This is a genomic window from Streptomyces sp. NPDC044571, from assembly GCF_040647115.1.
In the GTDB taxonomy this organism is placed as follows: Bacteria; Actinomycetota; Actinomycetes; order Streptomycetales; family Streptomycetaceae; genus Streptomyces.
Genome location: NZ_JBEZBN010000021.1, coordinates 1 through 54487, shown reverse-complemented (window position 1 = coordinate 54487; position 54487 = coordinate 1). Strand labels below are relative to the sequence as shown.

57 protein-coding genes, 1 tRNA gene, 5 pseudogenes and 1 riboswitch (1 of these 64 cut by a window edge) are annotated in these 54487 nt (G+C 71.1%); of the genes and pseudogenes, 20 read left to right on the top strand and 43 right to left on the bottom strand.

Features of this window, described 5'->3' with window-relative positions:
* Positions 1 to 890 carry the 3' portion of a pirin family protein gene (locus AB0B01_RS13975; RefSeq protein WP_361717270.1) on the top strand. The gene continues 67 nt to the left of window position 1, outside the view, so 890 of the gene's 957 nt are visible here — the last part of the coding sequence; the start codon falls outside the window, past its left edge; the stop codon is at positions 888 to 890.
* 245 nt (positions 891 to 1135) lie between these two features.
* Here the strand turns inward: AB0B01_RS13975 and AB0B01_RS13970 are convergent, their stop codons facing one another.
* Together AB0B01_RS13970 and AB0B01_RS13965 are read right to left on the bottom strand one after the other, a co-directional pair.
* Complete coding sequence (locus AB0B01_RS13970; RefSeq protein ID WP_361717267.1) at positions 1136 to 2197, bottom strand: AI-2E family transporter; 1062 nt, start codon at positions 2195 to 2197, stop codon at positions 1136 to 1138.
* Between the two features lie 63 nt (positions 2198 to 2260).
* Positions 2261 to 4606, bottom strand: a complete 2346-nt coding sequence (locus AB0B01_RS13965; protein ID WP_361717407.1) for a SpoIIE family protein phosphatase — start codon at positions 4604 to 4606, stop codon at positions 2261 to 2263.
* Between the two features lie 136 nt (positions 4607 to 4742).
* Here AB0B01_RS13965 and aspS point away from each other — a divergent pair, with 136 nt between their 5' ends.
* Positions 4743 to 6560, top strand: coding sequence for an aspartate--tRNA ligase (gene aspS / locus AB0B01_RS13960; protein WP_361717264.1), 1818 nt, complete (start codon positions 4743 to 4745; stop codon positions 6558 to 6560).
* A gap of 97 nt (positions 6561 to 6657) precedes the next feature.
* Here the strand turns inward: aspS and AB0B01_RS13955 are convergent, their stop codons facing one another.
* Positions 6658 to 8127, bottom strand: a complete 1470-nt coding sequence (locus AB0B01_RS13955) for a VWA domain-containing protein (protein WP_361717261.1) — start codon at positions 8125 to 8127, stop codon at positions 6658 to 6660.
* A 298-nt stretch (positions 8128 to 8425) separates the two neighbouring features.
* Here AB0B01_RS13955 and AB0B01_RS13950 point away from each other — a divergent pair, with 298 nt between their 5' ends.
* Positions 8426 to 10531 (top strand): PhoX family phosphatase, encoded by a 2106-nt coding sequence (locus tag AB0B01_RS13950; protein WP_361717258.1) that lies wholly within the window; start codon positions 8426 to 8428, stop codon positions 10529 to 10531.
* 59 nt (positions 10532 to 10590) lie between these two features.
* On the opposite strand, the gene AB0B01_RS13945 is transcribed toward AB0B01_RS13950, so the two are convergent.
* The 4 genes from AB0B01_RS13945 to AB0B01_RS13930 form a co-directional block, all read right to left on the bottom strand.
* Positions 10591 to 11970: an ATP-binding protein gene (locus AB0B01_RS13945; protein WP_361717255.1), complete on the bottom strand. Its 1380-nt coding sequence runs from the start codon at positions 11968 to 11970 to the stop codon at positions 10591 to 10593.
* A gap of 12 nt (positions 11971 to 11982) precedes the next feature.
* The gene (locus tag AB0B01_RS13940; RefSeq protein WP_361717252.1) at positions 11983 to 12708 is read right to left on the bottom strand and encodes a hypothetical protein; all 726 of its coding nucleotides are present in this window, start codon (positions 12706 to 12708) and stop codon (positions 11983 to 11985) included.
* A gap of 81 nt (positions 12709 to 12789) precedes the next feature.
* Positions 12790 to 14787, bottom strand: a complete 1998-nt coding sequence (locus AB0B01_RS13935) for an FUSC family protein (protein WP_361717250.1) — start codon at positions 14785 to 14787, stop codon at positions 12790 to 12792.
* 89 nt (positions 14788 to 14876) lie between these two features.
* Positions 14877 to 15704: a hypothetical protein gene (locus tag AB0B01_RS13930; protein ID WP_361717247.1), complete on the bottom strand. Its 828-nt coding sequence runs from the start codon at positions 15702 to 15704 to the stop codon at positions 14877 to 14879.
* Between the two features lie 157 nt (positions 15705 to 15861).
* On the opposite strand from AB0B01_RS13930, the gene AB0B01_RS13925 reads away from it, so the two are divergent.
* Complete coding sequence (locus AB0B01_RS13925) at positions 15862 to 16278, top strand: hypothetical protein (RefSeq protein WP_361717244.1); 417 nt, start codon at positions 15862 to 15864, stop codon at positions 16276 to 16278.
* A 75-nt stretch (positions 16279 to 16353) separates the two neighbouring features.
* On the opposite strand, the gene AB0B01_RS13920 is transcribed toward AB0B01_RS13925, so the two are convergent.
* The 6 genes from AB0B01_RS13920 to AB0B01_RS13895 all read right to left on the bottom strand — a co-directional run bounded on the left by AB0B01_RS13920 (position 16354) and on the right by AB0B01_RS13895 (position 19147).
* The gene (locus AB0B01_RS13920) at positions 16354 to 16509 is read right to left on the bottom strand and encodes a hypothetical protein (protein WP_361717242.1); all 156 of its coding nucleotides are present in this window, start codon (positions 16507 to 16509) and stop codon (positions 16354 to 16356) included.
* A 58-nt stretch (positions 16510 to 16567) separates the two neighbouring features.
* Positions 16568 to 16939, bottom strand: a complete 372-nt coding sequence (locus tag AB0B01_RS13915) for a hypothetical protein (RefSeq protein ID WP_361717239.1) — start codon at positions 16937 to 16939, stop codon at positions 16568 to 16570.
* Positions 16940 to 17071: 132 nt separating this feature from the next.
* Positions 17072 to 17653 carry a class F sortase gene (locus tag AB0B01_RS13910; protein WP_361717236.1) on the bottom strand — a complete coding sequence of 194 codons (582 nt, stop codon included), beginning with the start codon at positions 17651 to 17653 and terminating at the stop codon, positions 17072 to 17074.
* 231 nt (positions 17654 to 17884) lie between these two features.
* Positions 17885 to 18130 carry a hypothetical protein gene (locus AB0B01_RS13905; RefSeq protein ID WP_356852098.1) on the bottom strand — a complete coding sequence of 82 codons (246 nt, stop codon included), beginning with the start codon at positions 18128 to 18130 and terminating at the stop codon, positions 17885 to 17887.
* A 21-nt stretch (positions 18131 to 18151) separates the two neighbouring features.
* Positions 18152 to 18907, bottom strand: coding sequence for a CbtA family protein (locus tag AB0B01_RS13900; protein ID WP_361717233.1), 756 nt, complete (start codon positions 18905 to 18907; stop codon positions 18152 to 18154).
* A gap of 24 nt (positions 18908 to 18931) precedes the next feature.
* Positions 18932 to 19147, bottom strand: coding sequence for a CbtB-domain containing protein (locus AB0B01_RS13895; RefSeq protein WP_361717230.1), 216 nt, complete (start codon positions 19145 to 19147; stop codon positions 18932 to 18934).
* Positions 19148 to 19184: 37 nt separating this feature from the next.
* Positions 19185 to 19336, bottom strand: a riboswitch (cobalamin riboswitch).
* Here AB0B01_RS13895 and AB0B01_RS13890 point away from each other — a divergent pair.
* Positions 19336 to 19812 carry a histidine phosphatase family protein gene (locus AB0B01_RS13890; protein WP_361717227.1) on the top strand — a complete coding sequence of 159 codons (477 nt, stop codon included), beginning with the start codon at positions 19336 to 19338 and terminating at the stop codon, positions 19810 to 19812. It overlaps the preceding riboswitch by 1 nt.
* Here the strand turns inward: AB0B01_RS13890 and pucL are convergent.
* Both pucL and AB0B01_RS13880 read right to left on the bottom strand, forming a co-directional pair.
* The gene (pucL, locus tag AB0B01_RS13885; protein WP_361717224.1) at positions 19809 to 20726 is read right to left on the bottom strand and encodes a factor-independent urate hydroxylase; all 918 of its coding nucleotides are present in this window, start codon (positions 20724 to 20726) and stop codon (positions 19809 to 19811) included. The genes AB0B01_RS13890 and pucL overlap by 4 nt on opposite strands.
* Positions 20727 to 20965: 239 nt before the next feature.
* Complete coding sequence (locus AB0B01_RS13880) at positions 20966 to 22318, bottom strand: aspartate aminotransferase family protein (RefSeq protein ID WP_361717405.1); 1353 nt, start codon at positions 22316 to 22318, stop codon at positions 20966 to 20968.
* A 613-nt stretch (positions 22319 to 22931) separates the two neighbouring features.
* On the opposite strand from AB0B01_RS13880, the pseudogene AB0B01_RS13875 reads away from it, so the two are divergent.
* From AB0B01_RS13875 to AB0B01_RS13855, 5 genes and pseudogenes are all read left to right on the top strand, one after another.
* A pseudogene (locus AB0B01_RS13875) lies at positions 22932 to 23624 on the top strand (sensor domain-containing protein); the annotation flags it as partial.
* An 89-nt stretch (positions 23625 to 23713) separates the two neighbouring features.
* On the top strand, positions 23714 to 24094 hold the full coding sequence (locus AB0B01_RS13870) for an ATP-binding protein (RefSeq protein WP_361717221.1): 381 nt from the start codon (positions 23714 to 23716) through the stop codon (positions 24092 to 24094).
* Complete coding sequence (locus tag AB0B01_RS13865) at positions 24058 to 24702, top strand: response regulator transcription factor (protein ID WP_361717218.1); 645 nt, start codon at positions 24058 to 24060, stop codon at positions 24700 to 24702. Before AB0B01_RS13870 ends, AB0B01_RS13865 begins: the two co-directional genes overlap by 37 nt.
* Positions 24703 to 24810: 108 nt before the next feature.
* A complete protein-coding gene (locus tag AB0B01_RS13860) occupies positions 24811 to 25221 on the top strand; it encodes a DUF6153 family protein (RefSeq protein ID WP_361717215.1) in 411 nt (136 codons plus the stop codon).
* A 73-nt stretch (positions 25222 to 25294) separates the two neighbouring features.
* Entirely contained in the window at positions 25295 to 25918 is a 624-nt protein-coding gene (locus tag AB0B01_RS13855) for a DUF305 domain-containing protein (RefSeq protein ID WP_361717402.1), read from the top strand.
* A gap of 235 nt (positions 25919 to 26153) precedes the next feature.
* Here the strand turns inward: AB0B01_RS13855 and AB0B01_RS13850 are convergent, their stop codons facing one another.
* The 8 genes and pseudogenes from AB0B01_RS13850 to AB0B01_RS13815 form a co-directional block, all read right to left on the bottom strand.
* Complete coding sequence (locus tag AB0B01_RS13850; protein WP_361717213.1) at positions 26154 to 26492, bottom strand: MerR family transcriptional regulator; 339 nt, start codon at positions 26490 to 26492, stop codon at positions 26154 to 26156.
* An 850-nt stretch (positions 26493 to 27342) separates the two neighbouring features.
* Positions 27343 to 27654 (bottom strand): SCO5918 family protein, encoded by a 312-nt coding sequence (locus AB0B01_RS13845; protein ID WP_361717210.1) that lies wholly within the window; start codon positions 27652 to 27654, stop codon positions 27343 to 27345.
* 49 nt (positions 27655 to 27703) lie between these two features.
* On the bottom strand, positions 27704 to 28042 hold the full coding sequence (locus AB0B01_RS13840) for a CBS domain-containing protein (protein WP_361717207.1): 339 nt from the start codon (positions 28040 to 28042) through the stop codon (positions 27704 to 27706).
* A 46-nt stretch (positions 28043 to 28088) separates the two neighbouring features.
* Positions 28089 to 29615, bottom strand: coding sequence for a DEAD/DEAH box helicase (locus AB0B01_RS13835; RefSeq protein ID WP_361717204.1), 1527 nt, complete (start codon positions 29613 to 29615; stop codon positions 28089 to 28091).
* A 324-nt stretch (positions 29616 to 29939) separates the two neighbouring features.
* A complete protein-coding gene (locus AB0B01_RS13830; protein ID WP_361717201.1) occupies positions 29940 to 30143 on the bottom strand; it encodes a cold-shock protein in 204 nt (67 codons plus the stop codon).
* Positions 30144 to 30509: 366 nt separating this feature from the next.
* Complete coding sequence (locus AB0B01_RS13825) at positions 30510 to 30797, bottom strand: hypothetical protein (protein ID WP_361717399.1); 288 nt, start codon at positions 30795 to 30797, stop codon at positions 30510 to 30512.
* 18 nt (positions 30798 to 30815) lie between these two features.
* Positions 30816 to 31049, bottom strand: a pseudogene (locus tag AB0B01_RS13820) (hypothetical protein); the annotation flags it as partial.
* A gap of 8 nt (positions 31050 to 31057) precedes the next feature.
* Positions 31058 to 31651, bottom strand: coding sequence for a DUF5994 family protein (locus AB0B01_RS13815; RefSeq protein WP_361717199.1), 594 nt, complete (start codon positions 31649 to 31651; stop codon positions 31058 to 31060).
* Between the two features lie 313 nt (positions 31652 to 31964).
* On the opposite strand from AB0B01_RS13815, the gene AB0B01_RS13810 reads away from it, so the two are divergent.
* Complete coding sequence (locus tag AB0B01_RS13810; protein WP_361717196.1) at positions 31965 to 32474, top strand: DUF5994 family protein; 510 nt, start codon at positions 31965 to 31967, stop codon at positions 32472 to 32474.
* A 23-nt stretch (positions 32475 to 32497) separates the two neighbouring features.
* Here the strand turns inward: AB0B01_RS13810 and AB0B01_RS13805 are convergent, their stop codons facing one another.
* The 5 genes from AB0B01_RS13805 to AB0B01_RS13785 all read right to left on the bottom strand — a co-directional run bounded on the left by AB0B01_RS13805 (position 32498) and on the right by AB0B01_RS13785 (position 36483).
* Entirely contained in the window at positions 32498 to 33271 is a 774-nt protein-coding gene (locus AB0B01_RS13805; protein ID WP_361717193.1) for an alpha/beta hydrolase, read from the bottom strand.
* Positions 33272 to 33330: 59 nt separating this feature from the next.
* Entirely contained in the window at positions 33331 to 33531 is a 201-nt protein-coding gene (locus tag AB0B01_RS13800; RefSeq protein ID WP_361717190.1) for a hypothetical protein, read from the bottom strand.
* Positions 33532 to 33719: 188 nt separating this feature from the next.
* Complete coding sequence (locus tag AB0B01_RS13795; protein WP_361717187.1) at positions 33720 to 34922, bottom strand: FAD-dependent oxidoreductase; 1203 nt, start codon at positions 34920 to 34922, stop codon at positions 33720 to 33722.
* Between the two features lie 112 nt (positions 34923 to 35034).
* The gene (locus AB0B01_RS13790) at positions 35035 to 35979 is read right to left on the bottom strand and encodes an RNA polymerase sigma-70 factor (RefSeq protein WP_361717184.1); all 945 of its coding nucleotides are present in this window, start codon (positions 35977 to 35979) and stop codon (positions 35035 to 35037) included.
* 237 nt (positions 35980 to 36216) lie between these two features.
* Complete coding sequence (locus tag AB0B01_RS13785) at positions 36217 to 36483, bottom strand: helix-turn-helix domain-containing protein (protein ID WP_361717396.1); 267 nt, start codon at positions 36481 to 36483, stop codon at positions 36217 to 36219.
* Positions 36484 to 36494: 11 nt separating this feature from the next.
* Between AB0B01_RS13785 and AB0B01_RS13780 the strand changes: the two genes are divergently transcribed.
* Entirely contained in the window at positions 36495 to 36707 is a 213-nt protein-coding gene (locus AB0B01_RS13780; RefSeq protein ID WP_361717181.1) for a hypothetical protein, read from the top strand.
* A gap of 28 nt (positions 36708 to 36735) precedes the next feature.
* Here the strand turns inward: AB0B01_RS13780 and AB0B01_RS13775 are convergent, their stop codons facing one another.
* The 5 genes from AB0B01_RS13775 to AB0B01_RS13755 are packed head-to-tail and all read right to left on the bottom strand — an operon-like array spanning position 36736 to position 39915.
* Positions 36736 to 37635, bottom strand: a complete 900-nt coding sequence (locus tag AB0B01_RS13775) for a hypothetical protein (protein ID WP_361717178.1) — start codon at positions 37633 to 37635, stop codon at positions 36736 to 36738.
* Positions 37635 to 37817, bottom strand: coding sequence for a hypothetical protein (locus tag AB0B01_RS13770; RefSeq protein ID WP_361717175.1), 183 nt, complete (start codon positions 37815 to 37817; stop codon positions 37635 to 37637). Before AB0B01_RS13770 ends, AB0B01_RS13775 begins: the two co-directional genes overlap by 1 nt.
* The gene (locus tag AB0B01_RS13765; protein WP_361717172.1) at positions 37817 to 38770 is read right to left on the bottom strand and encodes a hypothetical protein; all 954 of its coding nucleotides are present in this window, start codon (positions 38768 to 38770) and stop codon (positions 37817 to 37819) included. The genes AB0B01_RS13770 and AB0B01_RS13765 overlap by 1 nt, the downstream gene beginning before the upstream one ends.
* A complete protein-coding gene (locus AB0B01_RS13760; protein WP_361717169.1) occupies positions 38767 to 39495 on the bottom strand; it encodes an ABC transporter ATP-binding protein in 729 nt (242 codons plus the stop codon). Before AB0B01_RS13760 ends, AB0B01_RS13765 begins: the two co-directional genes overlap by 4 nt.
* Before the next feature lie 9 nt (positions 39496 to 39504).
* The gene (locus AB0B01_RS13755) at positions 39505 to 39915 is read right to left on the bottom strand and encodes a hypothetical protein (RefSeq protein WP_361717166.1); all 411 of its coding nucleotides are present in this window, start codon (positions 39913 to 39915) and stop codon (positions 39505 to 39507) included.
* A gap of 1035 nt (positions 39916 to 40950) precedes the next feature.
* On the opposite strand from AB0B01_RS13755, the pseudogene AB0B01_RS13750 reads away from it, so the two are divergent.
* Positions 40951 to 41088 (top strand): annotated as a pseudogene (locus AB0B01_RS13750) (excisionase); the annotation flags it as partial.
* Positions 41089 to 41251: 163 nt separating this feature from the next.
* Positions 41252 to 41530: pseudogene (locus tag AB0B01_RS13745) on the top strand (site-specific integrase); the annotation flags it as partial.
* Between the two features lie 94 nt (positions 41531 to 41624).
* Here the strand turns inward: AB0B01_RS13745 and AB0B01_RS13740 are convergent.
* Positions 41625 to 42185 carry a hypothetical protein gene (locus AB0B01_RS13740; protein ID WP_361717163.1) on the bottom strand — a complete coding sequence of 187 codons (561 nt, stop codon included), beginning with the start codon at positions 42183 to 42185 and terminating at the stop codon, positions 41625 to 41627.
* Positions 42186 to 42405: 220 nt separating this feature from the next.
* On the opposite strand from AB0B01_RS13740, the gene AB0B01_RS13735 reads away from it, so the two are divergent.
* The gene (locus tag AB0B01_RS13735; protein ID WP_361717160.1) at positions 42406 to 43191 is read left to right on the top strand and encodes a hemolysin III family protein; all 786 of its coding nucleotides are present in this window, start codon (positions 42406 to 42408) and stop codon (positions 43189 to 43191) included.
* 1027 nt (positions 43192 to 44218) lie between these two features.
* On the opposite strand, the gene AB0B01_RS13730 is transcribed toward AB0B01_RS13735, so the two are convergent.
* Together AB0B01_RS13730 and AB0B01_RS13725 are read right to left on the bottom strand one after the other, a co-directional pair.
* Entirely contained in the window at positions 44219 to 44422 is a 204-nt protein-coding gene (locus tag AB0B01_RS13730) for a cold-shock protein (RefSeq protein ID WP_030224583.1), read from the bottom strand.
* A 249-nt stretch (positions 44423 to 44671) separates the two neighbouring features.
* Complete coding sequence (locus tag AB0B01_RS13725; protein ID WP_361717157.1) at positions 44672 to 45010, bottom strand: MerR family transcriptional regulator; 339 nt, start codon at positions 45008 to 45010, stop codon at positions 44672 to 44674.
* A 1077-nt stretch (positions 45011 to 46087) separates the two neighbouring features.
* Here AB0B01_RS13725 and AB0B01_RS13720 point away from each other — a divergent pair.
* Positions 46088 to 46477, top strand: a pseudogene (locus tag AB0B01_RS13720) (ATP-binding protein); the annotation flags it as partial.
* Between the two features lie 55 nt (positions 46478 to 46532).
* Positions 46533 to 46892 (top strand): hypothetical protein, encoded by a 360-nt coding sequence (locus AB0B01_RS13715; RefSeq protein WP_361717154.1) that lies wholly within the window; start codon positions 46533 to 46535, stop codon positions 46890 to 46892.
* A 106-nt stretch (positions 46893 to 46998) separates the two neighbouring features.
* Here the strand turns inward: AB0B01_RS13715 and AB0B01_RS13710 are convergent, their stop codons facing one another.
* The 6 genes from AB0B01_RS13710 to AB0B01_RS13685 form a co-directional block, all read right to left on the bottom strand.
* Complete coding sequence (locus AB0B01_RS13710; RefSeq protein ID WP_361717151.1) at positions 46999 to 47310, bottom strand: SCO5918 family protein; 312 nt, start codon at positions 47308 to 47310, stop codon at positions 46999 to 47001.
* A 49-nt stretch (positions 47311 to 47359) separates the two neighbouring features.
* Complete coding sequence (locus tag AB0B01_RS13705; RefSeq protein WP_361717148.1) at positions 47360 to 47776, bottom strand: CBS domain-containing protein; 417 nt, start codon at positions 47774 to 47776, stop codon at positions 47360 to 47362.
* A gap of 46 nt (positions 47777 to 47822) precedes the next feature.
* On the bottom strand, positions 47823 to 49355 hold the full coding sequence (locus tag AB0B01_RS13700) for a DEAD/DEAH box helicase (protein ID WP_361717145.1): 1533 nt from the start codon (positions 49353 to 49355) through the stop codon (positions 47823 to 47825).
* 318 nt (positions 49356 to 49673) lie between these two features.
* Positions 49674 to 49877: a cold-shock protein gene (locus tag AB0B01_RS13695; RefSeq protein WP_008734853.1), complete on the bottom strand. Its 204-nt coding sequence runs from the start codon at positions 49875 to 49877 to the stop codon at positions 49674 to 49676.
* Positions 49878 to 50475: 598 nt separating this feature from the next.
* Positions 50476 to 51003 (bottom strand): DUF1772 domain-containing protein, encoded by a 528-nt coding sequence (locus tag AB0B01_RS13690; RefSeq protein WP_361717142.1) that lies wholly within the window; start codon positions 51001 to 51003, stop codon positions 50476 to 50478.
* Positions 51004 to 51008: 5 nt separating this feature from the next.
* Positions 51009 to 51662: a maleylpyruvate isomerase family mycothiol-dependent enzyme gene (locus AB0B01_RS13685; RefSeq protein WP_361717139.1), complete on the bottom strand. Its 654-nt coding sequence runs from the start codon at positions 51660 to 51662 to the stop codon at positions 51009 to 51011.
* A gap of 71 nt (positions 51663 to 51733) precedes the next feature.
* Between AB0B01_RS13685 and AB0B01_RS13680 the strand changes: the two genes are divergently transcribed.
* A complete protein-coding gene (locus tag AB0B01_RS13680) occupies positions 51734 to 52648 on the top strand; it encodes a LysR substrate-binding domain-containing protein (RefSeq protein ID WP_361717136.1) in 915 nt (304 codons plus the stop codon).
* Positions 52649 to 52745: 97 nt separating this feature from the next.
* Here the strand turns inward: AB0B01_RS13680 and AB0B01_RS13675 are convergent.
* Positions 52746 to 52819, bottom strand: a tRNA-Gly gene (locus AB0B01_RS13675).
* A gap of 475 nt (positions 52820 to 53294) precedes the next feature.
* Here AB0B01_RS13675 and dcd point away from each other — a divergent pair.
* Both dcd and AB0B01_RS13665 read left to right on the top strand, forming a co-directional pair.
* The gene (dcd, locus tag AB0B01_RS13670) at positions 53295 to 53882 is read left to right on the top strand and encodes a dCTP deaminase (RefSeq protein WP_356852054.1); all 588 of its coding nucleotides are present in this window, start codon (positions 53295 to 53297) and stop codon (positions 53880 to 53882) included.
* Complete coding sequence (locus AB0B01_RS13665; protein ID WP_361717133.1) at positions 53879 to 54376, top strand: phosphoribosyltransferase; 498 nt, start codon at positions 53879 to 53881, stop codon at positions 54374 to 54376. The genes dcd and AB0B01_RS13665 overlap by 4 nt, the downstream gene beginning before the upstream one ends.
* Positions 54377 to 54487: the final 111 nt, after the last annotated feature.

The window sequence follows — 54487 nt, the reverse complement described above, 5'->3', positions numbered from 1 at the left end:
CCGCCCGCAAGGTGCTGGCCGTCACGACCGCCCCGGGCGGCTTCGAGGGCGAGGGATTCCCGGTGCGCCGCGCGTTCGCCGGGATCAACTACCAGTACCTCGACCCGTTCATCATGATGGACCAGATGGGCGAGGTGGAGTACGCGCCGGGCGAGCCGAAGGGCACCCCCTGGCACCCCCACCGCGGCTTCGAGACCGTGACGTACCTGATCGACGGAACCTTCGTCCACCAGGACAGCAACGGCGGCGGCGGAGTCATCAACGGCGGTGACACCCAGTGGATGACCGCAGGCTCCGGCCTCCTGCACATCGAGGCCCCGCCGGAGTCCCTCGTCGTCAGCGGCGGGCTCTTCCACGGCCTCCAGCTGTGGGTGAACCTCCCGGCCTCCGACAAGATGATGCCCCCGCGCTACCAGGACATCGGCCGCGGCCAGGTCCAGCTGCTGTCCACCCCCGACGGCGGCGCCCTGCTCCGCGTGATCGCCGGTGAACTCGACGGCCACGCCGGCCCGGGCATCACCCACACCCCGATCACGATGATCCACGCGACGATCACCCCGGGCGCGCAGCTGACCCTGCCGTGGCGGGAGGACTTCAACGCCCTCGCCTACGTCATGGCCGGCCGCGGCAGCGTCGGCACCGACCGCCGACCGTTCCACACCGGCCAGACGGCCGTCTTCGGCGAAGGCGGATCCCTGACGGTGCGGGCGGACGAGTCCCAGGACTCCAACGCTCCGGACTTGGAAGTCGTCCTGCTCGGCGGCCGCCCGATCCGCGAGCCGATGGCGCACTACGGCCCGTTCGTGATGAACACCCGCCACGAACTCCAGCAGGCCTTCGACGACTTCCAGTCGGGCCGCCTGGGCACCATCCCCACCACCCCCCGCTGACCGACTGCCCGCTTGCAGCGGCTCGCACGGTGAGCCAGCCCCAGGTCGCCGACCTGGGGCTGCTTCATGCGCGCGGCTCCCCTGTCCCCGCTGCGGGAGAGCGGTGCGCTGCGGGTCGGGACCGCCAACGAGGCCCGGTCCCGTGGCGGTCGGCGTCGAGTCCGACCACCTGCCCAAGCACCTCGTCAAGCGGTCCTGGATGGGCGAGTTCGCCACGTGAGACGCCCCGGCGGCACGACCCGCACTCATGTCCCCGGCACGGGCCCACCGGCACCGGCGTGGCGGCCGCGGAGTTCCGAGGCCACGCCGAAGACCGCCGCCGTCAGGGGGACGGCCAGCAGCATGCCGAGGATGCCGGCGACGCTCGCCCCGGCCGTGATGGCCAGCATGACCACCGCCGGGTGCATCTGCACCGTCCGGCTCTGGATCAACGGCTGGAGGACGTGCCCCTCCAGCAGCTGCACGGCGAGCACCACGCCCACCGCCCACAGCCCGATGACCCAGCCCCGGTCGGCGAAGGCGACCAGTACGGCGACGGCCCCGGAGATGAAGGCGCCGAGGTACGGGATGTACGCGCCCACGAACACCAGCGCGCCGAGCCCGACCGCGCCGGGAACCCGGAGGATCAGCAGGCCGACGGTGATGCAGACGGCGTCGATCAAGGCGATGAAGGTGGTTCCCCGCATGAATCCCTCGACCGCCTCGAAGGCGCGGCGCGCGATGGCCACGACGGTGTCGCCGGTCGCGCGAGGAGCCAGCGAGCGCAGCGCGCCCGCCGCGCGGTGGGAGTCGCGCAGGAAGAAGAAGATCAGCAGCAGTGCGAGGACGGCGGTCGCGATCACCTCCCCGACGACACTGAGGCCGGTGATCACGCCCGAGGCGGCGGTGGCGCCGAACTTGCCCAGCAGCTCCTTGGCGTGCGAGGCCACGTCCTCCAGGGAGGTCCCGGCGGCGCCGAAGTGGGCGGCGAGGTCCCGGCCCGCGCGCTTGAGGGAGTCGACGATCTGGTCACCGGTGCTGAGCAGGGCGTGCACGACGACGTACGTGGCCCCGCCGGCCACCGCCAGCACGGCGAGGCAGGTGAGGGCGGCGGCGAGCGAGCGGTGCACCTTCATCCGGACCAGCCGGCGGTACAGCGGCCCGAGCAGGGCCGTGCCGAGCAGGGCGAGCAGGACGGGCGTGACGGCGGTCCGGAAGACGTAGCACAACCAGACGCCGATCGCGAGCACACCGGTGACGAGCAGCACGACGACGCACCAGGCGGCGAGGCGGCGTACCGGCTCGGGCAGGAGGGATGAGCTCAGCACACGGTCATCCAACCACGGGGGCGCCTTCCCGCCCGGTACGCTGCGCGGCGCCGCGGCGCCGGGTCAGGAGGGTTCGGGGTCGGGGTCCCGGCCGCTGTCCGCGTCCAGGAGGTCCACCTCGTCCAGGAGATCCACCGCGTCCACGTGATCCACCTCGTCCAAGTCGTCCAGGCCGCCCAAGTCGTCCAGGCCCAGGGCCGCGGCCAGGTCCGGGGCGGCGTCCGGGGCGGGGTCCGCGTCCGGGAGGCCGGAATCCGGCTTGGAGAGCTCGTGCAGCTCGAACCAGATCGACTTGCCCTCGCCCCGCGGGTCCACGCCCCAGGAGTCCGCCAGCATCTCCATCAGCAGGACGCCGCGGCCGCTCGACGCCATCTCCCCGGGCTGCCGCTTGTGCGGCAGTTCGTCGCTGGCGTCCGCCACCTCCACGCGCAGCCGCCGCGTCCCCGGTTCGCCCACCGCCTCCGCCACGAGGAGCGCGTCGCCGTCCGTGTGCATGAGGACGTTGGTCACCATCTCGGAGACCATGAGCACCGCCGAGTCCACCTGCTCCGGGTCCGCCCAGTCGTGCAGCAGCTCCTTGATCTGCTGCCGGGCACCCGTGACCCGCTCGGGCTCGGCCTGCGCCACGGTCAGCATCGTGCGGCGCCCCGGCCGGGCGGGGTGCGCGGTGTCGGTGCCGCAGCCGCAGCGCCCGCCCTCGCGGCACAGCAGGACCACGGCTATGTCGTCCTCGCGCCGGTCCGCGAGCGGACCCGTGGTGTGGTGCGAGGAAGGGCCGTGCACGGCCTGGACCAGCAGGTCGGCCAGCTTTTCGAGGTGTGCCCGCGCCTCGTGTCCCTGCCGCTCGTCGGCCCCGTGCAGGTCGGACTCCAGGATCGCCCGCAGCCGGGCCCAGCCGGTGTCCAGGTCGTGGCCGCCGGTCTCGATGAGCCCGTCGGTGCACAGCATCATCGTCTCGCCGGGCTCCAGCGTGAACCGCGTCGTCGGGTAGTCGGTGTCCGGGACGATGCCGAGCGGCAGGCCTCCCGAGGTGGGCCGCATCATCACCGTGCCGTCCGTCATCCGGATCGCCGGCTCGGGGTGGCCGGCCCGGGCCACCTCCAGCCGCCCGGTCTGCGGGTCGCACTCCGCGTACAGGCAGGTCGCGAAGCGGGGGCTGTGGAAGTCGGAGTCCGGGTCGCCCTGCGCGGAGCACAGCCCGGCCAGGAAGCGGGAGGCGCGGGAGAGCACCGCATCGGGCCGGTGGCCCTCGGAGGCGTACGCGCGCACCGCGATCCGCAGCTGGCCCATCAGGCCGGCGGCCCGTACGTCGTGCCCCTGGACATCGCCGATCACCAGCGCGAAACGGCCCGAGGGCAGCGGGATCACGTCGTACCAGTCGCCGCCGACCTGGAGGCCGCCGCCGGTGGGGACGTACCGGGCGGCGATCCGCATGCCCGGGATCTCCGGTCCGAGCGTCGGCATCATCGACCGCTGGAGGCCGGTCGTGAGTTCCCGCTCGGATTCGGCCACGCCTGCACGCTGGAGCGCCTGGGCCAGCATCCGGGCCACGGTCGTCAGCACGGACCGCTCGTCGGGCGAGAAGGACACCGGGTGCTTGAACGCGGCCATCCAGGCGCCCATGGTGCGCCCGGCGACGATCAGCGGGAGGAAGGCCCAGGAGATCCGGCCGAAGCGCTGGGCGAGGGGCCAGGTGGCTGGAAACCGCCGTTTGTAGTCCCCGGGGGAGGGGAGGTAGATCGCCCGGCCGGTCCGTACGACCTCTGCGGCGGGGTAGTCCGTGTCCAGCCGCATGTCGGTGAAGGGGCCCTCGTCCCCGGGGCCGTGCCCGTGGTGCCCGATGATCGACAGCCGTTCCCCGTCCACGCCGAAGACGGCCAGCCCGTCGGGGCTGAAGCCGGGCATGGACAGCGAGGCGGCCACGCGCAGCACCTCGGAGGTGGACCGGGCCTCGGCGAGGGCCCGCCCCGCGTCCAGCAGGAAGGCCTCGCGGCTGCGCCGCCAGTCGCCCGTGACGGTGGTGTGGGCAGCGGTGGTGCCGGGCTGGGGCTCGGCGATCTCCTGGATGGTGCCGATCAGCTCGTAGTCGACGCGGCCCGTGGCGGAACGGTTCTCCACGGGTTTGGAGCGGCTGCGTACGGTCCTCAGCACCCGCCCGTCCTCGTCCATGATTCGCAGCCGGGCCTCGGCGAGGGTGCCCTCGGCGACCGCGAGGGTGACGATCCCGTTGATCTCGTTCCAGTCCACCGGGTGGAACCGCGACCGTACGGCGACCTCCGGCAGGACCGCCGGCTCGGCGGGCAGCCCGAGGAGCCGGGCGGCCTCGCTGTCGAGGCTGACCGTCCCGGAGGCGTTGTCCCAGCGCCACAGACCCGTCGCGACGGCGGCGAGGACGTCCTCGGTGCGCACCCGGTCATCTTTACAGGTCATCGCCCCGGTGTGCCTGTTCAGGGAGGCCGCCGGGCGAGCCAGCGCGGTCCCCGGCCCGGACGGTAACCTTGTGAGGGTTGAATCCACCCTGGTATCGCGAAGAACTGGATGACTGATGCATCGGTACAGGTCCCACACCTGCGGCGAGCTCCGCGCCTCTGACGTCAACGCCGACGTCCGGCTGAGCGGCTGGCTGCACAACCGTCGAGACCTGGGCGGCATCCTCTTCATCGATCTGCGCGACCACTACGGCATCACGCAGCTCGTCGCCCGCCCCGGTACCGCCGCGAACGAGGCCCTGAGCCACCTGACCAAGGAGACCGTCGTCCGCGTCGACGGCAAGGTCGTCTCCCGCGGTGCCGAGAACATCAACCCCGAGCTGCCCACCGGCGAGATCGAGATCGAGGTCTCGGAGGTCGAGGTGCTCGGCGCGGCCGGCCCGCTGCCGTTCACGATCAACACCGACGACGGCGTCAACGAGGAGCGTCGCCTGGAGTACCGCTTCCTCGACCTGCGCCGTGAGCGCATGCACCGCAACATCATGCTGCGGTCGGCGGTCATCGCCTCCATCCGCTCCAAGATGGTGGCCCTCGGCTTCAACGAGATGGCGACCCCGATCCTCACCGCGACCTCCCCTGAGGGCGCGCGTGACTTCGTGGTGCCGTCCCGCCTGAACCCGGGCAAGTTCTACGCCCTGCCGCAGGCACCGCAGCAGTTCAAGCAGCTGCTGATGATCTCGGGCTTCGACCGGTACTTCCAGATCGCCCCCTGCTTCCGCGACGAGGACGCCCGCGCCGACCGCTCGCCGGGCGAGTTCTACCAGCTCGACGTGGAGATGTCCTTCGTCGAGCAGGAGGACGTGTTCCAGCCGATCGAGCGCCTCATGACCGAGCTCTTCACCGAGTTCGGCAAGGGCCGCGAGGTCACCTCTCCGTTCCCGCGGATCCCGTTCCGCGAGTCGATGCTGAAGTACGGCAACGACAAGCCCGACCTGCGGGCGAAGCTGGAGCTCGTCGACATCACCGACGTCTTCGAGAACTCCGAGTTCAAGGCCTTCGCCGGCAAGCACGTCCGCGCCCTGCCGGTGCCGGACACCGCCGCCCAGCCGCGCAAGTTCTTCGACGGGCTCGGCGACTTCGCCGTCTCCCTCGGCGCCAAGGGCCTGGCCTGGGTCCGCGTCGGCGAGGACGGCACGCTGTCCGGCCCGATCGCGAAGTTCCTCACCGAGGAAAACGTCAAGGTCCTCACCGAGCGCCTCGGCCTGGCCCCCGGGCACGCCGTGTTCTTCGGCGCGGGCGAGTTCGACGAGGTCTCCAAGATCATGGGCCCGGTCCGGGTCGAGGCCGCCAAGCGCGCCGGCCAGTTCGAGGAGAATGTCTTCCGCTTCTGCTGGATCGTCGACTTCCCGATGTACGAGAAGGACGAGGAGACCGGCCGGATCGACTTCTCGCACAACCCCTTCTCCATGCCCCAGGGCGGCATGAAGGACCTGGAGGAGAAGGACCCGCTCGACATCCTGGCCTGGCAGTACGACATCGTCTGCAACGGCATCGAGCTGTCCTCCGGCGCCATCCGCAACCACGAGCCCGAGGTCATGCTGAAGGCCTTCGAGATCGCGGGGTACGAGGCCGAGACCGTCGAGCGCGAGTTCGCGGGCATGCTGCGCGCCTTCCGGCTGGGCGCCCCGCCGCACGGTGGCATCGCCCCGGGCGTGGACCGCATCGTGATGCTGCTGGCGGACGAGCCGAACATCCGCGAGACGATCGCCTTCCCGCTGAACGGCAACGCGCAGGACCTGATGATGGGCGCGCCCACCGTCCTGGAGGAGTCCCGCCTGCGCGAGCTGAACATCGCCCTGCGCAAGCCCGTGGAGACGAAGACGCCGGACGCGAAGCCGGTCGCCGAGGCCGTCCACCCGGACGCGGCGCGCTGAGCGTACGAGGCATGAGGAAGGGCCCGGGATCGAGGATCCCGGGCCCTTCCGGTGTGTAGGGCGACCGCCGGTGTGTCGGTCTGCGGCGGATCGGCGGCTAGAAGCGGTCGAGGATGCCCTTGAGCAGGGCCGCGGAGGACAGCTCGGCGGGGGCGGGGCCGGCGTGGAAGAAGCCGGCGTTCTCGACGTCCAGCTTGCGCAGGAAGTCGAAGGCCTTGGCGTCGTGGTCGCCGAAGGCGACGAACTGCCAGTGCACCTCGGGCGCGGAGGCGGCGGCGTCGGCCAGGGCCTGCTTGGCGGGCTGTCGGTTGTCGGGGGCGCCGTCGGTCTGGAAGACGACCAGGGCGGGGCCCTCGTTGCCGTCCTTCCGGTACTGCTCCAGCACCTGCTCCACGGCGCGGTGGTAGCTGGTGCGGCCCATGTGGCCGAGCTCGGCGTGACGCGCCTCGACCCAGGCGGCGTCGTGGCCGTCGAGGCTCAGGTCGGCGGTGCCGTCCACGTCCGTGGAGAAGAACACGGTGTGGACGGTGGCCGCGTCGTCCAGGTGGGCGGCGAGGGCCAAGGCGTGATCGGCCAGGTACTGCGCGCTGCCGTCCTTGTAGAACGGGCGCATGGAGCCGGACCTGTCCAGCACCAGGTACACCTTGGCCCGGGCCCCGGCCTTCCCCTTGCCGCGCAGTACCTGCCCGGCGGCCTTGTACGCCCCCACCACACCGGGAGCCCGCCGCCGCACCACGGCAAGCGCGTGCGCGGGCCCCTCGACCGCCTCGACGGTGACGGCCTCGGGCGCGACGGAGGCCTCCTCGGCGGCCGGCTCGGCCTCGGCGGTGACGGCCTCGGGTTCGGCGGCCTCGCTGGCCGGCGCCTCCTCGATGACCGGCTCGGCCTCGGCGGTGACGGCGTCGGGCTCCTCAGCCTCGGCGGTGACCGGCTCGGCCTCGGCGGTGACGGCCTCGGGTTCGGCGGCCTCGCTGGCCGGCGCCTCCTCGGCCGCAGGCTCCTCGGCCTCGGCGGTGACGGGCTCGGCCACCTCCGCCTCGGTGGTGACGGGCTCGGCCACCTCCGCCTCGGTGGTGACGGGCTCGGCAACCTCGGCCTCTACGGCGGGCTCCGGCTCGGCGGCGACCTCCGGCGCGGGTGCTTCGGCTTCCGCCGCGGCGGGCTCTGCGGCCTTGGCCTCCGGCTCCGCCGCGGCGGGCTCGGCGGGCTCGGCGGCCTCGACGGCTGCCGGCTCCGCGGCGGCCGGTTCCGGCTCGGTGGGAGCCGGGGTGGGACGCGGCGTGGAGCCGGAGCCCGGGGTCTGGGGGCGGCGGGCCTCCGGGACCGTCGGGTCCGTGACCGGCGTCGCCGGGGCGGTCATGACGGTGCCCGGTTCCCGATCCCGCGGAGCGGACTGCGGCGGCACCGTCGGGTTGTCGAAGGACGCCGCGACCAGTTCGGCCGCCGCATCCAGGGGGGTGCGTTCCGCCTGGTTCGGGACGGCGGCAGCCGAAGTGCCGTCCGACGTCTCCGGAACCGGCTCGGCAGACCGTCCGAACACCTTGCGCAACAAGCTCCGAATACCCATGGGCCAGGCCTTTCGCATGAGTGCGTGCGTCATTTGTCCGTGCTGCGCGGTTGATCCCTGCCCAGAGTGGACACGTAAGGTTATCGGCCCCTCGGCTGGATCTTCGGCAGGGGCGCCCTTCGTGGCGCCCGCCCCGTACAGCACCTCCCCCCGCCTTCCTAACTCCCGCACCGACGCGACCGGTTCACCCGGCGTTCATCCCCGCGCCGCCGCTCCGGCGCAACCCGGGCCTACCGTCACGGCTGGACTCGACCGACACGCTGTCGGTGTCGACGCCGTGCATCTACGGAGGAAACTCGTGCGCAAGCTCCTGCCGCTCATCGGCAACCCGCATGGGGGCGGCCGTTCCGCCCTCACCTGTCGTTACCGCTGCGGCGACGCCTGCTTCCACGAGGTGCCGAACACCAGCGACAACGAGTACGTCGGCGATGTCATGGCCCGCGCCTACTCCCGCCGCTCGATGCTGCGCTCGGCCGCCGTCGTCACCGTCGCCTCCGCCGCCGGCACCGCGCTCGCCCTCGGCGGCGACGGCTCCTCGGCCACCGCCGCGCCCGCCGCCGACGCCCAGGGAGCCGATTCCGCCGACGCCGCGAACGCGCAGGGTGCCCGCGGCCTGCGGTTCAAGCCGGTCGCGCCGAACACCGACGACCGGGTCACCACCCCCGAGGGCTACGAGCAGAACGTGGTGATCCGCTGGGGTGACCCGATCGTCAAGGGCGCCCCGGCCTTCAACCCCGACAAGCAGACCGCCGCCGCCCAGGCCGGCCAGTTCGGCTACAACAACGACTTCCTGGCCCTGCTCCCGCTCGGCAGCGGCTACGAGCGCCGGCAGCTCCTCGTCGCCAACCACGAGTACACCGACGAAAACCTGATGTTCAAGGGCTACGACCCGGCGAACCCGACCCGCGAGCAGGTCGAGACGGCCTGGGCGGCGCACGGCCTCGGCGTGGTCGTCGTCCAGGAGGACCACCGCAGCGGCAAGCTGACCGCCGTGGGCCGCCACCAGCTCAACCGCCGCCTCACCGCGACCAGCGAGTTCAGGCTCAGCGGCCCCGTCGCCGGCAGCGCCCTGGTGAAGACCTCCGCGGACGCCACCGGCACCAAGGTGCTCGGCACGCTCAACAACTGCTCCGGCGGCACCACCCCGTGGGGCACCACGCTCCACGGCGAGGAGAACTTCAACGAGTACTTCGCCAACGCCGGCCAGGTCATCGACCCGGTCCAGGCCGCCCGGCTGAAGCGCTACGGCGTGACCACCGGCGCCACCGAGCGCAAGTGGGAGCGCTTCGACAAGCGCTTCGACGTGCTCCAGGAGCCCAACGAGCCGCACCGCTTCGGCTGGGTCGTCGAGCTCGACCCGTACGACCCGAACTCCACCCCGCGCAAGCGCACCGCGCTCGGCCGCTTCAAGCACGAGGGCGCACAGCCCCGACTCACCGAGGACGGCCGTCCCGTCGTCTACATGGGCGACGACGAGCGCTTCGACTACTTCTACAAGTTCGTCTCGTCGAAGCAGATGAAGAAGGGCAACTCGCGCGCGGCGAAGGAGCACAACCTCACGCTGCTCGACGAGGGCACGCTCTACGTCGCCAAGCTGACCGGCGACTCCCCGGCCGCCGAGATCGACGGTTCCGGCAAGCTCCCCTCCGACGGCCGGTTCGACGGCTCCGGCATCTGGATCAAGCTCGCCACCGCCTCCCCCTCCGGCAATGTCTCCCACGTCGAGGGCATGACCGCCGAGGAGGTGTACGTCTTCACGCGCCAGGCCGCCGACAAGGTGGGCGCCACGAAGATGGACCGCCCCGAGGACATCGAGCCCTCGCCGCGCACGGGTCGTGTCTACGTCGCGCTCACGAACAACACCGACCGCGGCAAGGCCGGCAAGGCGGGCGCGGACGAGGCCAACCCGCGCAACCTGAACAAGCACGGCCAGATCCTGGAACTCGCCGAGAACTTCGACGACCCGGCGGGAGACGGCTTCGCCTGGCGGCTGTTCCTCGTCGCCGGTGACCCGAAGGACCCGGCCACCTTCTTCGCGGGCTTCCCGAAGGAGCAGGTCAGCCCGATCTCCTGCCCGGACAACGTGACCTTCGACCCGCACGGCAACCTGTGGATCTCCACGGACGGCAACCAGCTCGGCTCCCACGACGGCCTGTTCGGTGTCGCGACCGCCGGCGAGCGCCGTGGTGAGCTCAAGCAGTTCCTGACGGTTCCGCGCGGTGCCGAGACCTGTGGTCCGCTGGTCCAGGACAAGCGCGTCCTGGTCGCCGTCCAGCACCCGGGCGAGATCGACGGCGCGTCCGTCGAGAAGCCGGAGTCGGTGTGGCCCGACGGCCCCGGCAAGATCGTCCGCCCCGCGGTCGTGGCCGTCTGGCGCAAGGACGGCAAGAACATCGGTATCTGACCGGGCCGTTGAGGGGTGTTTCACGTGAAACATCCCCTCACGGCCTCCACCGCCGTTCGTCAACCGCCGCTCGTCACCCGCCCGACCGGGAGCCGGAGGGTGGTCTCCGCGCCGCCCTCGGGCGGATTACTGAAGGCCAGCGCGATGTCCAGCACCGCCGCCTGGCCCGCCACGATGGTCAGGCCCAGCCCGTGGCCCCGACCCCGCCCGGGGTCTCCGGTGCGGAAGCGCTGCGGTCCCTGCCCGATCAGCTCGGGCGGGTAGCCCGGCCCGTGGTCGCGGACGGTGATCAGCGGGCCCTCGACGCTCACCTCGATCGGCGGGCGCCCGTGCTTGTCGGCGTTGACCAGCAGATTGGTCAGGATCCGGTCCAGGCGCCGCCGGTCGGTGAAGACCACCGCGTCGCGCACCACCCGTACGGAAGCGGGCAGCCGGGTCGCGGAGACGGCCCGCTGCACCGCCCGCCCGAGTTCCACCCGGGCCAGGTCCGCGCGTTCGACACCCGAGTCCAGCCTGGAGATCTCCAAGAGGTCCTCGGTCAGCAGGTGCAGGGCCTTGAGCCGGTCGTTGATCATTTCCTTGGGGCGGCCCTCCGGCAGCAGGGCGGCGGCGGCCAGGGAGCCGGTGAGCGGGGTGCGCAGCTCGTGCGCCACGTCCGCGGTGAAGCGCTTCTCCGCCTCCAGCCGCTTCTGCAGGGAGGCCGCCATCGAGTCGAGGGCCTGCGCCACGTCCCGGACCTCGTCGCGGTAGCGGGGCCGGCGCCGCGCGTCCGCGGCCCCGGAGTCGGGGCCGGCGCCGCGACCGCCGTCCGTACCGGCACCGCCTCCCGCGCCTGCACCGCCGCCTGCGCCGGCCGCACCGCTCGCGCCGCCCGCGTACGGGGGGCCGTCGTCGTCGATCGGGTAGCCGACGCGGGCGTCCAGGTCCCCGGAGCTGATCCGGCGGGCCACGGCGGCCGTCACCGCCAGCCGCCGGCTGATCCGGTTGGCGAGGAACACGCCCGCCAGCGCCACCACCCCGGCTGCGAGCACCGAGGAGGCGAGGATCGCGGTGTCGATGTCACGCAGCCTGGCGCGGGTGCTCTCGTAGGGGATCCAGACGGCGAGGGGCTTGTCGTCGGCGGGACCTGCCGCCCACATCACGGGCTTGCCGTCGTGCTCGCCGACCATGCTGCCGGTCATCCCGCGGGCGACCAGCTTCCGCAGCGGCTGCGGCAGGTCGGGCGGGTCGAGGACCAGGTTCACGTCGCCGTGCGCGGTGCCGTACTGGTAGTGGCCGAAGGCGTGGTCCAGCTCCCGGCCCACGTCCTTGCGCACCTCCCCGACGACCTGCCGGGCGACCACGTTGTGCACCAGGATCCCGAGCGCCGCCGCGACCGCGCAGCACACCGCTGTGATGGTCAGGGCGATCTTCCAGCGCAGACTGCTCGTGATCCGCATCCCGCCCGGCCCTCAGCTGCTCGTGGAGCACGGGACGCCGCTGTCCTGCGCGCCCGCGCATTCGTCGAGGGTGAGCTGGGACAGGTTCATGACCCCGGCTTCCGGGTCCCACACGTAGTCGGAGACGGAGACCTTCTTCGGGTTCGACGTCGGCTCGCGCAGGGCCAGGTGTTTGCCGGCCACCTCCACGCCCTCCAGGATCCCGCGCCGCGACAGGATCCGGGCGATGGAGCCGTCGTCCCGGACGGTGTAGACGCGCAGTTCGCTGGAGCGGCCGTCGAGGTCGAGGGCGGTGATCAGCTCCTCCCGCCCGTTGCCGGTCACATCGGCCAGGACGGCGGGCCGCACCGGGCAGTCGGGCCCGCCGTCCACAGCCTGTGTACAGAGCGCGAGCCGCTGCACGGCCCGCGGATCGACGAGCCGCCCGCTCCCGTCGTCCTGTGCGGTGGCGGAGGTGACGTCGGCGCGTACGACCTCCAGCGCGTTCACCCCGCGCATGCTCAGGCCGGCGACCTTGGGCAGACCCGGGACGACGGCGGCCGCGCCAGGTCTCTCGCCCGGACCCGGCGGCTTCGGATGGACGTCCTTCCACAGGGTGCGGGGGGCGTGCACCGTGCCCAGGTCCCCTTCGTTCTGCACCCCCTCCACGTCGGCGCACCCGGCTGCGGCCGCGAGGACGACGGCGAGGACCGGGACGGCCGCGGCGCCGCGGCGGCCGGGCGGGAAGAGGGTCCGCATGCTCCGATGCTCTCCCGGGCGGCCCGTCCCGGCCCGGGAGCGGGCCCGTTCGGGGGATGCGGGGCGGCCGGCCGCGGCCGTTCAGCGGTCCGCGGAGGCGATCGCCCGGGCCGCGGCGAGCTCACGGCGCACCGGGGCCAGGACGGAGGCCTCGTCCCCGGCCCGCGGGGGCGGCGGCTCCAGCTGGGCCGGGGTGCGGGCGTTGCGGACCCCCTCGGCCAGGGCCCGCAGATCGGCGGTGACGGCGGCGACCTCCTCGGCGCGTGGAGCCGGCGCCCCGTGGTTGACCCGGACCCGCGCGGCGGTCGTCGCGTCCACGATCCGCTCGACGGCGACCACCAGCGGCCACCATGCGGCGGCCCGCGCCCCCGTCGGCGGCGGCTCGGTCAGGGCCCGCTGGAACTCGCTTCGTACGCCCGACAGGTCCCGGTAGATGCGCCGCCTGGCCTGGAGCCGGGCGGTCCGCGCCGCCCGCAGGGCCGGCTCCGTCGGCTCGTGGGCGCCGAACGCGCGCTCCACGTACCGGGCGGCGTCGTCCACTGCGTCGGCGAGCCGGTCACCGATCCGGGCGTGCCAGCTCTCGGGCCACAGCAGATAGCCCGCGACCAGGGCGATGGCACAGCCGATCAGGCTGTCCAGCAGCCGGGGCCGGATCAGGTCGAAGCCCTGGTGGTTGAGGAGGTCCGACAGCAGCAGGATCACGGGGGTGATCGCGGCGGTCTGGAAGGCGTATCCCTTGGCGGAGAAGGCGGGGATCAGGGCGGCCAGCGCCGCCATCACCGGCACGTCCCACCAGCCGCGCGGCACCTCGGCGAGCACGGCCGCGGCGACGACCAGTCCGCCCGCGGTGCCCAGCGCGCGCAGCACGGCCCGGGAGAACACCGAGCCGAAGTCGGGCTTGAGGACGAAGGTGACGGTCAGCGCCACCCAGTACGAGCGCTCGACCGGTACGAGGGAGACCAGCGACTGGGCCAGCCCGATGCACAGGGCGAGCCGCAGCCCGTACCGCCACGAGGCCCCGGACAGCATCATGTCGCGGACGGTCCGCCGGGCACGGACGGTCAGTGCGGCGGGCCGCCCCAGCCGGTCGTCGACGTTGTACGGGTCGGGCTCGGCGGCGTGCACGATCGCCGCCGCATGGCGCAGGGCCGAGTCGAGGGCCCGTTCGGCGGGGGTGTGCGGTTCGGGCAGGACCGGTACGGGCGCCCCCGTACGGCCTTCCTCGACGGCGCGGGCCAGCTCCCGTACGGCCGCCGGGAGCGCGGGCGGCAGCGGACCGCCCCGCAGGTGCATGGCGGGAGCCGCCTCGACCAGGCCGATCACCGCGTTCAGCTGGGCCAGCATCCGCACCAGCGCGGGGCTGCGGCCGTGCACCCTGGCCCGCCGGCCCAGCACCAGGTCGTAGGCCTGGTTCAGGGCCTGCGTGACCTCCTGGCGCCGCTCCGTGTACGCGGCTCCCCCTGCGGCCTCCAAGGCGTCGGCGAGGGCCCGGTAGGTGGCGGCGACCGCGGCCCGCTCCGGTCGGTGCCCGCGCAGCGGCCAGCCCAGCAGGGTCAGGGCGAGGACGAACAGCCCGCCCGCCGCGAGCAGGACCGGCGCCGTCCACCAGGGGCTGGGCAGCGGCAGACCGGCGCCGACGACGGCGTTGAGCAGCAGGAGCAGGCCGGAGACGGAGGCGACCGTACCGATCGAGGAGATCATCCCGGACACCAGGGCGATCAGGGTGAGCGCGCCGACGGCGAGCCAGCCGTGCCCGAAGACCAGAGTCCCCAGGGTGACCCCGACCGCGCCGAAGAACTGCGGCACGGCGATGTTCAGGATCCGCATCCGGTAGGCGTCCGCGGTGTCGCCGATGACCCCGGACAGGGCGCCCATCGAGGCGAGCGCGCCGTACTCGGGTTCGTCGAGGGCGAAGCCGACGGCGAGCGGAACGGCCAGTGCGATGCCCGCGCGGACGACCGCGGCCCAAGGGACGGGGGCGGCCGTGGGCCGCAGGCCCTTGAGCAGCCAGGCGGGTGGAGCCAGCGGACGGTGCCGGGCCCGCCCGGACGGTATGTCTTCGGTGCGTTCGGTGCTCATACCCGTTTCCGTGCGGCCGCTCGTGAATCGGTTCTACTGCGTCTTCTGCGTCTTCTGCGTGGTTCCGTACATGTCGGTATCTTCCGAGCTTATGGGGTGCGGCGCACCCGGCCCATCACCCAGGCGGCCAGCGCCGCGGCGAGCCCGATCGCGAGCACCACCCAGGCGGTGGTCCGCAGGAACGCGGTGAGCGCGTCGTACACCGCCGCCGCGGCCGGCCGGTCGATGTCGGCCGGCAGGTCGTCCAGGGTGAGGCGGCGGCACAGGCCCACGGCGATCCACAGCAGCACCGCCCCGGCGGCGATGCCCAGGCCGGTGGCCAGCACGGCGCGGCGGCGGTGCACCGCGACGGCCACGGCCGCCGCGGCCAGCACCACGGTCAGTACGGGGAGCCAGACGCCGGCGATCTGGAGCATGCGGAAGCCTTTCCGGAGGTCGCCGAGGTTGTCGTACTCCATGACCTTCACGGAGACGTGGGTCACCGGGATGCGGTCGGCGAGCGGTACCCCGTCGGCGATCAGTTCCTCTCTGATCCGCGCGATGACGGGCGCGAGGTCGACGGTGACGGCGTCGCCGTGGCCGGTGGTGAGCGCGTTGAGGAAGGCGGCGTGCGCGGCCCGGTTGGCCGCGTCCCAGGCAGTGCGGTAGGCCGGGGTGCCCGCGAAGGAACGCAGGGCCTCGCCGAGCAGGGCGTCGATCCCCTCCTGGAAGGGGCCCGCGTCGATCTGCGCGGCCAGAGCCCGGTTGGCCTGGGTGGTGACGACGCCCTGCACGGCAGGGTCCCCGGCGAGCGGGGACATCGCCGCGGTGTAGCGGTCGGCGTTGCCCAGCTCGTGGTCAGCCCAGTACGCGACCGCGCTCGCCGGCACGAGCAGGGCCACGAGGACGATGAGGACCGCCGAGAGGAAGGTGCGCACGTCACCAGGGAATGCCGGGCCGTGGCGCCCCGCGAGCGGTGCTGCTGCGGGCGGGTGGCGGAGGGGCCGGAGGGCGGGCGGCGGGCGGGCCGGCTGATCCACTTGCCGGGCCGGGGCGGCGGGTGTGCTCTGGAGGCTGGGAGAGAGGAGCCCTGTCATGGCACATGCGGCACCCACCGCCCAGAGGCGGCACTGGCATGCGACCGGCGCGTACGACGCGAGCAGGGAGCAGATGAAGGGCCAGCTGATGCGCGCGCTGCTCCTCGGGCTGGTCTACGGCGTCTACGCGGCCTTCATGAACCGCAACATGGGCCCGGTCGACGCGGGCAACGTCTTCTACGGGATCCTGTGCGGCGCGCTCTTCGCCGCCGTCATGTTCGGTCTCGCCCGCGTCGGCCCCCGGCTGAAGCGGGAAGTGCATGCCGCGGGCTACGGAGCCTTCGGCGGCATCGCCGTGGGCTACCTCTACAGCATGGCCGACCACTCGATCCTCCGCTCCTGCTGGGTGGGCCTGATCACGGGCGTGGGAGTGGGACTGGTGGCGTACTACCGCTACCACACCCGGGAGCCCTGAGCCCTGTCTCCGCGTGACCGAGCCGGGACCGTGCCCACGCCTCGGGCGGCGTGCACGGTCCCGGTTCGGTCCCTTTCACTCGCCCGCGCGATCCTCGCCCCGCGCCGCGGCAGCGGTGTCGGCGGCCGCGGCCGCCTCCTCGGGGTCGGGTTGACGGGCCGCCGGCGGGGTGCAGCGGGCGGCCTCGGCGCGGAGCATGGCGTTGAGAGCGGTGTACGGGTCGATGGGCATGCGGGAACCTCACGGTGTTCGGAGGGGTGCGTGGGCGTTGCTCTGCTGCTCGGTTCGCTCAGCAGCGCAGGACCACACTCCGTACCGTCCCCGCGGACAGCATCGGCCCGGCCGTCCCGCTGGGGGCGGCGGTGCCCGGCTGATCGGCGTGTTTCACGTGAAACACGGGCTGCGGCAACTGCCGTACGCCCGGAGTCCCGCGCACGGCCGGCCGGACCACGGGCCGTGCCTCGGGTTCCGCGGCCGGATCGGATTCGCCCTCGGCGGGGGAGCCCGGTTCGCCCGGCGCGGTCGACCCGGGGCGCTCGGCCCCGGCCGCGGCCGCAGCCGCCGCGGTGGCCGGACCGGCCCCGAACAGGCACAGCAGCACGACGCAGGCCACCGAAAGTGCCCTGGCCAGTGCCATCCGTGCGTGCCGCGTCCCGCTCATGCGAGGGGTGTGCCCCGACGCGCCCGCCCCCTCCCCGCCGCGGCTGCGAAAGCCCCCGACCGGCGGACGAAGTCACCCCTCCGGATCACCCTCCGGATCACCCCGCGGGATCAGCGGCTCGTACGCCCGGGTTCAGCGCGTACGGCGTTGGCCCGTCAGCCGGGCCATCACGGTCGTTTCCCCGCTGACCAGGCGCAGTTGGGCCCGCCCCGCCCGCTGTCCGCGCCGGGTGACCCCGGCGGGCGAGACCCGGTCGACGGTGAACACGGCGATACGGTGATCCGCTCGGGCGATCTCGACGGTCAGGCCGCGCCGCAGCTCGGCCAGGCGCAGGTCGTCGGCGGTGACCACGGAGGTGCCGGCGGAGCCGGGGGCCGGGCTGTCGGTGTCCCAGGCGGCCTCGTCCCCGTCGCCGGTCAGCGGCACGTCGACCCCCAGGCTCGGGATGTGGAGCCGCAGCGGCCGCACCGCCCGCAGCGGTGCGATGGCGGCGGCCCGCGCAGGCCGGGTTCCCTTGCCGGACGCTTGGTGCCCGGCATGCTCCAGCTGTGAGACGAGCCGCCGGTGCCCCGACAGGCCGAGCGCACGGGAGGGCAGCGCGTCGGCGGCGGTGACCGCGCTGGGCCGCGCCCCCTCGGTGCTGCGCAACATCCCTACGCCGCCGCAGAGCAGAGCCACTGTCAGCACGCCGACCACCACCTTGGCGCGGGCCATGGAAGTCCCTCCTGGTCCGATTCACCGGCACCGGCGGCCGGGTCTCCTGAGAGCAGTGGACCCCCTCGCTGCTCCCAGTACCGACTACAACGCGGGACACTGACGGCGCGTCACAGCCACTGCAGCACCAAAATCCGGGTGTCTTCGCAGCTGGCACCGGGTGCGCGGCCCGTATCCGAGGGCGCGTCGAACCCGCCACCGAACGAGTGAGCCACCCCTCACCCGGATGCGTCAGCTGACCACGAACACCACCGCCGCCGCCCCCATCAGGGCGGCGGCGAGGTGGATGGCCGGGTGGCCGTAGTCACCGGACCAGAGATGACGGGCCAGCCCGCCGAGGGCGGCCAGGGCCGTGATGACACCGATCTGCGCCAGCAGCGGCACGGCGGTGAACGGGGCCAGTGCCAGCAGGACGGAGTTCAGCCAGAACGGGACCGCGCCGGTCCAGCCGCGCCATTCCCAGATCGCCGTCTGCATGTACGAACCGGCCCCTCATCGTCAACTCGTCGGCTGGACAGCCTCCTTGGGTGCGGGGGACGGCGCAAGGGAGCGTTCGGCTAGATATCCGAAGGCGAGGCCGAAACTCGCCCACATCACGGTCTGGATGGCCAGGGTGGTGAGCCGGAACTGCCAGATGAGGGTGGCCGGGAAGTCCGCCGGAACCTCGTTGACGGCGGGCAGGGTCGCGTACGCGATGCCGACGGCCACCACGAAGGCGAGACCGGCGACGACGGAGGCGTTCCAGTTGCCGAATGAGGGCGCCAGGCGGCGGCCCAGGATGAGCGCACCCGAGCCGAGCAGCACGCTCAGGGCGATCATCAGGATGAAGAGGGTGGTCCGCTTGACGACGGTGTCGGGGTCGCCGACAGCGGGCGGGTTGGCGGGGTACTTGAGGAACGGGACCAGGTTGACGGTGACGAACAGGCCCGTGGAGACCAGGACGGCGGTGGCCCGCGGGCCGAACCGCCCGATGCGGCCCAGGGCGTAGCAGAAGACGAGCGCGGCGATGCCGCCGAGCGCGACCCCGTAGAGCAGGGTGCCGGTGGCGAGGCCGCCGGTGGCCTGGAGGGCCCGGCTGACCGGGGCCATCTCCTCGCCGTGGTCGTGGCCGGCCGAGGCCGCCTCCTCGATGGCGATGGCCGCGTCGACCTTGGACTCTCCGAGCAGGTACGCGACGAGGAAGGCGGCCACACCTGCGAACAGGCCGGCCAACATGCCCCGCACCAGCAGGGTGCGGGGTGAGATGGAGTTCATGTGAGGGCTGTCCTTGCCGCGGTGTCAGTGGCAGGGGAAGCCGAGGAGGTGGCGGCCGTCGTGCATCCACTCGTGGATGCCGTCGCCCTGGAAGATCGCGGTGGCGCCCTGCTCGGCGCCGACGAGGTAGAGCAGGACGAGCATGAGGACGCCGGCGAACAGCGCCCAGGGGGTCAGCGCGGAGAGCGAGATGGGGGCGACGGCGGATGCGCCCGTCGACGGCACGGCGGAGTGGGCCATGGCAGGACCTCCAGAGGGAACACGCGTCCCGGTCAGTGGTGCTCACAACGACGGTGGCGGGTCTGACTTCCCGTCCCTCGGGGCGGGTTCACAGTGGCGCGACCGTGCCGGGTTCTCACCGGACTTCCGTCATACCGTCGTCTTATTTGTGTTGTCGCGTGAGACCGTACCGCGTTTACGCTCCCCTTATGAAGAGGGCCGTTGTACGAGTTCAGTTCGTTGCACACCCGTTCGACGACTCGGCGCGGCAGGCGGTATTCGGCCGCGGTGCCGAATGTCCGGGTTACTCCGGCTTCCGCGGTCCGGACACCGGCGCCTGGGCGGGCCGCCCCCTGGACGAGGTCGCGGCCCAGGACCCGGCCGCCGTCCAACGCTGGCTGACGGACCCGGCGTACGCCCCGCCCGGCGGGGAGTCCCTCGACGCGCTCATCGCTCGGGTCGGCGCGGAGCTGGCCGGCCTGCCCGCAGGAACGCACCGGGTCCCGGTCGAGCAGGCCGTCGTACGGGCTGCGTCGGTGTATGCGCTGGAGCTGCCCCCGGCCGCCTTCTGGCGGCTCGACGTACGCCCGGACACCGTGACCACCCTCACCGGCCGGGCGGGCCGCTGGAACCTGCTGCTCGGAGCCCCTGTCGAAGAGCGGGGCGGTTCGGGGAGCAGGAGTTAGGCGACGATCCAGTCGCTCGTCGCGATCACCGGCTGGACCCCGTCGCGGTGGACGGTGCCCTCGATCAGGCCGTACATCCGGTCCGCCGCGAAGTACACCTCGTTGTCGTTCTTGAGGCCGAAGGGCTCCAGGTCGACGAGGAAGTGGTGCTTGTTGGGCAGGTTGAGGCGCACCTCGTTGACCTTGGGGCAGTTGTCGAGCACGCGCTCGGCCATCTGGTTCAGGGTCTGCTGCAGCGAGTACGAGTACGTCTCCGCGAAGGCCTCCAACATGTTCTTGCGGACCTTCTTGTACGACTGGTCCCAGTCGTACGCGGCGTCGTCGGCGGCCAGTGCCGAGTGCGCCCACCGCGCGGTGACCTTGGTCGCCAGGATGCGGTCGTACGCCTCCTGCAGCGTCGTGTACTTGTCCTTGATGTAGCCGTGGAACTCGGAGTTGGTCGAGTTCATCACCGTCAGGTCCTTCAGGCCCGAGATCACCTGGAGGCCCGTCGTCTCGCTGTAGGTGATCTGCGCGGTCCGGACCTCCTGGCCCTTGCGCACGAAGGAGTGCTGCTCCTTGCGCGTCGGGACCGGGATCCGCTCCCAGGCGAACTCCTCGATGCGGATCTGCGCCTCGCGGATCGGCGACTGCGAGGAGACGAAGTGCTTCGCGAGGAGGATGCCGAAGGCCTCGGGGGAGGCGATGCCGTGCTCCTTGCCGAAGGCGTACACCGTGTTCTTGGTGGTGTCGGTCGGCAGGCAGTTGGCGTTGTCGCCGGTCAGGTGGACGTCGCGGAACTCGCCGCGCAGCGCGACGGAGACGTTGAGGTCGCGGATCTCGTGCCAGGATCCGTCGTTGCCCTTGCGGGTCACCTTCACGATGCGGTTCTCGGCCTTGCCGTACTGGTTCTGGGCCAGGACGTGCTTGCTCATGCGCGGTCTTCCTTCGGGTACACGGAGTCCGGATGTCTGGATGTCTGGATCCCGTACGCCCGGCGTCCAGCGGTCAGCCCGCTCCCCGCCGTTCGGTCCCGGAGGACCGCCCCGGGACTGACGTGCATCCCGGTCCGTAGGTGCTCTGTCGGATTTCAGCACGTTCACGTGCTGGTCGGAATGGCGCAGATCCTCCGAGACAGGCAGCCACGGCTTGGGGGACCGTACGTCCGTGCAGGTCAGACCATGTGCGCGTCCGCGACCAGCAGGGCCTCGTCGAGGATGGCCAGCCCCTTGGCCACGTCCTCGGGGGCGATGGTGCAGGGCGGGGCGACGTGGATGCGGTTGCCGGCGGTCAGCGGCCACAGGCCGCCCTTCTTGCACGCCGCCCCGAACTCGGCCATCGGCGCGTTGTCCGCCCCGGACGCGTTGTACGGCACGAGGGGCTCGCGCGTGGAGCGGTCCCGTACGAGCTCCAGGGCCCAGAAGGTGCCCAGGCCCCGGACCTCCCCGACCGAGGGGTGCCGCTCGGCCAGCGCCCGCAGGCCCGGCCCCAGCAACTGCTCGCCGGTGCGGGCGGACTGCTCGACGACGCCCTCCTCCTCCATGACGTTGATCGTCGCCACGGCGGCGGCGCAGGCCAGCACGTGGCCGGAGTACGTCAGCCCGCCCGGGTAGGGACTCCGGGCGAAGGTCGCGGCGATGGCGCCCGAGATGGCGACCCCGCCGAGCGGGACGTAGCCGCTGGTCACGCCCTTGGCGAAGCAGAGCAGGTCGGGCGTGACGTCCCAGTGCTCCGAGGCGAACCACTTCCCGGTGCGCCCGAAGCCGACCATGATCTCGTCGAGGATGAACACGATGCCGTAGCGGTCGCAGAGCGCCCGGACGCCCGCCAGGTACCCGTCGGGGTGCACGAGCACGCCCGGGGCGCCGCCGACCGTCTCCAGGATGATCGCGGCGATGGACCGGGGGCCCTCGAACACGATCGTGTCCTCAAGGTGGCGCAGGGCGCGCTCGCACTCCTCGGCCTCGGTGGCGGCGTAGAACGGCGAGCGGTAGGCGAACGGGCTCCAGAAGTGCACGACGCCGGCGGTCGCGCTGTCGTTGCCGAAGCGGCGCGCATCGCCCGTCAGATTGATCGCGGTGGACGTGGCCCCGTGGTAGGAGCGGTACGCGGACAGCACCTTGGGCCGGCCGGTGTGCAGCCGGGCCATCCGTACGGCGTTCTCGACGGCCTCGGCACCGGCGTTGGTGAAGAAGATCTTGTCGAGGTCGCCGGGCGTGCGCTCGGCGATCAGCCGGGCGGCCTCGGACCGCACGTCGACGGCGAAGCCGGGGGCGACGGTGCACAGGCGGGCGGCCTGCTCCTGGATGGCCGCGGTCACCTTGGGGTGCTGGTAGCCGATGTTCGTGTAGACGAGGGCGCTGGAGAAGTCGAGGTAGCGGTTGCCTTGGTAGTCCCAGAAGTACGAGCCCTCGGCCCCGGCCACGGCGAGGGGGTCGATGAGCTCCTGCGCCGACCAGGAATGGAAGACGTGCTTCCGGTCGGCGTCTTTGACGGCGGCAAGGGCGCTGGCGGCTTCTGCGTTCATGATGTGAGCGTAGTTGTCCATGATGTGGTCGGTCCCGTCAGGCGATGTGGCGGAACCGGTGACCAGTGCGACGCGACTCTCGCTCATCTTTCCTCCTGTTGTGGGCCCGGGCTCACCGCATGGCGGAATTTCGTTTCCGAACTGTGGAACTGTACGAAGGTACACCCCGACCGGGCACCCAGGTGCAATGTGCCGGGCTCCGGCGGGCGGCATCGTCGACGGCGTCGTGGGCGGGCGGATCGCACGGGGGTACGAGGGTGGACAGCGCCATGGACGGCAACAGGGGACCGGCAGCAGGCACGCCGGCGGGTACGGCAGCGCGCGGGGCGGCGGGTAAGGCAGCGCACCCGGCCATGGGCGCGGCGCCGGCCTCGGCGGGGCGGACGACGGCCCGGGCCGGGGTGTTCCTGGCCGTCGCGTTCCTGGCGTCCGGCCTGCTGGGCGGGGTCCAGGCGGAGACGGGGGTGCCGGCGGAGGTCCTCCAACTGACCTTGGGCCCTGCAGGCCACCACGCTGCTGGTCATCGGGGCTCCGTGGCGGCGTACGGCCGGATCACCGGTGACGTGCGGTTCACCGGCCCGGCCGCGCCGTCTCGGCGATCGGCGGCCTCGTCGTGGGCTCCGTACTCCTGCTGCCCGTCGGCGCCGGGTTCCCGCTGCTGCCGCCCGCCGCGAGGGCGCTGCGCGCGCTGTCGGACCGCTCGCGCCGGTGGTCCGCCGCCTGGTCGGGGGTGCGGGTCACCCCGCCCGAGCCCCTGGCCTCCGACCGGGCGGCGCGGGTCCTCGGCGACGAGGGCTTCTGGCGGGACCTGCGGTGGGCCTGGCTGGAGCCGCTGGTCGGCGGACTGCTGGTCGCGGTGCCGCTCGCCCTGGTCGAGTACGGGGTCTTCGGCGCGCTGGTGCAGCCGTTCCTGTGGCGGCGGCTGGGCCCCGGCAACTGGTACGCGTTCGTACCGGTGCGCAGCACGGCGACCATGCTCACCGCCCTGCTGCTGGGCCTCGTGCTCGTGGTCGGCGGGCTCGCCCTCGCACCGGCCGTGCTGCGGCTGCACGCCCGCTGGGACCGGCGGCTGCCGGCCGCGCCACGCAGCGCCGAACTCGCCCGCAGGGTCGAGCACCTGACCGACACCCGCGCCGAGGCCCTCGACTTCCAGGCCGCCGAACTGCGCCGTATCGAACGGGACCTGCACGACGGCGCCCAGGCCCGGCTCGTCGCCCTCGGCATGGCCCTCGACCGCGCCGCCGCCCTCCTGGCCGCCGACCACCCCGATCCCGCAGCGGTTCGAGCGCTGCTGCTCGACGGTCGCGAGACCTCGGCCCGCGCCCTGCAGGACCTGCGGGACCTGGTCCGCGGCATCCACCCCCGGCGCTCGCCGACCGGGGGCTCGGCGACGCGGTGCGGGCGCTGGCGCTCGACAGCTTCCTCGACGTCCACGTCGACAGCCGGCTGCCGCCGGGCCGCCGCCTCCCGGCCCCGGTCGAGTCGGCCGCGTACTTCGCGGTCGGCGAGCTGCTGGCGAACGCGGCGAAGCACTCCGGCGCCCGGGAGGTCCGGATCCTTCTGGAGCACGCGTTGGACACGCTGCTGCGGATCACGGTCGCCGACGACGGCCACGGCGGTGCGGATCCGGCGGCCGGTACCGGGCTGCGGGGCGTGCGGCGCCGGTTGGGTACGTTCGACGGCATCCTCGCCCTGGACAGCCCGCGGGGCGGTCCGACCACCGCGACCCTGGAGATTCCGTGCGTGTTGTCCTCGCCGAAGACCTCTTCCTGCTGAGGGACGGGCTGGTGCGCACCCTCCAGGACCACGGCTGCGAGGTGGTCGCGGCGGTGGACAACGGCCCGGCCCTGCTGCGGGCGCTGTTGGAGGAGGCGCCGGACGTCGCGGTGGTCGACGTACGCCTGCCGCCGACCTTCACCGACGAGGGCCTCCAGGCGGCGCTGGAGGCCCGCCGCCGGCGGCCCGGCCTGCCCGTGCTCGTACTGTCCCAGTACGTCGAGCAGCTCTACGCCAACGAACTGCTCGCCGACGGAGCGGGAGCCGTCGGCTACCTCCTCAAGGACCGGGTCACCGACACCGGCCAGTTCGTCGACGCGGTGCGCCGCGTCGCCGCGGGCGGTACGGTCATGGACCCGCAGGTCATCGCGAAGCTCCTGGCGCGCGGCAACGCGCGGGGCCTGACCGGGGAGTTGACCCCGCGCGAGCACGACGTACTGGAGCGGATGGCCGAGGGGCGCTCCAACGCGGCGATAGCGAACGCGCTGCACATCAGCGAGAGCGCGGTGGCCAAGCACACCGCGGCCATCTTCACGAAGCTCCGCATCCTGCCGTCCCCGGACGCCAACCGCCGCGTCCTGGCGGTCCTGGCCCACCTCAAACGCTGAGGCCACGGCCGGAGGCCGAGCCCGGGGGCGCCGCCAGGGGGTGGGCGGCGCGCGCTGCCGGGGGCCCAGGCGCGGCCCGTGCCCAGGTGCGGCTCGTACGATGGCTGCGTGAACTCCGCCGCGTCGCCGACGAGCCGCCGCCCCGCCGGGCGCGGCTTCGTGCTGCTGGTGCTGGCGGTACTGGCCGGCGTACTGGGCATGCACGGCCTGGCCCCGGGCGGCGCGCCCACCGCGCACCCGCACCGCGCCGACGCGGCCGTCCACGGAGTCGTCCACGGGGCCCACGGTGCGACGGAGGACTGCGCGCAGCCCTCGGGCGGGGACGGATCCCCGCACCTGGAGCATGCGGACGGCACCTGCGCGGCCGCCGGAATCGGATCCCCCTACGCCCCGCCCGCCCTGACGGCGGCTACGGCGCACACCCCGGCCGCAGCCACGCCGCCCGCCGGCCCCCAGGGGGAGACCGGGGGCGGCCGGGCGCCTCCCGACCTCGCGGAACTGCAACTCCTGCGGATGTAGGCCGCGTCGAGCTCCGGCGCGCCCTGATCCCGTACATCCGAGGAGTTGCACCACCATGACCACGACCACCACCATGCGCACCCGTTCCCTGGTCGCGCTGGCCACGGCCACCACGGCACTGGTCCTCACGCTGACCGCCTGTGGCGGCGGCAGCAGCACCGCCGATCACCCGGCGGCGGGCCACGAGGCCCCCACGGCCTCGGCCGCCGTCCAGTCCCCGGGCGCCGGCCACAACGCGGCGGACGTCGCCTTCGCCCAGGGGATGATCCCCCACCACCGCCAGGCGGTGGAGATGGCCGGACTGGCCGCGTCGCGCGCGGAGTCGGCGGAGGTGAAGAAGCTCGCCGGCGAAGTCAAGAAGGCGCAGGACCCGGAGATCAACGCGATGTCCGGATGGCTGACGTCCTGGGGTGAGCAGGTGCCCGCCCCGGGCGCCGCGGACCACTCGGCCCACGGCGGCGGTACGTCCTCCGGGATGATGACCGCCGAGGAGATGGCCGGCCTGGAGAAGGCCTCGGGCAAGGCCTTCGACACGGCCTTCCTGGAGCTGATGGTCAAGCACCACGAGGGGGCGATCGCCATGGCGGACACGGAGCGCAAGACCGGCTCCTACGCCCCGGCCACGACCATGGCCGAGGCGATCACCACGTCCCAGTCGGCAGAGATCGCCCGCATGAGGACCCTCCTCCGCCCCTGACCCCGACCGCACCGGCCCCACCGCGGGCCGGTGCGCCGGTCGGCGCTGGGTGACACCCTCGCCGGCGATGCCTGGGGGGATCGGCGGCGGTGCGTGCTCGGGCTCCTGGGCGCACTGCGGGCCCGTGACCGGGCGGGTCAGACGGGCGGGTCAGACTCGGCCGCCGCGTCGAGGGGGCGGCATGGGCGACTCCCGGTCGGCCGCCGGCCCCGCCGATACGGACGGCACCCTCACCTCAGGCCGAGGCCGACGGGTCGGACGATTCGGCGGCGCGGCGGTATTCGGCGTTGATGCGCTGGGCTTCTTCGAGCTGGTCTTCGAGGATGACGATGCGGCAGGCGGCCTCGATGGGGGTGCCCTGGTCGACGAGTTCCCGGGCGCGGGCGGCGATGCGCAGCTGGTAGCGGGAGTAGCGGCGGTGTCCGCCCGTGGAGCGCAGCGGGGTGATGAGGCGGGCTTCGCCGATGGCGCGGAGGAAGCCTTGCGAAGTGCCGAGGATCTCGGCGGCCCGGCCCATGGTGTAGGCGGGGTAGTCGTCGTCGTCGAGACGGCCGAATGAGTCGTCTGCTGTCATTGCACCTCTCTCATGTCTGTCATGCAGGGTCTGTCATGTCGCAGGGAACGCGTGGAGGGGCCTTGGTGCCGTACGGCACCAAGGCCCCGAAGGAACTACTACACCATCTGCCGGCCCTGGTACTGCGCCGGGCTTCTGTTTCCGCAGACCCGACCGAGATGCTGTCGGGCGTGCGGGGATCGCGGTTGCTTGACCGGAGACCACCTCACTATCGATGTCCTGCGGTACCCGGGCCCACGACTTCTGCCCGGGCGATCCTGATGGCGCTCGGCTCCTCCGTTCTTCCCTCGGTGATCAACTGCAACTGCTTGCCAAGCTCCCGGTGCGCGCGTCCGCAGCCGACGCCTTCACCGAGGTCCTGCTCACTGACTTCACTGCTGGGTACTGCGTACTGCACCTACGGGTACTGCCACTGCGTTACTGCTTGCGGCGGCCCCTGATCACTGCGGGCCACCCGGTCCGGTCGTCAGTCCCGTCGCCGTCCTGCAACAACCCTGGCTTCGGAACTCCACCACCGCACCGTCCAACCAACTGCAACTGCGGGTACTGCTGCCCGGCAGTTCGTCTCTGCCGAGCCGTTCCGTCTCTCTCTGGCTACGAGAGAAACCATAACCACGCCACCGTCCAATGTCTACTCTGGCCGAGATAGATTTTCGTTCGCCTCGAAGCGAGCTAGGTTTTCGCGCCCGGTCCACGATCGGTCGGGCGGCCTCCACTGCAGGTCAGGCGCCGGGGATGTCCACAGGCGAGTGCCCTTCTCGCCGCCCGCCGGTACGGGGAAGGGCCCGACCGGCGTGTGCCGGTCGGGCCCTCCTGGCTGTACGGGTGTCGGCTCGTGCCGTTTCCAGGGTCAGACGGTCACCGGGGTGCCGAGCATCGCGGATGCCTGCTGGAGCGGGCTGAGGACGCGCGGGGGCGCCGCGGCCGTGGGAAGGCCGCGGCAGGTGAAGCCGAGCTGGGTCATGGCCCGGACGACCTCGCCGGCGCTGAAGTCACGGCGGTCCTGGCGGGTGATGACCTGGCCGACCTGCTTGACGGGGTAGGTGCGGCGGCCGATGATCACCGACTCGCCGATGACCTGCTCGGGCTTGATGCCCTTCATCGATTCCAGGACGCCGCTCTTGGTCAGGTCGAAGGGGAAGCGGGCGATGACGCAGCGCATGATGCCTCACAGGGGGAGAAGGTGAAGGGGCCGACCACGGTGGGGCGGGTCAGCGTGCCAGGGCCAGGACGCCGAGAGCGCTGCTCGTGGTCAGGGGCGAGGTGAACGGCCCGCGGTCGCCGAGGACGTCGCGCAGCCGTACTCGGTCCGTGTAGGCGTCGCCGTCACGGACGGCGGTGAGCTGGGCCCGGGTCAGCAGTCCGGTGCACAGGCCGTCCTCGTCGCAGACGAGCAGGTGTCCCACGCGGGCGCTGGCCATGACGGACAAGGCGACTTCGACCGTCATGTCGTCACAGATCTGCGGGTCGGTCGCCTCCACGGCAACGTCCGCCGTCCGGTGCACAGGGGTGGCGTCCGCCGGGCGGGGCTGCATCTGGACCAGCGTCACAACGTGCCTCCTGCAGAGATGGGTCAGTTTTCTGATCAAGTGGTTCTCAGGCCGCCGCATTGCCCACGGGATTGCCTGCGGGCCGCTGCACGCGCATGCGCCGGGCAGCCGAAGCGGGCCTGCGCCGACCGCGGGAGGCTCCGCTGCGCTCGGGTCGATCGGACGCCGGTGCGGTGATGGTGACCGGGATGCCGGAGGGTGCCTGGGAACCGGTGATGCGGTTCAGGGCCTCGTCGCCCGAGCTGACCTGGGTGGTCTGCGGGGTGATGCCCGCAGCCGTCATCAGGCGGGCCATCTCGCGGCGCTGGTTGGGGGTGACGAGAGTGACGACGCTGCCGGACTCGCCGGCGCGGGCGGTACGGCCGCCGCGGTGCAGGTAGTCCTTGGGGTCGGTCGGCGGGTCGATGTTCACGACGAGGTCGAGGGCGTCGACGTGGATGCCGCGCGCCGCCACGTTGGTGGCGACCAGCACGGTGACGTGGCCGGTCTTGAACTGGGCCAGGGTCCGGGTCCGCTGCGGCTGGGACTTCCCGCCGTGCAGGGCCGCGGCCCGTACTCCGCTGCTGAGCAGGTGCTCCGTCAGGCGGTCGACGGCGTGCTTGGTGTCCAGGAACATCATCACCCGGCCTTCGCGCGCCGCGATCTCCGTCGTCATCCGCTGCTTGTCGGTGCCGTGGACGTGCAGCACGTGGTGCTCCATCGTAGTCACCGCACCGGCCGAGGGGTCCACCGAGTGCACGACCGGGTCGGTCAGGTAGCGGCGTACGAGCCGGTCGACGTTGCGGTCGAGGGTGGCGGAGAAGAGCATGCGCTGGCCCTCGGGGCGCACCTGGTCGAGAAGGGCGGTGACCTGCGGCATGAACCCCATGTCGGCCATCTGGTCGGCCTCGTCGAGGACGGTGACGGCGACCTGGTCCAGGCGGCAGTCGCCACGGTCGATGAGGTCCTTCAGCCGGCCGGGCGTGGCCACGACCACCTCCGCGCCCCCGCGCAGTGCACCGGCCTGCTTGCCGATCGACATGCCGCCGACGACCGTGGTCAGACGCAGTTGCACGGAGCGGGCGTACGGGGCGAGGGCGTCGGTCACCTGCTGGGCCAGCTCGCGGGTGGGGACGAGGACGAGGGCGAGCGGGAGGCGCGGCTCGGCGCGCTGCCCGGCGGTGCGGGCCAGCAGGGCGAGGCCGAACGCCAGGGTTTTGCCGGAGCCGGTGCGGCCGCGGCCGAGGACGTCGCGGCCCGCGAGGGAGTTCGGCAGGGTCGCGGCCTGGATGGGGAACGGTACGGTCACGCCCTCCCTGGTCAGCGTGGCTGCCAAAGCTGCGGGCATGTCGAGGTCGGTGAACGCCTCGGCGGCGGGCAGCGCGGGGGTGATCGTCTTCGGCAGCGCGAACTCGCCCTGGAGCGCGGCGGGTCGGCGGCCGTGGCCGCCCGAGCGGCTCGGACCTCCGGAACGGCTCGGGGCGGACGAGCCGAAGCGGCTGCCCCGACCCGAACCGGCGCCCGTGCCGAAAGCGGGACCGCCGGTACGGCTGCGGGTGCGGGAGGAGCGCTCGTTCGTACGTGTGGGGTTCATGCAGAACCTTCCTTGATACGGCGCGCATCAAGGAATTCCGGCAGCGGAAGTGCAGCGCGGGAATCACAAGAACGGGCCGAGTGAAATGCGGCAGCGAATCCGACCTACAAGGGATCCGTACGTGCGAGATCTGTAGGTGCGCAGGCGCTGAAAGGGGCGGCGTCGTGCGGATGTGAAATCCCGGGCGCCGATCGAAGGGTGCGGCTCCGAGGAGGTGCCGCCCCTGAATACTCTGTCCCGCAGGCGAAAGCGCTGCGGGAAATGCTGCAGCTGGAGCCCGCACCCCGAGGGATGCGGGCCCCAGCTACGAATTGCGCGTCAGCGTCAGGCGGGAACGATGTTCTCGGCCGTCGGGCCCTTCTGGCCCTGCGCGACGTCGAAAGTGACCTTCTGGCCTTCGGCCAGCTCGCGGAAGCCCTGGGCGGCGATGTTCGAGAAGTGGGCGAACACGTCGGGGCCGCCACCGTCCTGCTCGATGAAGCCGAAGCCCTTTGCCGCGTTGAACCACTTGACGGTGCCAGCAGCCATGTCATATCTCCTTTGGGCAGTACGCCGGTCTCCGCACTGTGCGGAAACCGTGTCGCTGCGATGATGCCCCGCCCGGAAAACGGCCCGGAAATATGAAGTGCTTCCAGGTGGCGCGGAGGCCGGCTGGAGGCGCTTGAAGTTTTGGGTACCACAACTGCAACCGAGATCGACAGTAGCACGCCGCAGTGGCTTGTGCGCGTTGAAGTATGCCGCCCTGTGCGTTGCGGCAAAAACCCTTCCTGCGGTGTCCGTCAAATTCTCAGACCGCGGGCACAGATATTTATTCACCGCGCCACTCGACCAGAGGAGCGTTGCGTCGTGTCGGCCGTCAGACCCGCGATCCTGCGCAGGATGCGGCGGTCGTCGTCATCGACTCCGTCCAGAGTGGCCCCGTTCCTCTTCGGCCTCCATGTGCCGGATCCCCTGGTGTGTCAGTGAAACCATTGCGGGTGTGTTGCCCGGCTCCCAGTCGACGGTGATCAGGTCCTCGGCGGCGAGGTAGGTGCAGGCAGCCGCCAGGTCCTGTTGCGGGATGTGGAGGTCGTGTTCGAGTTTCGCCCCGGTGATTCCGAGAAGGCGGTTGCCCTCGCCGGCTTCGTACAGGGCCCCGAGGATCTGTCGGCGGTAGGCCTGCCGCTCGTCGAGGGTGGCCATGGCCGCGTCCTTTCGGTCCGCGGGCCTGCTGGTGGTCAGCCAGGAACGGGCGGGGCCGGCGACGGTTTCGGTGTCGACGGTGAGGAGGAGCCGAGTACCGCCGCCCGGGGCGGGATAGCTGCGCTGTTCCGTCGCGTCGAAGCAGCGGCGCAGGACTTCGGCGACGGCGCGGGCGGCTTCGGGCGTGGCGGCGACGATGCGCACCTCGGCATGGCCGGCCGCCGGGAGCGCTTCCGTCTCGTGGGATTCCAAGGGGGAGCTCACCACCAGGTGTTCTCGGGTACCGGGAGGGCGCGTCGCCCGATGAGGTGCCCGGAGGGTGCCACGGAGGCTCCGCCATCGGTCTCCCAGGCGTTCTCCCGGTTCCGGGCGTCGCGCCGGTTCCGGGCGGCGCGTATGCCGCGGCCGATGGCGGCCTCGTTGGCCATCAGGGCGCCGGCGGTCAGGACGCTGCCGGGGATCGCGGCGGCGGTCATGAGCCGCGCCGCGGCGGCGGGTTCGGTCTCGGGCGGGACGACGAGCAGGTCCCAGCGGCCGACGGTCAGGGAGAGCAGGATCAGCTTGTCGGGGTGCTGTTCGGTGAACCAGCCCACGTGGACGGTGTGCCCGGCGACCTGCACCTTGTGCGGGATGAGGGGCCAGCGGGTGGGATTCACGGTGACGCGTGTGATGCGTCCCCAGACCTCGTCGAGGGCCGCCGCGAGCGGCGGAAGCTCGACGTGCAGGTCACGGGAGTAGGGCCACCAGGCCCCGTCCAGCTGACCCGCGAGCTTGGTCTTCGGAGTGAGGGACAGACGTGCCGAGAACTCTGCGGCGAGGTCGCGGGGCGCGGTCCGGTCGGTGGTGGTGGTCATGGTGCGGACCTGCCCCCGAGCTGCACGTCGGCAGCCCGGTTTTTTCGGCGATCGCCGGAAATGACACCCGCGTGAAAGCCGGTGTGCGAAGTACTCCCGGTGCTTTCACTGTACGCCTGACCAGCGGACTCCGACCGGTCCGGCCAGGTATTTCCCGGCGGGCGGTGGAGCGGGTGTGCCGCGGCAGGCGGCGTCGACGGCGGCGGGAGTACCGTGAAACGACGGCAGGCTCGCGCGCGTCGTCGGCCGGGCACCGGCATCGGCGCCGGCCGCGACGTGAGAGGGCTGTTCCTCGCAGACGGGCGGATGCACCATGGCTGATTCCGACACCCCCCAGACGCACCCGCTGCTCCTGCCGGACGCGATCCACCAGGCGGTGAAACCCGGCACGGCCCTGCTGCGGCTGGAGACCACCCGCTCCCGTGAGGGCGTCCTCGACGGCGCGTGGTGGCCCCGGTCCCGCAATGTCGAGAGCGAGCTGCCCGCCCTGGTGAGTGTGCTGACGGAGCACCTCGGGCCCATCACCCGGGTCGGCCTGGACGCCACAGCCTGGCTGGGCATCCCGACCCGCCTGGTCATTGACGACCAGGTCGTGCACCTCGACTCCGACCCGGTCGGCGACGACACCGTACTCATCACCCGCGGCGACAACGACCACTTCGCGCTGCTGGTGGTTCCCCCGGACACCACCGCCGACGCCGCCCGCGAAGCGATGGCCCGTGCCGTCCGCGCCGACAACATCACCCAGGCCGCTCAGATCCTCGTCGCCACCCCACCGGAAGCCGCGGACGGCGGCTCCGCCAAGCCGGCAGCCCGATCCTGATCCGGCAGCCCGACCCTGAAGCCTCAGCGGGCGAGGTGGCCGAGGTACCGCTCGACGGCCGCGGCGACGGCCTCGGGGGACTCCTCCGGGCCGTAGTGCCCCGTGTCCGGGACCACCTCCAGCCGGGCATTCGGGTACCACTGCATCCAGGTGGCCCGCATGGCTTCGGGTCCGAGCGCGGGGTCGTTCGCACCGGCGAGGAGGAGGACGGGGGCCGGGTTGTCCTTCACCCGCTCGTGGAAGTCGACGCGCGCCCAGGAATCCAGGTACGCGCGGAAAGCCGGCGCCGAGGAACGCCCCACTGAACGGTCCACCATCGCGTCCAACCAGGCGTCGTCGCGCAGCCCGCCGGTGGTGTAGTCGATGATCGCCCTGCGGTTGCCGGGATTTTGCGCGGCCCCGGCGAACAACTCCCACATGTCGCCTTCGAGCGGGAATCCGGACGCGGGCACAGGCGAGATGCCGATGATCGAGCGGATCCGCCGTGGGGCGTCCAGCAGCATCAGCTGGGCCGCCTTGGCGCCCATGGAGTGGCCGACGACCGAGAAGGTCTCCCAGCCCAGCCGGTCGGCCACGGCGAGGGCGTCCTCGGCGACCTCCTCCATCGTGAAGGCGCCGTCGGCGTCGATCGCCTCGCCGTACCCGCGGCAGTCCAGGAACGCGTAACTGAACGCGTCCCCGTCCAGGTGGTCGCGCACCGGGTCGAAACTCGACCGGTCGCCGAACCAGTGGTGCAGCAAGAGGGCTCGTTCGGAGCCGGTGCCCAGTACGTCGTGCGGAATGACCTGTCCTGTCACAACATGCCCCTGCTCATGAGGTGGTTATGCCCGGCTGTCGGCGGTCACGTGCGATCGAGTCAGAGCGACTCGTCGTACAGGTCCTCTTCGCGCAGCAGGTCGTCCTCGGGGCGGTGCGAGGTCTCCTTCCGGCCCTGCTCCTGTCCCCTTTCGCGGGACTGCTTGCCCGGCTGGGGATGCGCGGGGTCTCCGCGGCGCTGATGCTCCTGCGGCTCGCGGCCCTTGCCCGGCTCCTGGCGCTTGCCCTGCGTACCGCCCATGACGGCGACTCCTCGTGCTGTGGGGTACGGACTCCTCTCCGATCACGCTGACACGCACAGTGACGGTCTGCATCTCGGGCGGCGCCGCAGGCGTGCCACCCAGCCGGCGCCGAGGACGGGCGCGGGTCCTGCCGGCACGTCGTGGCACGCCGCTTCCCGGCGGAGGGACCAGTTCGGCCGCGGCGAGGTCAGGCCGCAGCCTCCGCCCGTGCGCGGCTGCGGGTCTCCTGGCGTACGACACGCCGGCGGCGGGACGGCATGCCGGCCGTCGGGTTGGCGACGCCCCAGGCCGCGCCCTTGCAGATCAGTTCCTTGTAGAGGGCGGCCACGCGGCCCGTCAGGGCGCTGTCGACTGCTCGGTCGTCGGCGGTGACGAACTGGATCAGGCCTTCCTTGCGGCCGAGGGAGATGCACTGCTGGAAGTAGCGAATGGAGACGCGGGGGACCTTGATGCCGGCGAGACGCGCGGCGATGGCGTCGGCGGCCTGCCAGGCCATGGGGACGCCCGAGGCGCAGGACATGCGGAGGGGCTTGCCGCCCGGGCCGGTCGCCATCGCCGCGTCGCCCACGGCGTACACGTCCGGGTGGGAGGCCGAGCGCATGGTGGTGTCGACCACGATCCGGCCGTCGTCGGCGAGCTCCAGGGCGGTGGCGCGGGCGATCGGGTGGACGGCGAAGCCGGTGGTCCAGACCGTGACCGCGGCGGGGATGGTCCGGCCGTCGGCGGTCGTCACGCCGTCCGCCTCCACGGCGCTGACCGCGGTGTGTTCGTGGACGGTGATCCCGAGCCTGTCCACCACCTTCCACAGGTGCGAGCGGCCCTTCTCCGAGAGCCAGTCGCCGAGGGCGCCTTGGGCGGCCAGGGCGACGTCGAGGTCCGGGCGGGCCTCGGCGATCTCGGTCGCGGCCTCCAGGCCCGTCAGGCCGCCGCCGACCACGACCACGGGCCGGCCGGCGTCCAGGGTGGCCAGGCGATCGCGCAGGCGGAGGGCGCCGGGGCGGGTGGAGATCTCGTGGGCGTGTTCGGCGGTGCCGGGGACGCCCCCGTCGTTCCAGCTGCTGCCGAGGGCGTAGACCAGGGTGTCGTACTCCAGTTCCTCCCGCTCGGGGCTGTTCGCGGCGGTGACCGTCACCGTCTTGCGGTCCACGTCCACGGCGGTGACCTTCGCGAGCTTCAGTTCGACGCCCGTGCCCGCGAACATCTCGCCGAACGGCCGGGACCCGAGGTCCTGGCCGGCCGCGAGCTGGTGCAGCCGGACGCGCTCGACGAAGTCGGGCTCGGGGTTGACGAGGGTGATGGCGACGTCCTCGTGGTGCAGCCGCTTGGCGAGGCGGCCGGCGGCGACGGCACCGGTGTAGCCGGCTCCGAGGACGACGATGCGGTGCTGCATGTCCGTGCTCCTGTCTGGGCGGGGCTGCCGTGGTCCGGCGTGGTTTCGCCCCTTGAACCGGACAGCCCCCCATTCCCTGACAGGATCGGAACGTGACCTGCGTCACACCTCCTCAGAGGGTGTGGAGCGGGCCCTCCCCGTGGTCCGCGGCGGCCCACTGCTCGGTCGCGCGGACGAGCTTGTCCGGGTTGACCTGGCTGCGGACCGCGGCGATGCCCTCCGCGGTGACCTCCAGGCAGGTGATCCCGACGACCCGGCCGTCCACGACCGCCACGATGGCGGGCTCGCCATTGGCGGTCGTGGCGTAGATCTCGGGCGCCCCGCCGACATACGCCCGCTTGGCCGCGCTGGGCTTGAACAGGCCGCGCAGGAACGTGGCGACCGCGAGCGCGCCCTCGAACGCCTTCGCGCGGGCCGGGACCTTCCCGCCGCCGTCGCCGACCGACACGGCGTCCTGGGTGAGCAGGCGTACGAGGGGTTCGGTACGGCCAGTGGTCGCCGCGGCCAGGAACTCCTCGACGATCCTCCGGGCGGCGACCTCGTCGATCTCGGTGCGTGCCTTGCCGCCCGCGATGTGCTTCTTGGCCCGGTGGTAGATCTGCTGGCAGGCGGCCTCGGTGATCTCCAGGATCTCGGCGATCTCCCGGTGCGGGTAGTCGAAGGCCTCGCGCAGCACGTACACCGCCCGCTCGTTGGGCGACAAGCGCTCCAGCAGGACGAGGACGGCGTACGACACCGACTCGCGCTGCTCGGCGGTGTCGGCCGGGCCGAGCATCGGGTCCCCGGCGAGCAGCGGCTCGGGGAGCCACCGCCCCACGTACGTCTCGCGCCGGGCGCGTGCCGAAGTGAGCGTGTTGAGGCACCAGTTGGTGAGGACCTTCGTCAACCAGGCCTCAGGAACCTCGATCCGCTCGACGTCGGCCGCCTGCCAGCGCAGGAACGTCTCCTGCACGGCGTCCTCCGCCTCACTCGCCGAGCCGAGCAGCCGGTAGGCAATGGCCTCCAGCCGGGGCCTGGCGGTCTCGAAGCGCTCCACACCACTCGTGATCACGGCCATGCCCGCGATCCTAAGCGCCCCCGGGGCGGAGCGGCAGGGAGAAGGCGCTCTCCGTTGAGCAGCGAGGAGTACGCGACGAAGACGACTGGAGCGACCCGCGCAACGAAGAAGGACCGGGTCGCCGGCCTGGAGCTTCTCAAAACCCTTCCTGACCGCTGTTCACCGCCTCTCCTGGCACTGGCACGTAGTGGCACGGGTCGGACCGTGGTCGAGTCCGTCTGCCCGGGTGATGTTTCCTCAGGGCGACCCCGGGGCGAGGAGCCGCCGCAGGGCCGTTGGCGTGTGGCCGAGGTACTGGCGCATGGTCCGGCAGAGATGGGCCTGGTCGGAGAAGCCCAGGTCGGCGGTGAGCGTGGCGAGGCTGTCCTCGCCCGCGTCGAGACGGTCGAGGGCCCGGCCGACACGGACCCGGTTGCGGTAGCGGGTCAGGGAGACTCCCAGCTCGCGGGTGAAGGAGCGGCTCAGGCGGTAGGGCGAGACGCCGAGGAGCTCCGCGAGGGGCAGGAGCCCGCCGGGTGGCCTACGCGGTGGTCGGCGGCTCGATGGAACCGAAGCACCATCACGCCTCCATGCAGGTCCTCGCCGACACCGAAGGGCGCAGCCGTTTCATCTGGACGATCGATGTGACGCCGGACGAACTCGCTGGTCCCATCAGCGAGATGGGCGAGCAGGGCGCGCGCATCATGCAGGAGACGCTGAGGGCCACTCCGAACCCGACAGACAGGTAGAGACCTCATGGCCGGGGCCGCCGCGGTGTCAGTCCACGGGCCGTAGCGCGCGCTCGGAGCGCAGCGCCGCCCAGGCTGCCACACCGGCCAGGGCCGCGGCCACGGCGAGGGCGAGGCACCCGGTCAGGGGTGCGGGATCGGGCGGGGCCTGGTTCCAGAGGTACAGCTGGTATTGGGCCTCGGAGGGCAGGTTCAGCAGATCGGCGATCCAGCGGTGCGGCAGGAACGGCGCCGCCGGAAGCAGCACGAGTGGCGCGGTCACCAGCAGGGGGCCGATGCCGAGCGCGAGGGTCCCGATGACGCTGCGCAGCAGGGCCGCCGCGAGGGCGGCCAGGGAGATGAAGAGGAGTTGGACGAGGAGGGCGGCGGCGATCGCGCCTGCGGCCTGGCCCCAGGTCGCGGACTCGACGGGCAGGGGAGGTGACGTGTGGACGGTCCCGCCGGCGAACCCGGGGGGCACCGCGCGGGGCCGCACCGGCCACAGCCGGGCGTATGCCGAGGTGCTCAGCCACAGCAGCACGCCGGTGACGATCTGGCTGGCGAGTGACAGGGCGAGTGCGGCGCCGGCCTTGCGGGCCCACAGCACCCCGACCCGGTTCTCGTACAGGCGCAGGGCGCTCCAGGTGCCGCCTTCCAGGGTCTGGCCGAGCCCCGTGGCGACGACCACTCCGGTGAGGACGAGACCCAGCAGGGTCGCGAACTGCCATGCCGCCGCTCGCAGCGCCGACGGGAGAGAGGTGAGCGCCGACACCGAGGGGTCGAGCACGCCGTACGAGGCTCCCGACATCCAGAGCCGGCCGACGAGCGCCAGGGTCAGCAGCATCACAGCCGCGGTCGCTCCCCATACGGGAGCGGTCCACAGGGCGCGCAGCTCGCCGGCCCAGGCGTTTGCCTCCCCGCGCGCCGGCCGCCGCCGGGTACCGGCCATCAGGCGCGGTCCCGGGTTCGGTTGAGGCGGTCCAGCCCGAGCCAGAGCAGGCCGATGAGGGCCAGGGTCGGCAGCATCACAGCCGCGGTCGCTCCCCATACGGGAGCGGTCCACAGGGCGCGCAGCTCGCCGGCCCAGGCGTTTGCCTCCCCGCGCGCCGGCCGCCGCCGGGTACCGGCCATCAGGCGCGGTCCCGGGTTCGGTTGAGGCGGTCCAGCCCGAGCCAGAGCAGGCCGATGAGGGCCAGGGTCGGCAGGACGCGGAGCATGACGGGGGCCGTGGAGGGGTCGGTGGAGATCCAGAAATGGTCCCAGACCCCGTCCACCGCACCGAAGCCGACGAGGTCGGCCAGCGCGCCGCCGGGGAGCCAGGCGCCCAGCCCCGGGGCGGCGGAGGTGCGGACCACCACGACGAGCAGCAGCATCCCGGTGAGGAAGGTGCGCAGCTGCTGGCGCAGCAGTGCGCCGAGGGCGACCGCGACGGCTGCGGCCCCGGCCAGCACGGCTGCCCCGGCCAGTACGCCGAGTGCGGTGTCGGCGATGACGGTGCCGAGGGCGCCGGGCGAAGGCAGCGGGTAGGCGTTGCGGCCGTAGAGCAGGCCGAACGCGGCTGTCACGGCGGCCGACACGCACAGCAGCACCACACTCCACGCCCAGACGGCCAGGGCCTTGGCGGCGAGCAGCCTGCTGAGGCGGGACTCGTAGAGGAGGAGCGGCACGATACTGCCCCGGCTCCACTCGCCGGCGACGGAGAAGGCCGCCAGCATGACGAACAGCGCGAGCCCCGGAATGGACGTCAGCAGCCGTACGGTCCACAGCAGCGAGCCCACCGGGTGCTGGGCCTGCGCGGCACGGACTCCTTCGGCGGTGAACCTGTCCTGGATCCGCTCCAGCCCGGCGGCCTGCAAGGGCAGTTCGGCGAGGCACCCGGCCTTCTGCTGCGGGGTGTTCCGCGCGGAGTCACACGATTGGGGGAGGAAGTCGAGGTTGGCCTGCACCTGCGTGATGTTGTGCGAGGCCATGCTCTGGCTCACCCAGGCGCAGTAGAGGGAGCCGAAGACGAACAGCGCGGCGAGGGTGAGGGCGAGCGGGTGCCGCAGCAGCCGCCGGGTCTCCGCCCGGACGAGGCGGTTCACTGGCGGCCGCCGTTCCCGACGAGCCCGAAGAACCAGTCCTCGAAGGCGGCCGGACCGCTTTCCGGGTCGTAGCCGAGCGCGTCGAGGGTGCCGGCGGCGACGACGCGGCCCTGGGCGAGCATGATCACGCGGTGGCAGATCCGCTGGATCTCGTCGAGCTGGTGGCTGGAGACGAGGACGGCGGCCCCGCGCTCGGCCTCCTCGGCCACGATCCGCCGCACCATGCGCAGTCCCTCGGGGTCGAGCCCGTTGGTGGGCTCGTCGAGGATCAGCAGATCGGGCCGCTTGAGCAGCGCCGCGGCGATGGCCAGCCGCTGCCGCATGCCCTGCGAGTACGTCCCGAGCCGCCGGTCGGCGGCGCCGCTGAGCCCGACGCGGTCGAGCGTGCGGGCGATCCGCCCGCCGTCGGGCAGCCCGGCGGTGTCGAGCAGGGTGCGCAGCATGGCGCGCCCGGTGGACCACCGGTGAAAGGCGGGCGCGTCGAGCGCGGCCCCGAGCCGGTCGAGCTGCCGCGGCCGCATCGGCAAGGCCTCCCCGAACAGCCGCACCTCACCGGAATCGGGGGTGGACAGCCCGGTGATCACCCGCATCAGGGTGGTCTTGCCCGCGCCGTTGAGCCCGAGGAGGCCGACGATCTCGCCGGCCTCCAGGCTGAGATGAACCCCTTCCAGCACGGAGTGCTTCCGGAAGCTCTTGGTCACTTCGTGACAGGAAAGGACGCTCATCGTCTGAGATTACTTCCAGTTGTAAACGACGCGACCCGAGGAGTGAACGAAGGCCGGGGCGTTGGCGATCTGCATGTAGTAGCTGCCGGCGGGGGCGTTGTTGAACTCCTTCCAGAACGTGCCGTTGTCGCAGGACCAGTCACGCCAGGCGACCCACTGGTCGGGCTGCCAGGACTTGTCGATCTTGAAGTCGTAGCCGACCCGGCCCTGGGCGCCGTTGCTCGTGGCGCACGCGTCCTGCGAAGCCGACTGGCTGTTGCCCGGGGCCGACCAACGGCCGGTCTCCGCACCCACGCCCTCGTCGATGAAGGAAAAGTTCTTGACCTGCGTATACGCGGCGAAGGCGTTCGGCGCGAGTGCGCCAACGAGTCCTGCTGCGAGCGATGCCGTTACCACGGCCGACTTCATGCGAGTACGCATGGGGTTTCCTCCCGATTGCTCCACCGTCCCCGGTGGAGTCTGTGCACTGCATGCCGTCATCGGCACCCAGCGGAAGATGATCTTCATCTTTTATTTCGTTTTGGTCAAATGACGGCATGTTCGAGCCAAATTTCGATGTTTGCGTTTGTTCTCCCGGTGGCCTGATCGGGCCACTTCAGGTGGCGGTCGCCAAGATGAACTAGCCCGCCCGTGCGGGCAGTTGGGCGCTCTTGGGGTTGTGCACCCGCGGCAGTGCCGGCCGGCGCCCGGGCTCGTCCTGCGCCGACCGCCGGCGCCCTCAGGCGTGATCGTTTGCGGGCGCAGCCCTGCACATGCAGCAAAGGAGCGCACGAACTCGGTACCGAATGCGCGGTGGCCCCGCCGAAGGCCTGCCGTCCGAGGTGGTGCTGGAGCACGTGGGAGCGGCCCCTCCGGACCCGCTGGCCGTTCCCGCCGCCCCCAGGCTGTGGAAGCGGACACGCCCTTCGTGCCGAGGCGGATGGGCGTTGGAGCTGGAGGCCTTCCGCCCAGAAGCAAGCAGCGGAAGCGCACGGAGGCTTGCCGGCCGTGCGGCGCGAGGTGTTGCACTTGTCGTACGCGACCCCTTGTGTGCCACGACGTGTGGACGACTCCGAACTGACCTGGCGAGGTACCAGCCTGAAGCTCGTGCGATCTCGCCGGCCGGCACCAGCGCTGGTCTGGGTCACTGCTGTGGGCTCATGCCTCGTACGACGCTAGGTGGGCGACCAAGGGTGCGGGTAGGTCACTCCGACCACGCTTGGCAGAGGGAGCGTCCGTACGTCACGAGCGGCAGAGGGAGGTGGCCGGCGGGCTGGACGGGATGGTGCGGGCCGCCCCGAAGAAGGCCGTCGGCCGAGCAGCCGCCCAGGGGTCAAGTGGTGCGCAAGTGGCGCGAACTCCTGAGCGGGTCTAGACAACGACAGAGGCTTTGGCCTTTGACCAGGGCCTTCGTTCAAGAGCGGATGACGGGAATCTAACCCGCGCTACGAGCTTGGGAATCAATGCCGCTCGGGTGTCCAGGAACGCCGCATCCGCTACGTCAAGGTTGGCAAGCACGTCCGCATCGCCGACAGCGTCCTGGCCGCGTACATCGAGGCCAGCACCGTCCCCACCCTTCGCGAAGCGCGTTCCCGCTTCGGGAAGGCGGCCTGATGGCGGCCTGCAAGCCGCAGCGGCGGCGCGAATTCGGCACCACCCGTCAGCTCGCGTCCGGCCGTTGGCAGGCGCGCTATTGGGCACCCGATGGCAGTCGGCGCACGGCCCCGGAGACCTTCGTGACGAAGACCGACGCGCAGGACTGGCTCACCCTGACCAATCCTTCGGCCGGAAGTGGGCCAAGACCCGTGCCAAGGTCGGCCTTCCGAAGGACTTCCGCTTCTACGACCTGCGCCACACCGGCCACACCCTTTCGACGCAATCGGGGGCCACGCTGAAGGACACGATGGTCCGCGCCGGCCAGTCCTCGGAGAAGGCGGCGATGATCTACCAGCGCTCCGACGACGAACGTCAACGGAAGGTCGCCGGGGGCATCGACGCCCGAGTGCGTGCTGCACGCGACAAGGGACCGGTGAGGAGAGCGGCGAGGGGTGCCTGACGATCGCCGGGTGAGAGAGGGAGGTGTCAGGTGCCCCTCCCCTCACAGGCTCTGCGGGGTCGCCGGAGTTGAACGGCACGGGTGATGTTGCCGGTCAGATACTTGTCCATGCGTCGAGGAAGGCTTTTCGTCCGGCCGGATCGGCTGATTTGTGGTCCGCGTGCAGGACGCGCCAGGCGGTGAGTTCGAGGTCCCGGAGCCACAGTTCGCCGATGACCTGCGTTTTCAGGTCGGGGAGGTGGTCGGACTCGGCAAGTGCCTGGCCGATGACCTCTCCGGCTGCGATGCGCTGGGGCGGCGTCATCTCGTCGACAGCCGAGAGGATCTGCCCGGCCAGACCGGTCCCTTCTCCGGACAGCGAACTCAGCACGCACGCCTTGATGTTGGCGGGCAGCAGGTAGAGAGAGCCCGAGGACCTCCACAAGTCCGACCAGAAGCGTTCTCCGGCCGCGGTGGGAGCGGGGAGAGCGGCCAGCAGTCCGAGGAGGTGCGCGGTGGCCGCGTATCCGTCGGAGTGGGCCGATGCGACGACGGCGATGTCCGCGACGCGTTCCACATCGATGTGGCCGGCTTCGAGGCGTGGGTCCAGTCCCAGTCGCTGTTCCAGCTGATGGGAAAGGGGGACGGATGCGTGGGAGCGGAACTCGGGAAGCATCGGCGATCCTTGAACGTAGAAGAGCGGAGAGACCCGTTCGTGAGCCCTGATCGTTCCCATGGCCCGTCGAATTACACGACTTCCACGGCCCCAGTTGGCGGCAGACCGCCAGGACCGGAACCATGATGCGGCTGAACCGGCCACGTCAGGCGAAGCCGGTCTGGCGGTCTGCGGCAGACCTCCGGGTTTGCCGCTCCGCGCAGGCTCCTAGCATGCACACATGGTTGCCAGTGATGCCCAGCAGTCCGAGTCAGGACGGGAAGCAGTGTCCCGAGACGACGCCGAAGCCGGTCGTGTTCGTTCCGCACCAACGGTTGGAGGAGGCGAGGACTCCCACCCCGTTGTCGACCTGGTCGAGCGAGCGGCCGCTCTGGTGGAGCCGATCAAGCCGAAGCTACGAGGCTGGCTTCATGCAGGGATGGTCCCCGCATCGCTGGCCGCGGGCATCGTCCTCATCTGCCTGGCAGGGACGCCGCAGGCCGCTCTGGCCTGCAGCGTGTACTCCGTCACCGCCTGGCTGCTGTTCGGGACGAGTGCCGTCTACCACCTCGGCACCTGGGGGCCACTCGGCGAGGCCGTTCTGCGCCGCCTCGACCACGCCAACATCTTCCTGATCATCGCAGGCACCTGCACCCCGCTGGCCGTGCTCCTTCTCCCCCCTCACCAGAGGTCTGTCCTCCTGTGGATCGTGTGGACGGGCGCGCTGGCGGGAATCACCTTCCGCGTCCTGTGGGTCGGAGCTCCCCGCTGGCTGTACACCCCCTGCTACCTGGCGCTGGGCTGGGCACCGGTGCGTTACCTGTCCGAGTTCCTGCACAGTGGCGGTGTGGCCGTACTCGCCTTGATCGTGACCGGCGGCCTCCTCTACAGCGCTGGCGCGGTTGTCTACGCCCTCCAGCGCCCCGACCCCTCACCCCGCTGGTTCGGCTACCACGAGGTGTTCCACGCCTTGACCGTGGCAGCCTTCACCGCGCACTACATCGCCATCTTCCTCGTCGCCTACTGACCACGACGATGTCCTGCTGCGCGCACGCCCGGTTGCGCGGGGCCGACGCGTTGCCGGTCGGCTTCGGGTCACTGCCGTCATAGGTTTCGCCCACTGGGTGAGGAGGTCATCGGCACCGGGCACACGGCCGATCCTTGGGGCTGCCGAAGCGCAGCTCAGGGAGCAACCCAGGGGCGGACTGCTGTCCTGGGCGCGGGGGAAGTCGGTCGTCGCAACGAGCCGTCCATGGGGCACCTTGGCCTGCCCTGGCATCCGCTCCCACCGCCGCCCGCGATGAGCCGCCCCGCCCGGGCCAACCGTGTGTGCCTCATCGACGGCCAGAACAATGGTCGAGACCGTCGCAGCACACCGGAAACGGTGTCCTGGAGGATGGAAGAATCGTTTTGACGAACGTGACGGACGATCATTGGACGGGTTCGAGGGCGAGCGCACCGTCCGGCAGCGGCAAGCGCAGAGGGGTTGGCCGTCTCCCGGAACTGGCATACCGAAGGCCTCTCCGTAGCCCGGTACATGCCCGCGGCCGGACTCCCGGAGAAGTCCCGGACCAGGGCACACCGCTGTACACGCGGCTCACCGAAGAATGGGCTGTCCGCGGCTCCACCGTTCCCTGCCGGCCCGATTCGCTGTGGCGGCGTCTGGCCTCTCGCGACGGCCTCGGGCGCGAAAAGGAAATCACCTTGCGCCAGCTCCACCGGGCGGGGGAGCTCCACCCCGTGGAAGGCGCAGCCGAGTCGGTTCAGCCGGAGGCACTCACGTGATCCACGCTTCTCTGGTGTGCCGGGGCTGCTCCGGCACCCTCTACGCCGTCTCCGCCATCTGCGCCCCCGCCGCACCCTTGCCGACCTGGGAAGTCGACCATGACCACACCCAGGCCTCCTGCCCCTTGCGCCCTTTCCTGCCACTGGAAGGGGAGGCCGCCCACGTCCACGAACTCCCCGACGCCGATCACGTCCTGACCGGGCCCCACGTGAAGCCGCAGAGGCAGCTTCACGTGCCGGACTCGGTGCCCGCCGGTGGGTGGTGAAGGTCAGGCCGGGTTGATGTTCTCGGCCTGGGGGCCCTTCTGGCCCTGGGTGACGTCGAACGTGACGGTCTGACCTTCCTGGAGCTCGCGGAAGCCCGAGGAGTTGATCGCGGAGTAGTGGGCGAAGACGTCCGGGCCGCCGCCGTCCTGGGCGATGAAGCCGAAGCCCTTCTCCGCGTTGAACCACTTCACAGTTCCCGTAGCCATGTCATGCCTTCCAGTCGATGAACGCCTCCCACGACGTGCGGAAGGCGGAGGTGATCGCCCTGGTTCCTGCGGCACAGCACAGCAAAGCGCCCACGCCGAAGGCGTGGGCAAAGGGGAACTTCCGAACCACGACAGCTGACGCAGACGCTACACGCCCGCAACGGGCTGTCACCAGAGGAAACGAGCACGTGTCACGACCCCGACACATGCGGGTGGGCGTGCCCGCCGAGAGCAGCGGGCGCGCCTGCCTCAGGCCGCCGTCCGTGTACGCGCCTTGGCCGCTGCGCGACGGTACTCGGCATTGACGCGCTGCGCTTCCTTGAGCCGGACTTCGAGCAGCACGATCCGGCAGGCCGCCTCCACGGGGGTGCCGTGGTCGACGAGTTCGCGGGCGCGGGCTGCGATGCGCAGCTGGTGGCGGGAGTAGCGGCGGTGCCCGCCGGCGGATCGGAGCGGGGTGATCAGGCGCGCCTCGCCGAGAGCGCGGAGGAAGGCGGGGGTCGTGCCGAGCATCTCGGCGGCCCGGCCCATCGTGTAGGCGGGGTAGTGGTCGTCGTCGAGACGGCCGGCCGAATCGTCTGCTGTCATCGCACCTCACTGCGAAACAGGTGGAGGAAACGGGTGAGAACGCGTGGAGGGGCCCTGGTACGTACAGCACCAGGGCCCCGAAGGAACTGCTACACCATCTGCCGGCCCTAGTCCTGCGCCGGCCTTCTGTGTCCGCCGACCCGGCCAAGATGCTGCCGGGAGTGCGGGGATCGCGGTTGCTTGACCGGAGACCACCTCACTATCGATGTCCTGCGGTTCCCGGGCTCAGACTTCCGCCCGGGCGATCCTGATGGTGCTCTGCTCCTCCGTTCTTCCCTCGGTGATCAACTGCTTACCCAACGGGAGAGACTGCTCACTGCGGGGTACTGCACTCACTGCTGTACTGCTGGAACTGCGTTTACTGCATTACTGCTTGCACTACTGGTACTGCTGGTGGCCTCTCCCGGCGCCACTCTTCGGCAGCCAGCCCCGTTGCCCATCCTGCATCTGCTCTGGCTTAGAACCCCACTGCCGAACTTCCCGGTGCGCGCGCCCGCAGCCGACGCCTTCACCGAGGTGCTGCTCACTGACTTCACTGCTGGTACTGCGAACTGCGCTTACTACGAGTACTGCCACTGCGTTGACTGCGGTACTGCTTGTGGCGGCCCCTGATCACTGCGGGCCACCCGGTCCGGTGGTCAGTCCCGTCGCCGTCCTGCAACCGCTCTGGCTTCGGAACTCCACCACCGCACCGTCCTGCGAACTGCAACTGCGGGTACTGCGCCCGGCAGTTCGTCTCTGCCGGGCCCTGCTGTTTCTCTGGGCTACGAGAGAAACCATAACCACGCCACAGCTCAATGTCTACTCCGGCCGACATAGATTTTCCGGCGCGTTGAGGACAGCTAGACGTTCGTGGTCGGCCCAGCATGCCGTGAGCGGCCTGCGCTGCAGGTCAGGCGCTCGGAAGGGCCACAGCCGAAGGCGTGACGGATCCGGGCCTCGCCGATTGGCGTCGTACTCTGGCGCCTCTTCGACACGCTCTTGGAGACCGGAGCCGGGTTGGCGCGGGGAGGGTCGGGCACAGGGACCAGGTAGGCAAGGTCGGGCGCGCACGATCCAGAGACCAGGGTGACCCTGATGAACACGATGGCTGAGAGCGTCGCAACGATTCGTTCCGCGGCGGTTGTTGCAGATGCGCGCGATGCGGCGCGAGCCTTCGTGGATCGTCTGCGGCAACCGGCGATGGCCGCAGAAGCCGCGGACACCGTGGTCTTGGTCGTGTCCGAGCTCGTCACGAACGCCCTGCGCCATGGCGGAGGGACCTGCACCTTGGAACTGACGGCTCACGCGGAGGGCATTGAGGTGGCCGTCCACGATCCCAGCCCGCACGCGCCGCGTATGCGCACCCCTGACATGGACGGTGGCACCGGGGGGTTCGGCTGGCCCCTGGTCAACAGACTCGCCCGAGCGACCGCGGTCACCCGTCGGGCCTCCGGCGGGAAGACGGTGCCTGCGTGCCCTTCTCGCCTGGTAGCGCGACCGCTGGAGCGGGCGGAAAGGCCGGTGAATAGAATCGGCTCTCATGTCGAAGCCTGACCAGCTGCTCGTTGATGTCGCCACCCTGGTGGAGTCCGGGCAGAGCAACCAGATGTCCCTGACCGTGGTCACCAGCGGTGCTGTCATCACCGGTCGGCTGGCCCCCGAAGCCGTGTGGAGGCAGCGGGTGTCGGAGGTCCTGACGGACTCGGCCCGCCTGGCCGAGTTCTCCGGCATCTTCACCGCCACGACCCGCCGGGACGGGCCGCCAACCCATCTGCACTTCCATGTGGCCCGCATCCTGCAGGGCACGGTGGGGATCCCGGAGACAGGTGGGATGTATCGAGTCTCGATCGCGGATGTCAGTGCCTGGACCGTGGGCGACTTCAGCTACTCCGACCACTGACCCTGCGCCGCGTAGAGAAGCCGTCGGTACGCAGGAGGGCCCGACCGGCACGTGCCGGTCGGGCCCTCGTCGCTGTGTCCGTGTCGGCTCGCGCCGGTCCCGTCGGTCAGACGGTAACGGGGTGCCCGAGCATCGCGGATGCCTGCTGGAGCGGGCTGAGGACACGCGTGGGTGCTGCGGCCGTGGGAAGGCCGCGGCAGGTGAAGCCGAGCTGGGTCATGGCGCGGAGGACCTCGCCGGCGCTGAAGTCGCGGCGGTCCTGGCGGGTGATGACCTGGCCGACCTGCTTGACGGGGTAGGTGCGGCGGCCGATGATCACTGACTCGCCGATGACCTGCTCGGGCTTGATGCCCTTCATCGATTCCAGGACACCGCTTTTGGTCAGGTCGAACGGGAAACGGGCGATGACACAGCGCATGGATGCCTCACAGGGTGAAGGGGGAACGGTCCGACCACGGTGCGGTGGTTCAGCGGCTGAGGGCGAGGACGCCCAGGGCGCTGCCTTGTTCGTCCACGACGGGCAGGGCGGTGAGCCTGCGGTACCGCATCGCGTGGTCGGCCTCGGCCATCGTCGTCATGGGCGAGGTGAACGGCCCGCGGTCGCCGAGGACATCGCGCAGACGGGTCCGGTCCGTGTACGCCGCGCTGTCGCGGACGGTGGTGAGCTGGGCGTGGGTGACCAGCCCGGTGCACAGGCCGTCCTCGTCGCAGACGAGCAGATGGTCCGCGCGGGCGCCGGCCATGACGGCCAGGGCCACCTCGACGGTCATGTCGTCGCAAACCTGTGGACCGGCCGCTTCCATGGCGTCGTCCACCGTCCGGTGGACGAGGTCGGTATGGGCATCGGCATGCGCCGGGCGGGGCTGCATCTGGACCAGCGTCAAAAGGTGCCTCCTGCAGAAGTGGGTCAGTGTCCTGATCACGTGGTTCTCAGGCTGCCGCGTCGAAGGCGGTCTGTCGCAGGCTCGCGCGCCGGGCAGCCGAAGCGGGCCTGCGCCGACCGCGGGAGGCCGTGCTGCGCTTGGGGCGCTCGGACGCCGGTGCGGTGATGGTGACCGGGATGCCGGAGGGTGCCTGGGCGCCGGTGATGCGGTTCAGGGCCTCGTCGCCCGAGCGGACCTGGGTGGTCTGCGGGGTGATGCCCGCGGCCTGCATCAGGCGGGCCATCTCGCGGCGCTGGTTGGGGGTGACGAGGGTGACGACGCTGCCGGACTCGCCGGCGCGGGCGGTACGGCCGCCGCGGTGCAGGTAGTCCTTGGGGTCGGTCGGCGGGTCGACGTTGACGACGAGGTCCAGGTTGTCGACGTGGATGCCGCGCGCCGCCACGTTGGTGGCGACCAGCACGGTGACGTGGCCGGTCTTGAACTGGGCCAGGGTCCGGGTCCGCTGCGGCTGGGACTTCCCGCCGTGCAAGGCCGCGGCGCGGACCCCGCTGTCGAGGAGGTCCTGGGTGAGGCGGTCCACGGCGTGCTTGGTGTCCAGGAACATGATCACCCGGCCGTCGCGGGCCGCGATCTCCGTCGTCGTCCGCTGCTTGTCGGTGCCGTGGACGTGCAGGACGTGGTGCTCCATCGTGGTCACCGCGCCCTGCGAGGGGTCGACGGAGTGCACGACCGGGTCGGTCAGGTAGCGGCGGACCAGCAGGTCGACGTTGCGGTCGAGAGTGGCGGAGAACAGCATCCGCTGGCCCTCGGGACGTACCTGGTCGAGGAGGGCGGTGACCTGCGGCATGAAGCCCATGTCGGCCATCTGGTCGGCCTCGTCGAGGACGGTGACGGCGACCTGGTTCAGGCGGCAGTCACCGCGGTCGATGAGGTCCTTGAGGCGGCCGGGCGTGGCGACGACCACTTCGGCTCCGGCGCGCAGCGCACCGGCCTGGCGGTGGATCGGCATGCCGCCGACCACGGTGGCCAGGCGCAGCTTGACCGCCCGGGCGTAGGGGGTGAGCGCGGCGGTGACCTGCTGGGCGAGCTCTCGCGTCGGTACGAGGATCAGCGCGAGCGGCTGACCCGACTCGGCGCTCTGGCCGGCCGTACGGGCCAGCAGCGCGAGGCCGAAGGCCAGGGTCTTGCCGGAACCGGTACGGCCGCGGCCGAGGACGTCGCGGCCCGCGAGCGTGTTGGGCAGCGTCGCGGCCTGGATCGGGAACGGTGTGGCCATGCCCTCACGGGTGAGCGTGGTGAGCAGCTGGGCCGGCATGTCGAGGTCGGCGAAGGCCTCGACGGCGGGCAGCGCGGGGGTGATCGTCTTCGGCGGTGCGAACTCGCCCTGGATCGCGGCGGGTCGGCGGCCGTAGCCGCCCGAGCGGCTCGGGCCTCCGGAACGGCTCGGGGCTCCGCTTCGGCTCGGGGTCGACGAGCCGAAGCGGCTGCCCCGCCCCGAACCGGAGCCGGTGCCGAAAGCGGGGCCGCCGGTGCGGCCGCGGGTGCGAGAAGAGCGCTCGTTCGTACGTGTGGGGTTCATGCGGAACCTTCCTTGATACGGCACGTATCAAGGAATTCCCGCAGCGTAGGAGCGGCGCACGGAATTGCGAGAACGGGCCGAATGGCATGCGATAGCGGATCTGGCGGACAGGAATCTGTTCGGGCTCAGACGCTGAAATAAGGTGGCGTCATGTGGACGCGGCAACCAAGAAACGAAATCCGGTGCAGCTCCGAGAGGGCCAGTCGGCCGGATCTCTCAATGCTTACTGCCGCGGGTGAAACGCACCGCGGGCAATGCATGCAGCTGGGGCCCGCACCCCGAGGGATGCGGGCCCCAGCTGCAGAATGCGTGTCAGCGTCAGGCGGGAACGATGTTCTCGGCCGTCGGGCCCTTCTGGCCCTGCGCGATGTCGAAGGTGACCTTCTGGCCCTCGTTCAGCTCGCGGAAGCCCTGGGCGGCGATGTTCGAGTAGTGGGCGAACACGTCAGCGCCGCCACCGTCCTGCTCGATGAAGCCGAAACCCTTTTCCGCGTTGAACCACTTGACGGTACCAGCAGCCATGTCATATCTCCTTTGGGGCAATACATCAACGTCTGCACTGTGCAGACGCCGTGTCGCCGCGATGATGCCCCGCCCGGAAATTGACCGGGAAATACAAAGCGCTTCCTGCCGGCCCGAAGCCCGACTGGAGGCGCTTGAAGTTCTTGGGTACCAAAACTGCAACCGAGATCGACAGTAGCACGCTACGGCGGCTTGTGTGGGTTGAATATTTCCGGCTGCCGTGTGGCGGTAGAAACTCTCTCCGCGGGATCCGTTAAATTCTTAGGTCGCGGTGACAGATATTGATTCACCCCGAGCGCAGCGTTTCAAGTGCTCGCCGTCGGCTGCAGGATGCGGCAGCGAGGTCATCGCGGCGGTGAGGTCCTGTACGACAACGAACGCGAAGTCGCTGACCTGGGGCTTTGTCATGGAGCGGATGACGGGAATCGAACCCGCGCCATGAGCTTGGGAATCTACGGCGCGCACCGTGTTCATAGGGCTTCTGACCTGCGGGGACCTACCCTTCGAAGCGCCTTCCGGGTCCTCTCTGCGCCCCGGTTCCGACCGCTGTTGACCGTCCTTGTGGGCACGGTTGGGGCACGTCCCTCATGGCGGCGCCTCACGGAGGCGTGAGGGCGCGGATCGACTGCGAGTCGCCGCCGGCAGGGCCGCTGACGCCTGGAATGGCTCCCGCACTCGGCCTCAGGGAGAGGATGATCAGCAGAGCGAACGCGGTGAGGGCGGTGAGCGTGCGCAGGTTGTTGAAGAGTTCCCAGCGCCGCAGGATCTCCGCGTGATCGATCGGTGCCGAGGTGAGCGCCCATTCCTTGATCCGGCCGTTGATCGGCACATTGCCGAGCCGGGTTATCAGGAACGAAGCGAGGGTCAGCAGACCTGCCGTACCCGAGATCAGCCGGGCGCGGCCGCGTGTCAGGGTCGCGAGAGTGAGGGAGCTCAGCGTCGACACGGCCATCGCGGCCTGCATGGTGATGCCGTTCATTTTCATCAGCTCGGCGTGGAAGGACAGGCGCATGTCGAGCGGTACCGCGTTGAAGGTGGGGACGAGGTTGGCCGCACCGTAGCCGAATGCGCCGGCGAGGAGACCGGTGGCGAGCAGGGCGAGCCCCTGGAGGAGTCGGATGCGCACGTTCGTCATGCCTTCGCGGCGAGGAAGCGATCGGCCGGTTCGCCGCGTAGGTGCCCTGGGGGGAGCCGCCGGCCGTAGGCGAGCAGGAGGAGATCCTGTGCGGCCCCGGACAGGGCCGATCCGGTGCCGAAGGACCAGTCGAGGTCATCGGCGCGGAGTTCGATACCGCCCAGGTCTGCTCCGAAGAACTTGAGGGTCCTGGCGTCGATGCTTTCGAGGAGGATGCGCACGCGCTCCTCGGGAACCCGGCGGCCGAGGCCCAGCGCGACGGTGATGTCCAGGCCGTGGACCACGTCGTGGCCCAGGGCCGCCTCGATCCCCCCGACCGGCGGCTTCCAGGGATGATCCACGTTGTCACCGAGGAAGGCGGCGAGCTCGCGCGTCGAATGGGCGGCCGCGTCCTTGTGGGCGCATCGGTCGGTCATCCGGTGGAGGCTGCCTCGCGCGTTGATCAGTTCTCGCGCCATCTTTGGGAGCGAGTACCGGAACCCCATCGTCATGTGGGCCGCGGCCTCCCGTACCCGCCAACCTCCGCACAGGCTCGGAGCATCCCACTCCTCGGCAGACAAGCCTTCCAGTACGGCTGCCGGCTCCCGGCGTTCGGCTGTGATCGCGGCTTTGGTGTCTGCTGCCGGGCTCCGGTGCGTCGTGTTCCCCATGGCCTCAAGGCTCTCGGCAGCCCCGCCATAAGTCCAAGACTTTGAATGTCTCGCAACTAGAATGATCAGTTATGGACATTCGGCAGCTGCGGTACTTCGTCACGGTCGCGGAGGAAGCCAACTTCACTCGCGCCGCCGCCCGTCTGCACCTGGCGCAGCCGGGGGTGAGTGCCCAAGTCCGCCAGCTCGAAAAGGAACTCGGGCAGCCGCTGCTCGACCGCTCCAGCCGGTCGGTGACCCTGACGGAGGTGGGCGAGGCCGTACTGCCGTACGCGCGGGCCGCGCTCGCCGCTGTGGAGGCGGTACGGCGGACCGCGGACGAGTTCACCGGATTGCTGCGCGGACACGTCACCCTCGGCCTCGTCTCGGGCGCAGCCGCGGCAGCCCACGAGTTCGACCTGGCCGCCATCCTGGCCGGCTTCCACGAGGACCACCCCCAGGTCGAGATCGCCCTGACCGAGGACACCTCGGAACGGATGCTCACCGCACTGAATCGCGGGGAGCTCGACATCGCCGTGATCGGACTCGCGGACGAGCAACCCCCGCCGGGCATCTCCGTCCAGGTCCTGGTCGACGAATCCCTGGTCGCAGGCGTCGCCCTGGACGATCCGGCCCTCGCACCCCCGGACCGTACGAGCATTCCGCTGTCTGAGCTCCGTGATCGCCCGCTGATCAGCCTGCCGCGTGGCACAGGGCTGCGCGGGGTACTCGACCGCGCGTGCACGCAGGCCGGGTTCCGGCCCCGCATCGCCTTCGAGGCAGCCGCTCCGCTGTTCCTCGCACAGCTCGCTGCCCGCGGCCTCGGCGTGGCGGTGCTTCCGGCCCTCCCCGCCGGCTCGGCGTCAGCCCTCGGGCTGCGGACGCTGGAGATCACCGAGCCGCCGCTGCGCGGCCGGGTCGCTCTGGCCTGGCGGACGGACGCCCCCTCCAGCCCCGCCGCCACCGTCCTCCTGAACCTGTTGCGTACCACCCTCAGTCCAACCTGACCGGCGGCGAAGGCGGTTATGGCACGCGCATGGCACGGGTCCACGAGGAGGTCTGGGCAACACAAAAGCCCCGGGTCGCTGACCTGGGGCTTTGCTGTGGAGCGGATGACGGGAATCGAACCCGCGCTATAAGCTTGGGAAGCTCATGTTCTACCATTAAACTACATCCGCGCAGGGTTCCAGTTGCCCGGAGCCCTATCGTTGGACACTCTACCCCAAGATCGACCCCCGGTGAATCGGCCGCGGGGTCGTTGTCGTGTGTGGGGGGCACCGGGGGTCGTGGGGGCGGGAGTTGGGGCGTAACGTACCGGTGCGGGTGCCGATGGAGTGGCGGCTGGAGACGGATCCTGAACATCCCCTAATGTGGCGATTCGTCGCAGTACAGCTGGTTGGGGAAAGGGACTCGATGGAGCACACCGTCGTCCGTTGTGCCGAAGGGCACGTTTTCAGCACCGCCTCGTTCCCGCTGCAGCACCTCGGTGCCGGCCGGATCGGTCCCGGACGGCTGCTGCGGTGTCCGCGGTGCGCGCGGCTGAGGCATGCCGTGCCCGTGGGCGGGGCGGCCAAGCGGTAGCGGAAGGCGATCAGGGCGCGCGGGGTCCGCTCTCGATTGGGGGTGGCCCGCGCGCCTGCGTATCCTCGGGACGTGCTTCTCTCAGACAAAGACATCCGGGCCGAGATCGACAGCGGACGGGTTCGCATCGACCCGTTCGAGGAATCGATGGTGCAGCCCTCCAGCATCGATGTGCGCCTCGACCGGTTCTTCCGTGTGTTCGAGAACCACCGCTACGCCCACATCGACCCCGCCATCGAGCAGCCCGACCTGACGCGGCTCGTCGAGCCCGAGGGCGACGAGGCGTTCATTCTGCATCCGGGCGAGTTCGTGCTCGCCTCCACGTACGAGGTCATCTCGCTGCCCGAGGACATCGCCTCCAGACTGGAGGGGAAGTCCAGCCTGGGCCGTCTGGGCCTGGTGACGCATTCGACCGCCGGCTTCATCGACCCCGGTTTCTCGGGGCACGTGACCCTGGAGCTGTCGAACCTCGCCACGCTGCCGATCAAGCTCTGGCCGGGCATGAAGATCGGGCAGTTGTGCATGTTCCGGCTCAGCTCGCCTGCCGAGTTCCCGTACGGGAGTGAGCGGTACGGATCGCGGTACCAGGGCCAGCGCGGGCCCACGGCCTCGCGTTCGTTCCAGAACTTCCACCGCACCCAGGTAAGGCACGAGGCATGAGTGACGTACGCGAGAGCCTGAACTACGAGGGCTTCGGGCGTGCCGTGCGCGAGCTGGCGCAGACCATCGCCGACGACGGCTACGAGCCCGACATCATCCTGAGCATCGCCCGGGGCGGGGTCTTCGTCGCGGGCGGGCTGGCGTATGCGCTGGACTGCAAGAACATCCACCTGGTGAACGTCGAGTTCTACACGGGCGTCGGCACCACGCTGGAGATGCCGGTCATGCTGGCGCCGGTCCCGGACGCGATCGACTTCTCCGACAAGAAGGTCCTCATCGCCGATGACGTGGCCGACACCGGCAAGACGCTGAAGCTCGTCCACGACTTCTGCCTGGGGACGGTCGCCGACGTCCGGTCCGCGGTGATCTACGAGAAGTCCCACTCGCTGGTGAAGTGCGAGTACGTCTGGAAGCGCACCGACGACTGGATCGAGTTCCCCTGGTCGGTCGAGCCGCCCGTCGTGAAGCGCGAGGGTCAGGTCCTCGACGCCTGACGGCGTGACGAACGAGCCCGCGCTCCAGCAGCTCCGCGTTGAGCGAGCGGGCCGCCGCGATGGACTCCGGGGTGTGGGCACCGTCGGGCGCGAAGGTCATCACCTCGGTGG

Coding starts and splice junctions, on each gene's coding strand:
- aspS (WP_361717264.1), top strand. CDS start 4,743: ATGCATCGGTACAGGTCCCACACCTGCGGCGAGCTCCGCGCCTCTGAC.
- AB0B01_RS13955 (WP_361717261.1), bottom strand. CDS start 8,127: ATGGGTATTCGGAGCTTGTTGCGCAAGGTGTTCGGACGGTCTGCCGAG.
- AB0B01_RS13945 (WP_361717255.1), bottom strand. CDS start 11,970: ATGCGGATCACGAGCAGTCTGCGCTGGAAGATCGCCCTGACCATCACA.
- AB0B01_RS13940 (WP_361717252.1), bottom strand. CDS start 12,708: ATGCGGACCCTCTTCCCGCCCGGCCGCCGCGGCGCCGCGGCCGTCCCG.
- AB0B01_RS13935 (WP_361717250.1), bottom strand. CDS start 14,787: ATGAGCACCGAACGCACCGAAGACATACCGTCCGGGCGGGCCCGGCAC.
- AB0B01_RS13925 (WP_361717244.1), top strand. CDS start 15,862: ATGGCACATGCGGCACCCACCGCCCAGAGGCGGCACTGGCATGCGACC.
- AB0B01_RS13920 (WP_361717242.1), bottom strand. CDS start 16,509: ATGCCCATCGACCCGTACACCGCTCTCAACGCCATGCTCCGCGCCGAG.
- AB0B01_RS13915 (WP_361717239.1), bottom strand. CDS start 16,939: ATGAGCGGGACGCGGCACGCACGGATGGCACTGGCCAGGGCACTTTCG.
- AB0B01_RS13910 (WP_361717236.1), bottom strand. CDS start 17,653: ATGGCCCGCGCCAAGGTGGTGGTCGGCGTGCTGACAGTGGCTCTGCTC.
- AB0B01_RS13905 (WP_356852098.1), bottom strand. CDS start 18,130: ATGCAGACGGCGATCTGGGAATGGCGCGGCTGGACCGGCGCGGTCCCG.
- AB0B01_RS13900 (WP_361717233.1), bottom strand. CDS start 18,907: ATGAACTCCATCTCACCCCGCACCCTGCTGGTGCGGGGCATGTTGGCC.
- AB0B01_RS13895 (WP_361717230.1), bottom strand. CDS start 19,147: ATGGCCCACTCCGCCGTGCCGTCGACGGGCGCATCCGCCGTCGCCCCC.
- AB0B01_RS13890 (WP_361717227.1), top strand. CDS start 19,336: ATGAAGAGGGCCGTTGTACGAGTTCAGTTCGTTGCACACCCGTTCGAC.
- pucL (WP_361717224.1), bottom strand. CDS start 20,726: ATGAGCAAGCACGTCCTGGCCCAGAACCAGTACGGCAAGGCCGAGAAC.
- AB0B01_RS13880 (WP_361717405.1), bottom strand. CDS start 22,318: ATGAACGCAGAAGCCGCCAGCGCCCTTGCCGCCGTCAAAGACGCCGAC.
- AB0B01_RS13855 (WP_361717402.1), top strand. CDS start 25,295: ATGCGCACCCGTTCCCTGGTCGCGCTGGCCACGGCCACCACGGCACTG.
- AB0B01_RS13850 (WP_361717213.1), bottom strand. CDS start 26,492: ATGACAGCAGACGACTCATTCGGCCGTCTCGACGACGACGACTACCCC.
- AB0B01_RS13845 (WP_361717210.1), bottom strand. CDS start 27,654: ATGCGCTGCGTCATCGCCCGCTTCCCCTTCGACCTGACCAAGAGCGGC.
- AB0B01_RS13835 (WP_361717204.1), bottom strand. CDS start 29,615: ATGAACCCCACACGTACGAACGAGCGCTCCTCCCGCACCCGCAGCCGT.
- AB0B01_RS13830 (WP_361717201.1), bottom strand. CDS start 30,143: ATGGCTGCTGGCACCGTCAAGTGGTTCAACGCGGCAAAGGGCTTCGGC.
- AB0B01_RS13825 (WP_361717399.1), bottom strand. CDS start 30,797: ATGGCCACCCTCGACGAGCGGCAGGCCTACCGCCGACAGATCCTCGGG.
- AB0B01_RS13815 (WP_361717199.1), bottom strand. CDS start 31,651: ATGACCACCACCACCGACCGGACCGCGCCCCGCGACCTCGCCGCAGAG.
- AB0B01_RS13810 (WP_361717196.1), top strand. CDS start 31,965: ATGGCTGATTCCGACACCCCCCAGACGCACCCGCTGCTCCTGCCGGAC.
- AB0B01_RS13800 (WP_361717190.1), bottom strand. CDS start 33,531: ATGGGCGGTACGCAGGGCAAGCGCCAGGAGCCGGGCAAGGGCCGCGAG.
- AB0B01_RS13795 (WP_361717187.1), bottom strand. CDS start 34,922: ATGCAGCACCGCATCGTCGTCCTCGGAGCCGGCTACACCGGTGCCGTC.
- AB0B01_RS13790 (WP_361717184.1), bottom strand. CDS start 35,979: ATGGCCGTGATCACGAGTGGTGTGGAGCGCTTCGAGACCGCCAGGCCC.
- AB0B01_RS13775 (WP_361717178.1), bottom strand. CDS start 37,635: ATGGCCGGTACCCGGCGGCGGCCGGCGCGCGGGGAGGCAAACGCCTGG.
- AB0B01_RS13770 (WP_361717175.1), bottom strand. CDS start 37,817: ATGGCCGGTACCCGGCGGCGGCCGGCGCGCGGGGAGGCAAACGCCTGG.
- AB0B01_RS13760 (WP_361717169.1), bottom strand. CDS start 39,495: ATGAGCGTCCTTTCCTGTCACGAAGTGACCAAGAGCTTCCGGAAGCAC.
- AB0B01_RS13755 (WP_361717166.1), bottom strand. CDS start 39,915: ATGCGTACTCGCATGAAGTCGGCCGTGGTAACGGCATCGCTCGCAGCA.
- AB0B01_RS13740 (WP_361717163.1), bottom strand. CDS start 42,185: ATGCTTCCCGAGTTCCGCTCCCACGCATCCGTCCCCCTTTCCCATCAG.
- AB0B01_RS13735 (WP_361717160.1), top strand. CDS start 42,406: ATGGTTGCCAGTGATGCCCAGCAGTCCGAGTCAGGACGGGAAGCAGTG.
- AB0B01_RS13730 (WP_030224583.1), bottom strand. CDS start 44,422: ATGGCTACGGGAACTGTGAAGTGGTTCAACGCGGAGAAGGGCTTCGGC.
- AB0B01_RS13725 (WP_361717157.1), bottom strand. CDS start 45,010: ATGACAGCAGACGATTCGGCCGGCCGTCTCGACGACGACCACTACCCC.
- AB0B01_RS13715 (WP_361717154.1), top strand. CDS start 46,533: ATGTCGAAGCCTGACCAGCTGCTCGTTGATGTCGCCACCCTGGTGGAG.
- AB0B01_RS13710 (WP_361717151.1), bottom strand. CDS start 47,310: ATGCGCTGTGTCATCGCCCGTTTCCCGTTCGACCTGACCAAAAGCGGT.
- AB0B01_RS13700 (WP_361717145.1), bottom strand. CDS start 49,355: ATGAACCCCACACGTACGAACGAGCGCTCTTCTCGCACCCGCGGCCGC.
- AB0B01_RS13695 (WP_008734853.1), bottom strand. CDS start 49,877: ATGGCTGCTGGTACCGTCAAGTGGTTCAACGCGGAAAAGGGTTTCGGC.
- AB0B01_RS13685 (WP_361717139.1), bottom strand. CDS start 51,662: ATGGGGAACACGACGCACCGGAGCCCGGCAGCAGACACCAAAGCCGCG.
- AB0B01_RS13680 (WP_361717136.1), top strand. CDS start 51,734: ATGGACATTCGGCAGCTGCGGTACTTCGTCACGGTCGCGGAGGAAGCC.
- AB0B01_RS13665 (WP_361717133.1), top strand. CDS start 53,879: ATGAGTGACGTACGCGAGAGCCTGAACTACGAGGGCTTCGGGCGTGCC.